The organism is Rhizobium sp. R634 (assembly GCF_002211305.1).
GTDB lineage: Bacteria > Pseudomonadota > Alphaproteobacteria > Rhizobiales > Rhizobiaceae > Rhizobium.
The window spans coordinates 1-56,146 of sequence record NZ_LOKW01000005.1; the positions used below are offsets into that span (position 1 = coordinate 1).

The 56,146-nt window shown below is 61.8% G+C and carries 51 protein-coding genes (1 of these 51 cut by a window edge); 25 read left to right on the top strand and 26 right to left on the bottom strand.

Going from position 1 to position 56,146, the window contains the following annotated elements; genetic code table 11:
- The coding region (locus ATY77_RS33060; RefSeq protein WP_210199544.1) for a hypothetical protein at window positions 1-341 on the bottom strand (341 nt) is incomplete at its 3' end.
- Between the two features lie 161 nt (window positions 342-502).
- On the opposite strand from ATY77_RS33060, the gene ATY77_RS08270 reads away from it, so the two are divergent.
- Entirely contained in the window at window positions 503-1,030 is a 528-nt protein-coding gene (locus ATY77_RS08270) for a L,D-transpeptidase family protein (protein ID WP_088686921.1), read from the top strand.
- A gap of 68 nt (window positions 1,031-1,098) precedes the next feature.
- Here ATY77_RS08270 and ATY77_RS08275 read toward each other — a convergent pair whose 3' ends face one another.
- Window positions 1,099-3,411: a membrane-bound PQQ-dependent dehydrogenase, glucose/quinate/shikimate family gene (locus ATY77_RS08275; protein WP_088686922.1), complete on the bottom strand. Its 2,313-nt coding sequence runs from the start codon at window positions 3,409-3,411 to the stop codon at window positions 1,099-1,101.
- Window positions 3,412-3,607: 196 nt separating this feature from the next.
- On the opposite strand from ATY77_RS08275, the gene ATY77_RS08280 reads away from it, so the two are divergent.
- Together ATY77_RS08280 and ATY77_RS08285 are read left to right on the top strand one after the other, a co-directional pair.
- Complete coding sequence (locus ATY77_RS08280; protein WP_088686923.1) at window positions 3,608-4,717, top strand: acyltransferase; 1,110 nt, start codon at window positions 3,608-3,610, stop codon at window positions 4,715-4,717.
- Between the two features lie 331 nt (window positions 4,718-5,048).
- On the top strand, window positions 5,049-5,348 hold the full coding sequence (locus ATY77_RS08285) for a hypothetical protein (RefSeq protein WP_088686924.1): 300 nt from the start codon (window positions 5,049-5,051) through the stop codon (window positions 5,346-5,348).
- Between the two features lie 48 nt (window positions 5,349-5,396).
- On the opposite strand, the gene ATY77_RS08290 is transcribed toward ATY77_RS08285, so the two are convergent.
- Entirely contained in the window at window positions 5,397-6,035 is a 639-nt protein-coding gene (locus ATY77_RS08290; RefSeq protein ID WP_088686925.1) for a sugar transferase, read from the bottom strand.
- 452 nt (window positions 6,036-6,487) lie between these two features.
- Here ATY77_RS08290 and ATY77_RS08295 point away from each other — a divergent pair, with 452 nt between their 5' ends.
- On the top strand, window positions 6,488-7,234 hold the full coding sequence (locus ATY77_RS08295; RefSeq protein WP_088686926.1) for a Crp/Fnr family transcriptional regulator: 747 nt from the start codon (window positions 6,488-6,490) through the stop codon (window positions 7,232-7,234).
- Window positions 7,235-7,332: 98 nt separating this feature from the next.
- Here ATY77_RS08295 and ATY77_RS08300 read toward each other — a convergent pair whose 3' ends face one another.
- Entirely contained in the window at window positions 7,333-8,355 is a 1,023-nt protein-coding gene (locus tag ATY77_RS08300) for a glycosyltransferase family 2 protein (RefSeq protein ID WP_088686927.1), read from the bottom strand.
- Between the two features lie 170 nt (window positions 8,356-8,525).
- On the bottom strand, window positions 8,526-9,437 hold the full coding sequence (locus ATY77_RS08305; protein ID WP_088672759.1) for a glycosyltransferase: 912 nt from the start codon (window positions 9,435-9,437) through the stop codon (window positions 8,526-8,528).
- Window positions 9,438-9,705: 268 nt separating this feature from the next.
- Between ATY77_RS08305 and ATY77_RS08310 the strand changes: the two genes are divergently transcribed.
- Window positions 9,706-10,005 carry a hypothetical protein gene (locus ATY77_RS08310; protein WP_088672760.1) on the top strand — a complete coding sequence of 100 codons (300 nt, stop codon included), beginning with the start codon at window positions 9,706-9,708 and terminating at the stop codon, window positions 10,003-10,005.
- A gap of 65 nt (window positions 10,006-10,070) precedes the next feature.
- On the opposite strand, the gene ATY77_RS08315 is transcribed toward ATY77_RS08310, so the two are convergent.
- The 5 genes from ATY77_RS08315 to ATY77_RS08335 form a co-directional block, all read right to left on the bottom strand.
- On the bottom strand, window positions 10,071-11,540 hold the full coding sequence (locus tag ATY77_RS08315) for a hypothetical protein (protein WP_088686928.1): 1,470 nt from the start codon (window positions 11,538-11,540) through the stop codon (window positions 10,071-10,073).
- 57 nt (window positions 11,541-11,597) lie between these two features.
- The gene (locus ATY77_RS08320; RefSeq protein WP_088686929.1) at window positions 11,598-12,977 is read right to left on the bottom strand and encodes a polysaccharide biosynthesis/export family protein; all 1,380 of its coding nucleotides are present in this window, start codon (window positions 12,975-12,977) and stop codon (window positions 11,598-11,600) included.
- Between the two features lie 4 nt (window positions 12,978-12,981).
- The gene (locus ATY77_RS08325) at window positions 12,982-13,995 is read right to left on the bottom strand and encodes a glycosyltransferase family 2 protein (RefSeq protein ID WP_088686930.1); all 1,014 of its coding nucleotides are present in this window, start codon (window positions 13,993-13,995) and stop codon (window positions 12,982-12,984) included.
- Window positions 13,992-15,743 (bottom strand): cellulose synthase operon protein YhjQ/BcsQ, encoded by a 1,752-nt coding sequence (locus tag ATY77_RS08330; RefSeq protein WP_088686931.1) that lies wholly within the window; start codon window positions 15,741-15,743, stop codon window positions 13,992-13,994. Before ATY77_RS08330 ends, ATY77_RS08325 begins: the two co-directional genes overlap by 4 nt.
- Window positions 15,744-15,860: 117 nt before the next feature.
- Complete coding sequence (locus tag ATY77_RS08335) at window positions 15,861-16,562, bottom strand: sugar transferase (protein ID WP_088686932.1); 702 nt, start codon at window positions 16,560-16,562, stop codon at window positions 15,861-15,863.
- 457 nt (window positions 16,563-17,019) lie between these two features.
- On the opposite strand from ATY77_RS08335, the gene ATY77_RS08340 reads away from it, so the two are divergent.
- From ATY77_RS08340 to ATY77_RS08360, 5 genes are all read left to right on the top strand, one after another.
- Complete coding sequence (locus ATY77_RS08340) at window positions 17,020-17,757, top strand: Crp/Fnr family transcriptional regulator (RefSeq protein ID WP_088686933.1); 738 nt, start codon at window positions 17,020-17,022, stop codon at window positions 17,755-17,757.
- Entirely contained in the window at window positions 17,757-19,103 is a 1,347-nt protein-coding gene (locus tag ATY77_RS08345; protein ID WP_088686934.1) for a glycosyltransferase, read from the top strand. The genes ATY77_RS08340 and ATY77_RS08345 overlap by 1 nt, the downstream gene beginning before the upstream one ends.
- Entirely contained in the window at window positions 19,100-20,344 is a 1,245-nt protein-coding gene (locus tag ATY77_RS08350; protein WP_088686935.1) for a glycosyltransferase family 4 protein, read from the top strand. The genes ATY77_RS08345 and ATY77_RS08350 overlap by 4 nt, the downstream gene beginning before the upstream one ends.
- Before the next feature lie 78 nt (window positions 20,345-20,422).
- Window positions 20,423-21,904: a lipopolysaccharide biosynthesis protein gene (locus ATY77_RS08355; protein WP_088686936.1), complete on the top strand. Its 1,482-nt coding sequence runs from the start codon at window positions 20,423-20,425 to the stop codon at window positions 21,902-21,904.
- Between the two features lie 51 nt (window positions 21,905-21,955).
- The gene (locus tag ATY77_RS08360; RefSeq protein WP_088686937.1) at window positions 21,956-22,783 is read left to right on the top strand and encodes a glycoside hydrolase family 16 protein; all 828 of its coding nucleotides are present in this window, start codon (window positions 21,956-21,958) and stop codon (window positions 22,781-22,783) included.
- A gap of 27 nt (window positions 22,784-22,810) precedes the next feature.
- Here ATY77_RS08360 and ugpC read toward each other — a convergent pair whose 3' ends face one another.
- The 6 genes from ugpC to ATY77_RS08390 form a co-directional block, all read right to left on the bottom strand.
- Complete coding sequence (gene ugpC / locus ATY77_RS08365) at window positions 22,811-23,884, bottom strand: sn-glycerol-3-phosphate ABC transporter ATP-binding protein UgpC (protein ID WP_088686938.1); 1,074 nt, start codon at window positions 23,882-23,884, stop codon at window positions 22,811-22,813.
- Window positions 23,881-24,807 carry a PfkB family carbohydrate kinase gene (locus ATY77_RS08370; RefSeq protein ID WP_088686939.1) on the bottom strand — a complete coding sequence of 309 codons (927 nt, stop codon included), beginning with the start codon at window positions 24,805-24,807 and terminating at the stop codon, window positions 23,881-23,883. The genes ugpC and ATY77_RS08370 overlap by 4 nt, the downstream gene beginning before the upstream one ends.
- A complete protein-coding gene (locus ATY77_RS08375) occupies window positions 24,808-25,830 on the bottom strand; it encodes an aminotransferase (RefSeq protein ID WP_088686940.1) in 1,023 nt (340 codons plus the stop codon).
- Window positions 25,827-26,672, bottom strand: coding sequence for a carbohydrate ABC transporter permease (locus ATY77_RS08380; RefSeq protein WP_088686941.1), 846 nt, complete (start codon window positions 26,670-26,672; stop codon window positions 25,827-25,829). Before ATY77_RS08380 ends, ATY77_RS08375 begins: the two co-directional genes overlap by 4 nt.
- Complete coding sequence (locus ATY77_RS08385) at window positions 26,672-27,556, bottom strand: sugar ABC transporter permease (protein ID WP_088672775.1); 885 nt, start codon at window positions 27,554-27,556, stop codon at window positions 26,672-26,674. The genes ATY77_RS08380 and ATY77_RS08385 overlap by 1 nt, the downstream gene beginning before the upstream one ends.
- A gap of 70 nt (window positions 27,557-27,626) precedes the next feature.
- Complete coding sequence (locus tag ATY77_RS08390; RefSeq protein WP_088686942.1) at window positions 27,627-28,865, bottom strand: extracellular solute-binding protein; 1,239 nt, start codon at window positions 28,863-28,865, stop codon at window positions 27,627-27,629.
- 228 nt (window positions 28,866-29,093) lie between these two features.
- Between ATY77_RS08390 and ATY77_RS08395 the strand changes: the two genes are divergently transcribed.
- The 5 genes from ATY77_RS08395 to ATY77_RS08415 all read left to right on the top strand — a co-directional run bounded on the left by ATY77_RS08395 (window position 29,094) and on the right by ATY77_RS08415 (window position 35,078).
- Window positions 29,094-30,299 carry an ROK family transcriptional regulator gene (locus ATY77_RS08395; RefSeq protein ID WP_088686943.1) on the top strand — a complete coding sequence of 402 codons (1,206 nt, stop codon included), beginning with the start codon at window positions 29,094-29,096 and terminating at the stop codon, window positions 30,297-30,299.
- A 364-nt stretch (window positions 30,300-30,663) separates the two neighbouring features.
- Window positions 30,664-32,019, top strand: coding sequence for an extracellular solute-binding protein (locus ATY77_RS08400; RefSeq protein WP_088686944.1), 1,356 nt, complete (start codon window positions 30,664-30,666; stop codon window positions 32,017-32,019).
- A 127-nt stretch (window positions 32,020-32,146) separates the two neighbouring features.
- Window positions 32,147-33,031, top strand: coding sequence for a sugar ABC transporter permease (locus ATY77_RS08405; protein WP_088686945.1), 885 nt, complete (start codon window positions 32,147-32,149; stop codon window positions 33,029-33,031).
- 10 nt (window positions 33,032-33,041) lie between these two features.
- Complete coding sequence (locus ATY77_RS08410; protein ID WP_088686946.1) at window positions 33,042-33,956, top strand: ABC transporter permease subunit; 915 nt, start codon at window positions 33,042-33,044, stop codon at window positions 33,954-33,956.
- A 12-nt stretch (window positions 33,957-33,968) separates the two neighbouring features.
- Window positions 33,969-35,078, top strand: a complete 1,110-nt coding sequence (locus tag ATY77_RS08415; protein WP_088686947.1) for a sn-glycerol-3-phosphate import ATP-binding protein UgpC — start codon at window positions 33,969-33,971, stop codon at window positions 35,076-35,078.
- A 6-nt stretch (window positions 35,079-35,084) separates the two neighbouring features.
- Here ATY77_RS08415 and ATY77_RS08420 read toward each other — a convergent pair whose 3' ends face one another.
- On the bottom strand, window positions 35,085-35,558 hold the full coding sequence (locus ATY77_RS08420) for a cupin domain-containing protein (protein WP_009994847.1): 474 nt from the start codon (window positions 35,556-35,558) through the stop codon (window positions 35,085-35,087).
- Between the two features lie 87 nt (window positions 35,559-35,645).
- Here ATY77_RS08420 and ATY77_RS08425 point away from each other — a divergent pair, with 87 nt between their 5' ends.
- Complete coding sequence (locus ATY77_RS08425) at window positions 35,646-36,182, top strand: hypothetical protein (protein ID WP_088686948.1); 537 nt, start codon at window positions 35,646-35,648, stop codon at window positions 36,180-36,182.
- On the opposite strand, the gene ATY77_RS08430 is transcribed toward ATY77_RS08425, so the two are convergent.
- On the bottom strand, window positions 36,179-36,949 hold the full coding sequence (locus tag ATY77_RS08430) for a TIM barrel protein (protein WP_088686949.1): 771 nt from the start codon (window positions 36,947-36,949) through the stop codon (window positions 36,179-36,181). The two genes, ATY77_RS08425 and ATY77_RS08430, sit on opposite strands and share 4 nt — an antisense overlap.
- Window positions 36,950-37,077: 128 nt before the next feature.
- Between ATY77_RS08430 and ATY77_RS08435 the strand changes: the two genes are divergently transcribed.
- Both ATY77_RS08435 and ATY77_RS08440 read left to right on the top strand, forming a co-directional pair.
- Window positions 37,078-37,866, top strand: a complete 789-nt coding sequence (locus ATY77_RS08435) for an SDR family oxidoreductase (protein ID WP_088686950.1) — start codon at window positions 37,078-37,080, stop codon at window positions 37,864-37,866.
- A gap of 196 nt (window positions 37,867-38,062) precedes the next feature.
- The gene (locus ATY77_RS08440) at window positions 38,063-38,527 is read left to right on the top strand and encodes an Rrf2 family transcriptional regulator (protein ID WP_088687100.1); all 465 of its coding nucleotides are present in this window, start codon (window positions 38,063-38,065) and stop codon (window positions 38,525-38,527) included.
- Between the two features lie 12 nt (window positions 38,528-38,539).
- Here ATY77_RS08440 and ATY77_RS08445 read toward each other — a convergent pair whose 3' ends face one another.
- The gene (locus ATY77_RS08445) at window positions 38,540-39,664 is read right to left on the bottom strand and encodes an acyl-CoA dehydrogenase family protein (protein ID WP_088686951.1); all 1,125 of its coding nucleotides are present in this window, start codon (window positions 39,662-39,664) and stop codon (window positions 38,540-38,542) included.
- 273 nt (window positions 39,665-39,937) lie between these two features.
- Here ATY77_RS08445 and ATY77_RS08450 point away from each other — a divergent pair, with 273 nt between their 5' ends.
- Window positions 39,938-40,714, top strand: coding sequence for a metallophosphoesterase family protein (locus tag ATY77_RS08450; RefSeq protein ID WP_190237607.1), 777 nt, complete (start codon window positions 39,938-39,940; stop codon window positions 40,712-40,714).
- A gap of 9 nt (window positions 40,715-40,723) precedes the next feature.
- Here the strand turns inward: ATY77_RS08450 and ATY77_RS08455 are convergent, their stop codons facing one another.
- From ATY77_RS08455 to ATY77_RS08465, 3 genes are all read right to left on the bottom strand, one after another.
- Window positions 40,724-43,909, bottom strand: a complete 3,186-nt coding sequence (locus ATY77_RS08455) for a multidrug efflux RND transporter permease subunit (protein WP_088686952.1) — start codon at window positions 43,907-43,909, stop codon at window positions 40,724-40,726.
- Window positions 43,906-45,084, bottom strand: a complete 1,179-nt coding sequence (locus ATY77_RS08460; RefSeq protein ID WP_088686953.1) for an efflux RND transporter periplasmic adaptor subunit — start codon at window positions 45,082-45,084, stop codon at window positions 43,906-43,908. The genes ATY77_RS08455 and ATY77_RS08460 overlap by 4 nt, the downstream gene beginning before the upstream one ends.
- Before the next feature lie 256 nt (window positions 45,085-45,340).
- Window positions 45,341-46,882: a cation:proton antiporter gene (locus ATY77_RS08465; RefSeq protein ID WP_088686954.1), complete on the bottom strand. Its 1,542-nt coding sequence runs from the start codon at window positions 46,880-46,882 to the stop codon at window positions 45,341-45,343.
- Between the two features lie 216 nt (window positions 46,883-47,098).
- On the opposite strand from ATY77_RS08465, the gene ATY77_RS08470 reads away from it, so the two are divergent.
- The 3 genes from ATY77_RS08470 to ATY77_RS08480 are packed head-to-tail and all read left to right on the top strand — an operon-like array spanning window position 47,099 to window position 50,310.
- Window positions 47,099-47,563, top strand: coding sequence for a MarR family transcriptional regulator (locus ATY77_RS08470; protein ID WP_088672788.1), 465 nt, complete (start codon window positions 47,099-47,101; stop codon window positions 47,561-47,563).
- Window positions 47,556-48,776, top strand: a complete 1,221-nt coding sequence (locus ATY77_RS08475; RefSeq protein WP_088686955.1) for an HlyD family secretion protein — start codon at window positions 47,556-47,558, stop codon at window positions 48,774-48,776. Before ATY77_RS08470 ends, ATY77_RS08475 begins: the two co-directional genes overlap by 8 nt.
- On the top strand, window positions 48,769-50,310 hold the full coding sequence (locus ATY77_RS08480) for a DHA2 family efflux MFS transporter permease subunit (RefSeq protein ID WP_088686956.1): 1,542 nt from the start codon (window positions 48,769-48,771) through the stop codon (window positions 50,308-50,310). Before ATY77_RS08475 ends, ATY77_RS08480 begins: the two co-directional genes overlap by 8 nt.
- A 57-nt stretch (window positions 50,311-50,367) precedes the next feature.
- Here the strand turns inward: ATY77_RS08480 and ATY77_RS08485 are convergent, their stop codons facing one another.
- From ATY77_RS08485 to ATY77_RS08495, 3 genes are all read right to left on the bottom strand, one after another.
- Window positions 50,368-50,985, bottom strand: a complete 618-nt coding sequence (locus ATY77_RS08485) for a DNA-3-methyladenine glycosylase (RefSeq protein ID WP_088686957.1) — start codon at window positions 50,983-50,985, stop codon at window positions 50,368-50,370.
- A gap of 48 nt (window positions 50,986-51,033) precedes the next feature.
- On the bottom strand, window positions 51,034-51,348 hold the full coding sequence (locus tag ATY77_RS08490) for a hypothetical protein (RefSeq protein WP_088686958.1): 315 nt from the start codon (window positions 51,346-51,348) through the stop codon (window positions 51,034-51,036).
- Window positions 51,349-51,414: 66 nt separating this feature from the next.
- Window positions 51,415-52,323 carry a LysR family transcriptional regulator gene (locus ATY77_RS08495; RefSeq protein ID WP_088686959.1) on the bottom strand — a complete coding sequence of 303 codons (909 nt, stop codon included), beginning with the start codon at window positions 52,321-52,323 and terminating at the stop codon, window positions 51,415-51,417.
- A gap of 119 nt (window positions 52,324-52,442) precedes the next feature.
- On the opposite strand from ATY77_RS08495, the gene ATY77_RS08500 reads away from it, so the two are divergent.
- Window positions 52,443-53,186 carry an SDR family oxidoreductase gene (locus ATY77_RS08500; protein WP_088686960.1) on the top strand — a complete coding sequence of 248 codons (744 nt, stop codon included), beginning with the start codon at window positions 52,443-52,445 and terminating at the stop codon, window positions 53,184-53,186.
- 237 nt (window positions 53,187-53,423) lie between these two features.
- Here the strand turns inward: ATY77_RS08500 and ATY77_RS08505 are convergent, their stop codons facing one another.
- Window positions 53,424-54,335, bottom strand: coding sequence for a LysR family transcriptional regulator (locus ATY77_RS08505; protein ID WP_088686961.1), 912 nt, complete (start codon window positions 54,333-54,335; stop codon window positions 53,424-53,426).
- Window positions 54,336-54,499: 164 nt separating this feature from the next.
- On the opposite strand from ATY77_RS08505, the gene ATY77_RS08510 reads away from it, so the two are divergent.
- Window positions 54,500-55,315 carry an alpha/beta hydrolase gene (locus ATY77_RS08510; RefSeq protein WP_088686962.1) on the top strand — a complete coding sequence of 272 codons (816 nt, stop codon included), beginning with the start codon at window positions 54,500-54,502 and terminating at the stop codon, window positions 55,313-55,315.
- Between the two features lie 46 nt (window positions 55,316-55,361).
- Window positions 55,362-56,146: the 5' portion of an efflux RND transporter periplasmic adaptor subunit gene (locus ATY77_RS08515; RefSeq protein WP_088686963.1), read on the top strand. The gene runs 406 nt beyond the window's last position; 785 of the gene's 1,191 nt are visible here — the first part of the coding sequence; it begins with the start codon at window positions 55,362-55,364; its stop codon lies off the right edge, out of view.

Here is a 56,146-nt window from a genome sequence, read left to right on the forward strand (position 1 = left end):
GCAACCAAACAAATAGCCCGCCTCGTGCGGGCTTTTTGTTTGGTAACGGGTCGAGGAGTGAACGCCTCTTCAGGGGCCCGCAAGGAGGCAAAGCCGACGAAGCGGGACAGAAAACCTCCAAATCCTGCCCCCGCAACCAATCCTTTCCCTTCCCTAATATCTCCGAAAATAAAGACAGCAGTTATCGCGGGCGTGAAAGCTTCGCTTCCACTGGCGATGGTAGCTCCTCGTCCTGCGGACCATAACCTGAAGGGTGAGCGTAGCGAACGCGGCAAAGCCTGAACCCGCAACCAAACAAATAGCCCGCCACACAGCGGGCTTTTGGCGTTATTGGATACCAACTTGCAGTCCTCCCAGCGCCTCAAGAACCCATCGTGAGCGAAGCCAGGCGGCAAGATGACCGCGGGGAAATTCGACGGCTGTTCCTGGCCTCACTGAAGACATTTTGTTTTGCCCGTGTTGCGTGTGCGATTTGCGCGGGGACGGTGGCGAGGGGCTGTCGATGAAGTTGAGGCCGTTGATATTTATCGTCGGAGCGGGGGCGGCGGCGATTGGGGGGATTGCTATTCTCGGCGGCGGCGCTGAGCCGCCGCTGCCTGCCGATGTGAAGGCAGATGCCGTTCTCATCGACAAGACGAGCCATAGCCTGACGCTGTTCAGCGGCGGACAGGCGCTGCGAACCTATGCGGTTTCGCTGGGGCGTGGCGGCCCTGAGGCGAAGACGCGGGAGGGGGACAACAGGACGCCGGAGGGCAATTACCGGATCGATGGGCGCAATCCGCGCAGCGCCTTCCACCTCTCTCTTCACATCAGCTATCCCGATGCCCGGGATGTTGCCGCTGCTGCGGCGCGGGGCGAGAAGCCCGGCAGCGACATCATGATCCACGGCATCCGCAACGGTCTTGGCTGGGTCGGCACTTTCCACCGCTGGGTGGACTGGACGGCCGGCTGCGTTGCCATCACCAATGTCGAGATGGAAGAGATCTGGCGGGTGGTGCCGGACGGTACGCCCGTTGAAATCAAGGGGTAAGCGCCGATGATAGCGGCGAGCTTGTCCGGCACGGGTTCCCACGCCTGCCGGACAGTACGCGGCCGATCTCAGTTTTTTAGGGCAAAGGCGAGAACGTAGTCTCCGACATCCTTTGAATAGGGCGCCCCGCCGACTGAAATCACGACATATTGCTTGCCTGTCTTCGGCGAGACGTAGGTCATCGGTGTCGCGCTCGAGCCGACGGGTAGGGGATATTTCCAGAGCTCCGAACCGTTCTCGGCATCATAGGCGCGGATGTAATAATCCTGGAAGCCGGCGAAGAAGACAACGCCGCCGGCGGTTGCCGATGTGCCGGCATAACTCGGCAGGCCCATCGGCATCGGCAGATTGGTCTTGATCTTGAACGGTCCGAGCTCTTCGGCGGTCCCGGCCGGAACCTGCCATGCGATCTTGTGGGTGTTGAGATCGACGGCCGTCACCGTGCCGAACGGCGGTTGCGTGCAGGGGACGCGGAGCCTCGAGGTCCACATCTCGGTTTTCATGCCATAGGGTGTGCCGCGCTGCGGGGCGGAGGGGCCGTGGGCGGTCGTGGTCAAGGCAAAGTCGACATAGTCGTTGCGCGGAACGAGCGCGAAAATGCTCGGCACGCGGATATCGTTCAGGAAGACCCGGTTGTTGGGCAGGTCGACGGAGACGCTTCCCCAGTTGAGACCGCCCAGATTTCCGGGCTGCTGGATCGTCGGTTGGATGCCGATCGGGGTGAAATCGCCGTCGTAGCGCATCTTTCGATAGGCGATGCGGCAGGCCAACTGGTCGAACATCGTCAGGCCCCAGGCCGTCTGTTCGGTCACGCGCTCCGCGCCGATCGTCGGCATGCCGACGGAATAGGGTTGGGTCGGAGACAGTTTTTCATCCGGCGCGCCTCCTTGCTGCGGCACCGGCTTCTCCTGGACCTCGGCAAGCGGGGCGCCGGTCTGGCGGTTGAGCAGAAACAGTTGCCCTCGCTTGGTGGTCTGCAAGAGGGCGGGCACCGTGCCGCCATTGCCGTCCGGCAGGTCGATCAGAGCCGGTTGGGCCGGCAGGTCATAGTCCCAGATATCGTGATGCACGGTCTGGAATTTCCACCGTTCCCGGCCCGTCGTCACATCGAGCGCAACCAGGGTCGCGTTATATTGGTCGGCGAAAGCGGGGCGATTGACGCCGTAATAATCCGGCGTGGTGTTGCCGAGCGGCGCATAGATGAGGCCGAGCTTGTCGTCGAAGGCGGCCGTGGTCCACATGTTGGGGGTGGCCCGCGTGTAGGTTTGGCCCTCGGGCGGAAGCTTGGTGATCTCAGGGTTGCCGAGATCCCACGCCCATTCGAGCTCGCCGGTGACGACGTTGAAGGCGCGGATGACGCCGGAGGGCTCGCCGACCTCCTGATTGTCGGTGACCCAGCCGCCGATGACGATCAGATCGCGGGCGATCAGCGGCGCCGATGTCTGGAAATAATAGCCTGTCTTGACCTCGCCCATGCCCTGGGAAAGCTGAACGGTGCCATTGTCACCGAAGCCCCTGCACGGCGCTCCGGTTCTGCTGTCTATCTCCAGCAGGCGGGCATCGATCGTCGTCTGCACCAGGCGCTCGTTGCAGAGACCGTCGGCCGATTGAGCCTCCGCCGGCATCTTATAGTAACCGAGGCCGCGGCAGCGCTGCCAATAGGGCGCCGCCGCCTTGGGATCGAAGGTCCAGCGTGGCCTGCCGGTATCCGCATCGAGCGCTGCAATCACGTTGGTCGGCGTGCAGGTGTAAACAGTATCGCCGATCTGCAGCGGCGTGTTCTGATCGGCGCCCTCGCTCTTTCCGGTGCGAGAGGTCCAGGCGAGATCCAGCGTGGAAACATTGGCGCGGTTGATCTGATCGAAGGGAGAGTAGCGATCTCCTGCCGTGGTGCGGCCGTAGGATGTCCAGTCAGCCGGCGCATTGTCGCCCGTGGCGGTCTTATAGGCGGGAATGTCGACCGAAGGGCGAATGACCCCATGCGGCGTGAAAGCGAGGCTGAAACCGCCGACGAACAGGATTGCTGCGACCAGTGCGCCGCCATAGGAGAGCCTGCGACTGACCGTCGGGCAAAGCGACGGGGCAAAGAGAAGCGCAAAGCCTGCCAGCGCCAGAGGGGACATCAGCCGCGCGAAGAGCGCCCAGAAATTGAAGCCGGACTCCCACAGCGCCCAGGGAACGGTGAAAATGGCGACAAGCAGGACGATCAGGCTGCCCGAAGCCTTCCGGCGCCACAGCAGCAAGGCGCCAGCCAGATAGGCAAGGCCGGCGAGTGCGTAATAGGGCGAGCCGCCGAGGCTGAGCAGCCAGATGCCGGCCCCCGCCAATCCCAATCCGATAAAGGCGAGAACACTACAGAAAAGCATGGCAAGAAATTTCATGGATCTCCTCATCCAATGTGCTGTCCGATCGCCAGTTCTCATCTCCAGCTTCGTTTCGGGAGGGCCGCTCGTCCAATTTTTAACTGATGTACCTCTGGTCACTGACACGTGCCGCCGAGCCGGCAATGATGCCGCAGTCGTTCTGCGGCAGCAGCCTGCCAATCCAATTGCGTCGATACTTCTGAAAGGGGCACAGATGTTTCTCGGGGAAAAGCTTGATCTGGCGAACGGGCGTCCGACAGGATTCGACTACATGCGATTACTGTTAGCTTTTTCAGTGCTTTGGATACATACGGCGCGCGTCACATATGGCGATGACCTGTTTCTCTGGGAGTCGCCCTTCAGACCCTTCATCAAATCAGTGCTGCCCATGTTCTTTGTCCTGAGCGGGTTCCTGGTGGCTGGCAGTCTTGAACGATCGAAGACATTGATTTCCTTCCTGGGCAACCGGTTTATCCGGATCTATCCGGCTCTTACGGTAGAGGTATTGCTGGCTGCCTTTATACTCGGAGCGATCTATACAGAGTATGACCTGAGTGACTACTTCACCGATCCGCAGTTCTTTACCTATCTGATGAATGTCACTGGCCATATTCACTTCAATCTTCCGGGCGTGTTCCTCGACAATCCCGACGCCGCGATGGTGAACGGACAGCTCTGGACGGTGCCTTTCGAGCTCGAATGCTACATCGTGATCGCCGCGCTCTTCCTGCTCGGCGTCGTCAGGCGGCGCGTGATTGCCCTCATCGTAACGCCGGCGCTGATCATAGCCTTCGCTCTCGCCCGCTACTGGAAGCACGGCAGCGGCTGGGCCGATATGCCCACCACTGCATCGGGCAATCTCCTCATTTGCGCTTTTCTCGTCGGGGTGACCTTTTATCTCTACAGGGATAGGGTTCTCTGGGATGTCAGGATATTCCTGGCCTCTGTGGCACTCATCCTCGGCGCTTACTGGTTCACATCCCTAGGGGATTTCGTTGCCATTCCCGCCATGGGATATGTCACGGTCTTCCTCGGCCTGACATCGCCCGCCAAACTCGGCATCCTGCGCGGGGCCGATTATTCCTACGGCGTCTTCCTCTATGGCTATCCGATCCAGCAGGCCTTCGTGGCACTCGGGCCTTGGGCGCATAATTGGTGGCTGAACGGCATCGTCTGCAGCGTCATTGCCACCGGCTTTGCCGCCGTTTCGTGGAGATACATCGAAAAGCCGGCATTGAAATTGCGCAAACAGGTGACCTGGCTCGAAAACCTTCGGCTGCAATACGGCACGAAACGGGAATTGGCCGGCGCGATCTCGAAATAGGTTCCCCGGTACCGCCGCCAACTTCATCGCAATTGTCAGAGATCAGCAGGGCTCGCCATCACGGCGAGCCCTGTTTCGTTGCGCTTGGATGATTGCACAGATGAGGTTCTCTCAGCAGGCAGATCTGCCGGTTGGGAATGCTGAGGACGTCTTCTCGGGATGAATAGTCGACTATCTCAAAGGTGGTTTGATCGACCTGTTCATTCGGCTTAGCAATATTTTAACAATAACCGATAAAATACTTTGATCGAACTTCGTTTCGACTTTGGCTTTTTGTCGTGCCGTTGAGGGCTGGCGGAAGCTTGAAGGAGGCGTGAAGAGAGGGGTAACAATGCTGAAGAGCGCGCTTATCGTGGTCGCCGTCTCCATTGCCGCCGGAGCGACCATTCGCGCCTGGGCTTTCGCAATTTTTGCATTTTTTCTAATGGCTGCCTTCGGCGTCGTGATCCTGCTGAAGGGCTCTTCGCTGACGGAAGGGATCGTTTCCTCCCTCAAGCTGCTTGTGCTGATGGAGATCTGCTATCTCGCGGGCCTCTTCGCCTTCTCCCTTTGGGGGCATAGTCAAAGGCGCCGGAAAAAGAACGCCATTGCCGACCGTTCGCATGCGACAGGCAAACGTCCGCACGGGTAGGGCCATCTCACCTATACGATAAGCGAGCTGGTCTTGCGGGACATTTTTTCAGGAGTCCAGCCTCGGCAATAGAGCGTGCCGGGAGATGAGGGCGGAAAGGGTCTTTCCCAGGATCACGAAATCCCAGGCGAGCGTCCAGTTGGACAGGTATTCGATATCGAGGGAAAGCCCGTTCTGGTAGCTGGGTTCGCCGCGCCCGCCGGTCTGCCAATGGCCGGTCAGGCCAGGACGGAGCGACATATAGGCATAGGCATGTTCGCCATACCGTAGCAGTTCTTCCCCAGTGACGGCGCGGGGGCCGACCAGGCTCATTCGACCCAGCAACACATTGATCAATTGCGGAAGCTTATCGAGGCTCGATCTCCTCAGGATATCGCCGACGATGGTGACATGCGGGTTTGGCGTCGCGTCGGCTCTTGTCGTGCGAAACTTGAGGCAACAGAACTCTCTTCCCTTATAACCAACCCGAAGATGGCGATTGAAAACAGGCCCGCCGTCACTTAGCGTGACGATAATTGCCGCCAACAGAAACAACGGCGCCAGAAGTAACAAGAGGCTAGCCGCAACGACGATGTCCAATGCGCGCTTCAGAATTCTGCTGATCGTATGGGATTGTGACGAGTTGGGGGCCTTGGCAAAGTCCCGCCAAGGTTCGCTGGCATCGATCCCCTGATTTTTTCCCGCCATCCGTGTCTCCGTTACATATTCGCAGAAAGCACAGCCAAAGCTTGTTTTAATGCAGATATCATGTCTGTGACCATGGTCATATCCTATGGTAAATTCTTCGCTCATAAAAGTAATCAATTGGATATTTAAAGTATTGCCTATGGCATGCGAAGCGACTTGCGGATATTCCTGGGTGCTTTTCGTTTGTTAAGGTTACTTAGAGGACATTGTTGGATCGAATGTTATCGCTAGCTGGTCGATAGGAATTGTATAAATTGTCGCGCCGCCTTCTACGGTTTTCCTGTAGATAGAATTCGATTCGGTTATTATTATATATAAATATGAGCAATCGTCATTTTTATGTATAGTTTCAGCACGGGAACTTTATCTTATTATTGTTTGACTTTGCAATCTAACCGATTAGGAATGTCGCTGCTGAAAATAAATTAAGTAGTCTGCGTGAGGTTGCGCGTATGGACGGGGTAATTAATATCAGAGCAGACAGGACTGGCGGGAGCGCGGCGCGTATAGGCGAAGCGGTTACTTCAGGAGCTGGACGTATCGAATACGGCGGCAGGGCCGATCTGGATCACGAATTCCCGTTTTGCCGGACAAGTGTTCGGAAGTTTCGCCGAGGCGAAGTTATTGCCGGCGCCGGCGTCCTCATCGATATGTTCGCCCGCGTCCAGCGCGGAATGGTGAGTGCAAGCACGCCGCTTCCCGATGGGCGCGAGTTCATCGTCGAGATCATTCCGAAGGGCGGGTTGATCGGCGAACTGGAAGTGTTGCGCAAACAGTCGCTCAGCCTCGAATATAGAGCCTCTTCGGATTGCGAGCTGCATTTCTTCGACGGCCGCCTGCTCAGGGAATTGTGTGCCAACGACCAGCAATTTCAGGTGAAGATCCTGTCGAAGGCGCTGGCTCGAGCTTCCGAACTCGAACTGCGTCTCATTTCCAACGCCGGCTCCAGCCTGAAGCAGAGACTGGCCCGGACGCTGCTGCGTCTTTCCGCCGTTTACAAAACGGAGGCGGGCAATAGCGGCGACGAGCTCTTGATTTCCCAAAATGATCTCGCCGCGACGCTGCCGGCGTCGCGTGAAAAGGTCAATCAGTGCCTGAGGCGCTTGCGCGAGAGCAAGGTGCTCGACGGGACGCAGGGTAAAATCCGAATTCTCAATCGCAAGGTGCTGGAAGCCTATGCCGAGGGTGCGGCTGCCTGAGGCGTTATTGCAGAATGAAGTAGCCGAAAAACCCTATACACCCGCCGTCCGGCGGGTTTCTTATGGAATGGATTGGAAACTTGCGTTGAAGAATTGCTTCAGACTTCGCTCTCCGAAGCATTCCTCCAGTATTTCCAGCCTTCGCCCTGGATCAATCCGTGATCGGACAGATCCTTCCAGCTTCTGTAGGTGCCGGTGTCGTCATACACGAAGTGATCCATCTCCTTGGCCGAGGAATAGACCGTATATTCTTCCGTATGCTGCGACCGGTGCGCGGCATCGGCGACCTTGTGCACGAAGGTCGACAGGAATTTGAAATGCAGGAGCGCGCCCGATACACCGGGCGCGCCGCGCATATCGCCCAGATTGAGGGCAAGCGGCCAGACCTGGTGCGACGACTTCAGAAACAGGCGTTCGCCATCCACATAGACCAACGGGATCTTGTTGAGGGCGGGGCCGTCCCAGATCCTGTCCTGGAAGTAGACGCGCCCGCGAACGCCGCCCTTGATCCATATCGTCCAGTTGCTCTCGTCGAAATGCGCGACATAGCCGGACCGGTCGAAAAGATTGCAGATCTCGAGCGGGTTCCGGCCGGGCTCGCATATGTTTTCGAGGACCGGATGGGGGCTGTACATGTCGATCATGACGGAACGGAGGGAATGGCCGCCCATGGAATCGATGTAAGTGGTCAATTGGTCGATCGGCCGGGTATCGCAATGCGGATAGACCAGAAACTCATCCGCATCGACATAGAGGACCCACTTGTCCCGGCAGTGGCGGTTGATGACTTCGTTGATCCAGTCGTTCCCGAATCTGGCCGCCTTGTAGGAGCCGTGGGCGGAAAGAAGAGAGACATCCTCGAAGCCGGAGAGCAACTCGATCGTGCCGTCGGTCGAGCCGTTGTCGATGCATATGAAGTGCTCGAAGCCGAGATCGCGGTAATATTGCAGGAAGAACGCCAGCCGGTGTCCCTCGTCGCGGATGACGCATATGACGACGTGGCGCGCCTGCTTGAGCCCGTTGCGCAGCAGGTCGTAGCGAAGCTGCCGGGCCTTAAGCGACCGGCGCAAGCGGGCTTTTACATAATGGGAGATGCTGGCGACGGAAGCCCTATAACCCATGGTCTCCCCCGAACATGCACGCCGCAAGGGCGCATTCTCCCTTTTTGCTCCCGGATGACGATCTGGGTTTATGCCCGTATCCACGCGGGAGGCGGCGATCCCGCGTTCCGCCCGATTAGGTCCGCTGACATCGCCAGGAGATTCGCCCTCCGTTGGATCGATCCGCTTCATCATACGATGTAATCACCGACCAGCAGGGTCTGGACGCGCGGATTGGGCTGCTCCCTTTGAACGGCGTGCTTCATGCGCGCCCGCATCGAGCGATATTTATAGAGTATTTTTCGGTCGAAACTTATTCCGCGGTAGAGGGCGTTGTAGATCGGGTGGGCTTTGCGCAGATCGACATAGACTTGGCTCTCCGTGTCGCTCCACGGGAAGAAGGTTCCATGCCATGGCTTCGGATGCGCCATGTAGTGGACGATCGACAAGGACGACATGTCCACCAGGTGGAGGAACTGCTTGGGAAAGTTCCAGCGGTTCGAGATCAGGATGAGCGCGGACCCGCAAACATAGTTCAATGCTCCCTGATCATGTTTGCCGTCGCAGGCTTCCGGATTTTTGGCAAAAAGCTCGAGCGCCTCCTGCCCGATCCAGCCGTTGCGATGGAATTTCAGGACACCGGCATTGAAATAATGGCTGTCCTTTCCCGTGGCGAGGAAATCATGGATGGCCGTATAATCGCGTGCGGCGAAAAACCGGCCTTCGGGCACGGCGGCGCTTTCGAATTCACCGAGATCGCTGACGATCTGGGTGTCGCCGTCGAGGTAGATGATCTGGGTATAGTGGGCCGGCAGCACCTCGCAGAGGACCAGCTTCGCCATCGTGCTGACACTGATGCGCCCCTGGAAATGCGCGCCGTCGAGCTTGCCGAGCGAAGCCTGCAGCGCTTCGGTGGCATCGATCAGTTCCACCCCGCTTGCCGCGAGCAGGCTCTTCAATTCGTCGAAATTCTCAAGGTATTCCGACATGAGAACGCAGACATCGCTCGCAAGGCTCGCAAATTTGCGGGCCTGAAGCGCCGACAGAATGGTCGGAAACGAATATTCGACGTCCGTGACGTAGACGATGCATTGGTTGTTCATGGCCTCACCCTTTCGATCGTCCGCAACCGCGAAGTCGAGGGAACAGTTGTTGATTGAGCCGATGGGGCTGTCGTAGGAAAGCCTGGTGCGGTATATACTGCCGCAATGCGGCCTGCGCGTCGGCCAACCCACGTCCGGCTGCTAATGGTTGTTTCATTGTTGAGATGGTCACCATGCAGAATGGCCTGCCTGCGATGAGGCTGTGTTTCGACATCTGGTCCCCTGGTGCGGCGATCCGGACCGGGATGCAGAGAGAAGGGATTTCGCGATGCTGATCACTGCGCTCATTGCCGCCGTGGTTTCGATAGTTGCCGGCGCTTCCATCCGCGCCTGGGCCTTCGTGATCTTTGCATTCATTGTGGCAATCGGCGTCGGCAGCGTGGTTTTCGCGGACGAGGCTTCCGTGCTTGCGGCACTGGGCTCCGCCATTGCGATCCTCGTGCTCATGGAAATCGGCTATCTCTCCGGCGTGTTTCTCTCGGGGCTCGTGCGCAGAAACGCCAGACTGCGCGAAAACAATTCCGTCGCAGACAGTGTTTCTGCCGCCAGCGAACGCCAGCAAGGCTGACGTCGGGACATCCTGCAACGTGCCGGGCTGCCTTTCAGGGACATCACGAAGGTTCTCAGCGGTTCTCATCGGGCTGAACCCATCGGCGCTCTCATAAGAGATGCCGATGCCTCCAGAGAGCGGCGGTTCGCGGCCGAGCGGGCCGTCCGATGCCGCGGGATGTAAGGTTTAGCCAGGCAGCCTGCGGCAAGCCCCGCAGTGGTGCTGAACAGCAGGCCGAGATCCGTGCCGCTGCCCGATATGGCCGCAGAGCCGATCTGCGCGATGGATGCCATGACCGCGGCGTTTCCGATCGCATGCGTCTCCCGATCGCCGAACTTGTATCGGCCGGACGCTCTTGCCAGACTGTAGACGAAGGCGACGAACAGGAGCGTGCCGGTCAAGCCGACATTGGACAGCAATGCTGCAATGAAGCTGGAGGCGCGGACGGTGCCGAGACCGGCGCCGAAAGTGGCGGTGTCGACGAATGCGATTAGCGCCAGCGTGTTCCAGGCGGTGCGTTCTTCGCCGGATTGCGATTGAAGCTTGTCCGATACGGTCGTGGCGAGGAGACCTGAAATGGCATCCCAGGCATCGGGGACGAGGCTGAGCGCGATGATGGCGCAGGGGATGAAGAACAGCGTGATCGCCAGGAAGGTGAGGTGCGGCGTCGCGGCCGGCCCTCCGATCAGCCGTTTCAGGCAGAACAGCATGAACATGCAGACGACGAAGGCGCCAGCGACATAGGCGGTTGTCGAGGTGCAAAGGACGATCGTCGGGACGATGAGGAGAGCTGCGAGCCCTGCCATGCGGCTTTCCACGCGTTCCAGCCAAAGCATGAGCGTGAAGGCGAAATAGGCCAGCGCGACGGCGCCGTAGATGCTCGCTTCGGGAAACGGGCCGACGATCCGCTTAAAGCCGTGGATCGCCTCGGCCGTGTGCATCGTGTAATTCGCGTTTCTGATGATGTCGAGCAGTTGGGACTGGCCGATCTGGAATGTTGCGATGTCGATCAGCGCGAAGGCGAAACATACGAGCGACGCGACGATCAGCTGTTGGGCGATGAAACGAGCGTATCCGAGCCGCGCAAACCCGGCGACGACGGCAAAGCAGGCGAGGTCGCCAAGGAGATAGACGGATTGGCTGAGATTGGACGAGCCAGGAGCCAGGGGCGCGGCCACCGTCGACATCATGCCCGAGGCGTCTCTGGCGGAGGAGTAGACGAGGGTCGCACCGGCAAAGATACGCGGCAGGAAGAAGGACGACACCACCGAGAACAGGATGTAGCAGGCGAACCAGAAGCCCGGTCCCGGATAGGCCAAAGTGGAAAGCGTCGCCTGCGTCTGAACCGGGCGCAGCAGGGCCGTCATGACGAGAAAGAGCACCAGAAGATGGCTCGGCTGAATGCTGCTGCCGCCAAGCGCGGGCAGTTGCAAAGCCGCTGCAGCTCCGAGCAGGCTCGATAGGCAAAGGGCCGTGATGGCAAAACGTGCGCCATGGAGCATGCTGAGCATGCCAAGCAGCAGAACGAGGAAGCCGATCGGTTCTATCGACATGCTTCAGATCCCGCGAGGCGAACGCCGCCAGTTGTCGTCGATCACCACCGCCGCCTCCTAATTGGATCCCGTCTGGGATATCCAGCCGGAAGCCGCCCGATTGTCGCCGGCCACATCGGACAGCGGCGCTGCCGAGCTCTGTTTTTGCGGCGCGTTCTCAGGCTGGGAAGGCGTTGTCGGAAGGCTCGTGTCCAGGCCGACCTCGACGAGATCATGCGGCAGCAATGCGGTTTGCGCATCCGCCACAATGTCGCGATAGGTGCCGTCGTCATTGCGGCGCACGATCTTGTAATTCTTCTGCGCTCTGCCGAGACCCGGCGTCTCCGCGTGGATCTGGGCGAGTTGAGCGTTATAGCCTGCCTGCTCGCCGAGAAGCTGGGCGACCTGGATATCGATCGCCGCTCTGCCGATTGCGAGGTTGACCTGGTTCAGAAGCTCCTGGTTTTCGCTGTTCTGCCGGTTGACGATATTGATCTTGGAGCGATCGGCCTCGCTCTGGCCTTGGCGGGCCGTAGTGAGGGCAACTTCGAGATCGATCAGGGTGCCCTGCGCATCCGCGACCCAGCGGTCGACCGAAACCTGGCGGGAGTTGCTGACCAGACCCTTGCTCACCAGGCTGTTGACGTTGTTCAATTCCTTCTGGGCCAGATCGATCTGCCGCTTCTGCGAACTGATCTTGGCCTCCAGCGATTCGACCTGCTGCCCATAGAGCTGGGTGAGGTTATTCGCCGCTTCGATCTGGCTGTCGATATCGACGCGCCGCAGCCGCATCAGGTTCAGTTCCTGCGCCTTCAGCTTGTCCACATCGGGAGTGCCGGCGAGTTCGGCGGGGATCTCGAAGCTCTGCTCGCCTGTGATTTCGGCGCGCAGGCGCGCTTGGCGCATCAGCAGATCGCGCCGGTTCAGCACGGCGGTCCGGTAGGCGCCGGCCGCCTGGATCCGGTCGCGCTCGAAGTAGGTATTGTCCTCGCGCTCCCTGAGGAAGCCGCCGGCGATGCTGACGGCCTTCATCACGGTCATGTTCGGTTCAAAAGGATAGCGGCCGGGGTTCTGAACGGTTCCGCTGACGAAGATCGGCGCGTGTTCGGAGATCTCAACGGCTATGTAGGGCTTGCCGGGAATTGCCGCCTTCGCGGCGAGCGCGCTGGCGATCGCATCCGCGAGTTCTTCGGTGGTCTTTCCGGTGGCCTGCACATGGCCTGCGATCGGGATCGACACGTTGCCGGCATCATCGATGGTGTAGACGCCGTCGAGCGATTCCCAGCTGGCGTAGCGGGAATCCGACGACCGCCATTCGACGACGCGCAATCTGACCTTGTCTTCCGGAACGAGCGATAATCCTTGCGCATGGACGACATTCCAGCCGGTCAGGCAGGAGAATGCCAGCACCGCAAGCAAGGCGGAGATCAAGCGATCGGACAAGGATATGCGTGACATCAGTCTATCTCCGTTTCGTTGCGATCGACGGCGAAGGCATCTCGCGCGGCGAGGGATTGCCGAATTCGAGAATGCGGGACGGAGAGACGCGGCCGAAGAGAAGATCGGACAGCGCCAGCAAATTGCCATTCAAACGTCCCCACCGATCGATCAGGCGGTCCTTGAACAGGGCGCCCGACGTATTCGCCAGGATATTGCGGCCGATCTGCGCGAGGGCACGGCCTTTCGACATGGTGCCCTTGCGGATCAGGTAGACGGGGTTGGCGACCTGCGAATAGCCAAGCCTTCGGCCGGGCTGCCGCCCCGATCTGACGCCGAGATGCACGCCCCTGGCGCCTTCGACGCGCACAGACCTGCCGTAGCGGGCGATGGACCGGCTGAAATCGACATCCTCGAGCCATCCGTAAAGCGGCAGTTGTTCGTCGAAGGTCAGAGCGTTCTCCAGAACGGGCGCAAGGCGGACCGCCATGTTGCATCCATAGGCGTTGTAGACATCTGTGACCTGCTCGGCCCCTTCGCCGGCCGTTTCGATGACCTGCAGCGCTTGCGCCATAGCGAGCCCGCCATCGAGGACGCCATCGGCCAGCACCTCGCCGGTGGCGATCGCGACGTCGGGTCTGGCTGCAAAGACGGCCGCCATGCGCGACAGGAAGCTTGCGGAAGGAATAAAGTCGTCGTCGAGGAAGATCAGGACGTCGGTATCGGCTGCGGCGGCCTCAATGATCCTGTTGCGCTGGCAGGTCAGGCCGCGGCTGCCGACGATGACTTCCACATCGCGGCGGCCGGCGAGGCCGGAAGCATCCTCAACGGCGGGCACGCAGATGATGAGCCGTTCCGCCCGGTGGGGCAGGCCTGTGAGATAGTCGACGGTGTCGCGCAGGATCGAGGGGCGGCCCGCCGAGGCGATCCCCAAGGCGATTCGCAATGGGTGTCCTGCTCGTTCCGCCGCGGCTTCCGCGCCGCAGGGCCATGGCGCTGGTCCGATCTGCCGGGTTGCTCCTGCCGAAGGCGAGATCATGACTCTATTCTCTTCGGTGCATTGTTGATGATCGCGCCGAGGATCTCCGCGCCGACATTGCGCAGGGTGTCGATGACGCGCACGGTGTCATCGATCGAGGTGCGCCCATGCGAGGTGACCACGAGGATGCCATCCAGTTCCGGCGCGATCGCATTCGCATCGGGCGAAGCGGAGAAGGCGGAAATATCGACGAATATGGCGTCGAACTCCTTTTTTAGGTCGGCGAAGCTCAGCTGCGTGCGGCGGGAGCTCAGGCGAATGGCCGGCGTCACCGCTTCCACCTTGCCGAGCGGCAGGAATTTCAGCGTCGGGGTGAGGGGCAAGGCCGCCGTCTGGATCAGTTCGCCATTGTCGAGCACATCGACGAGGCCTGTTGAGCTGTCGGGCGCGATCGACTTGCTGAGCGAGGATTTGTCCGCGGCTGCATCGATCAGCAGCGTATGTGCCCCCGATATCGACGACAGGACCGCCAGTTCGCAGGCAATGGTCGAGGCGCCGCTGCCAGGGTCGACGGCAACGATACCGATGACGACGCGGCGCTTGCGCCGGAGACCGATGACGGTTGCGCTCAATTCCGCCATGCCTGGAATGACGGGATAGGCGGCCGTGGTGCTGCTGTCCGTGCCGGCGGCGCGGAAAGGTGCCGGATGGCCGTTCCGGCTCTTCGTCGATCTCGCCAGCAAGGTGACTGAGGACAGGCCGCCGGCGTCGGCGATCTGGTGGGGGCGGACGATCCGGCGGTCGCTGGCGTGCCTGATCATGGCGAGCGCGAGGCCGGCGCCGAGGCCGACTGCGCCGGCAAAGGTCATGATGAGCGTGCTGCGCGGCCGCGCCTTCGACAGCGGCAGCGTGGCCCGCGAGACGATCGTGGCGTCGGACACTGGGTAGGTGATCCGCTGCTTGGCCTCGGTCAGCTGGGTCAGCGTGCTTTCATAAAGGGTGCGGCGGGCATCCGTCGCGCTCTGCAGCTCGGCAAGCTTGAACTGGTCGCGCGGATTGCTGTTGAAGGTGTTCAGGGCATTGGAGGCATCGGCCAGTCCGCGCTGCTGCTCCCGCAGGAATTTTTCCAGCCAGTCGCTATATTGGCGGGAGGCATCGGCCTTCATCGCGATGTTCTTCTGGATATACTGCCTGGCGAGCGTATCGGCGATGGCGACCGCCTTCTGGGGCCTCGATGCCGCAGCCGATATCTCGATGACCGTCGAATTGCCGATCCGGCGTATGTCCATCATGCTGAGCAGCGTGGCGACCGTCACGTCGTGGAGACGTTCCTCCTCGGTCTGTGGTCTGGCTTGCGTTTCGCTCAGGTCCTCTGCCGTATACGTTTGCGCAGAAATACCCAGGAGCCAGTCCTTTGCCCTACCCAGCAGCGAGGGCTTCCAATCGACAAAGTCGGGATCGCTATCGAGATTCAGCGCCCTTACCGTGCCGGAGATGACATCGGTTGAGCCGGCGATTTCCAGCTGTCCTTCGATGAAAGCGTCCTCCGCGATGGCTCTTTGAGCTTCAGTGCCGCTCACCTGGGGAAAGATCACCAGCTGGGTGCTGGCAACGAAAGTGGGTTTGGCCGTCAGCAGGTAGCTGGCGGCGATCATCAGGAAGACGACCGCCGTCACCGCGATCCACGGCCAACGCATCTTCAGGAAGAAGAGCATGTCGCGCAGGGTCAGCGGCGCATTGCCGCCAGTGGCTGCGGCCGCAGGCAGGGAGATCGGAGAAACACCGCTGAAGATCGTGCTTGAGGTCATGTCGTCCTAGTCCAAAATGGCGAGATTACAGAGGTACGCGGTACTGGCTGCTTGGAAGGGACGAGGGGAGTAGCATCTTCCGATTTCGGGCATGATCGGCGCTCTCCCTCGGAATGCTCAGTACGAGCCGCGCTGCGAGAACAGAGCGGGGATGGTCTTGGCGATGATGACGAAGTCCCGGACGAGCGACCAGTTGTTGATATAGTGGACGTCGAGGGAGATCCGGTGCTCGTAGCTGACATCGTTGCGCCCGCTGGTCTGCCACTGGCCGGTCAGGCCCGGGCGGACGGCCATATAGGCCCACATATGCTCGCCATAGCGCGGCAATTCCTCGGCGGTGACCGGCCTTGGCCCGACGAGGCTCATCTCGCCGCGCACGATATTGATGAGCTGGGGAAGCTCGTCGATGCTCGATCGCCTGAGGATATCGCCGACGACGGTGATCCTCGGATCGTCCTTCAGCTTGCGTGTCGTTTCCCATTCGATGCGGGCAGTCGGGTTGTTTTGCAGCAGTTCGGCAAGCTGAGCACTGGCATCGGTCTTCATCGTGCGAAACTTCAGGCATCCGAAGGCTGCTCCGCCGGCGCCGATGCGCGTGTGGGAATAGAAGACGGGACCGCGATCGCTGAGCTTCACGATCACTGCGATGATCAACAGAAGCGGGGACAGCAGGACGAGAGCGGTAACCGCGATGAGAAGATCTATCGCGCGCTTCGATGATTTGCCGGCTGCACGAGGCCGGGACGCATGAAGACCGCCGCCGTTCGCGGGGCCTTCGACGCGCGACCATGCCTCGACGCTATGTGCTTCCCATGTCATCGGCCGCCTCCAAAACATCGGTCAAGAACCGTGCAAACTTTGCTGCGCCGCACTCTGGTTGTCTGTTACCAAGGTCATAATCCTTAACAATTTGTTTATGCTACTAACCGGCTCAAGATAATTTCGACTGTCCCACCGTAAGCCTTTTTCTCGTTTCGCCAGTGATATGTCTTGGTTTTGGCGGAAAATATGTGACACTAATTTATAAAGTTGGCATTGTCATTTAAGTTATTGCTTATTTTTAGTTCATAAAGCCGTTTTATTGAGCATATGTATTTTGTGTTTTGAAGGCATTCCAATTTTTTAAGATGTTATTCTACCGCATTTAATTTTTAACCAGATACAGAATTGAATTTTACGTTATGTCGCGTTTGTTTTATTTGACTTCGATATTAACGCAATATAAATGATGCAGTGCAGCATTACCTATCGTTATCCGAGTATTGGGAGTTTGCGCATGGACCGGGCGACGCATCTATCGGATCGCAGGATCGGTATCGCCAAGGCCGCGATCGCGACCGGAGGGGGCATTCATCTCAACAGCCGCATTGTCCTCGACGATGAATTTCTTTCCCGCCGCTCGAGCGTGCGACGTTTTCGCCGCGGCGAAATCATCGCCGGGGCGGGCGTACTCGTCGATACCTTCGCGCGGGTGCATTCTGGGCTGGTGAGCGCCAGCACGATGCTTCCCGACGGCCGGGAGTTCATCGTCGAGATCATTCCGAAAACCGGTCTCATCGGTGAGCTCGAGGTGCTGCGTAGGCAGGCCTTGACGCTGGAATACCGGGCCGGCTCCAATTGCGAGTTGCATTTCTTCGAAGGCCGGCTGCTGCGCGACATGTATGCCAGCGACCCCTGCTTTCGCGAAAAGGTCTTCTCCAGGGCGCTGGCACGGATCTCGGAGCTCGAGCAACGGATCATTTCAAATGCCGCCTCGACGCTGCAGTCGAGGCTGGCCAGCACGCTGCTGCGGCTCTCCGCGGTCTATGGGAAAGATGCGGCAAACAGCGGCGACGAACTGATCATTTCGCAGAACGACCTGGCCGCGACGCTGCCGGCGTCCCGCGAGAAGGTCAACCAGTGCCTGCGGCGCCTGCGGGAAAGCAAGATCATCGACGGAGGGCAGGGCAGGATCCGCATCCTTAACCGCAGGGCTCTGGAAGCCTGTGCCAATGGCGCGATGTCGGTGAAGTGATGCGTCCATCGCTTCCTGAGGCCCTGAAACTCGCCGCAAATGTCAACCGTTTCCCCCGCCCCGGCAGGGCAAGGATCGATCGCGTGGTCGTCATCGACGATTACTCGACGGCCAGGGGCGGCGCGACGGCGCTGGCGGTATTGTCGGCGAAGCTCTTTCGCGGCCTCGATATTCCGGTGACCTATATTTGCGGCGATGACGCCGCCAATGCGGAACTCGCCGCGCTCGGAGTTTCGATGGTCGGCCTCAACAGCCGTGACCTGCTCAGCGCCGATCGCGCGAAAGCCTTCGTGACCGGCATCCATAACAGCGCCGCCGTGCGCATGGTGGCGGAATGGATCGCGGCAAACGACACCGCGCATACCGTCTACCACGTCCATGGCTGGCATCAGATCCTGTCTCCCGCGCTCTTCAAGGCGCTGGCGCCGGTCGCCCAACGGTGTGTCGTTCATGCGCATGATTTCTTCACCGGCTGTCCGAACGGCGCCTTCTTCGACTATCAGTCTCAGCAGACCTGCGTTAAACGCCCGCTCGGCGCCGGCTGCCTTGCGACGGCCTGCGACAAGCGGAGCTATTCGCACAAATTATGGCGGGTCGCCCGCGGCTCCAACATCCTCCGGCTGCTGAGGGATCGGGCCGAGTTCGGCCGGATCATCCTGCTACACGAGAAGATGGCGAGCTTCCTCGTCGGCGCAGGCTACCGGCCGGAACGGCTGACGACGATCCGCAATCCCGTCGCGCCTTTGTCGATCAAGCGCATCGAGGCTGAGGCGAACAACGAGTTCGTCTTCATCGGCCGGCTGGACGAGGAGAAAGGCGTGGAAGACGCCGTTGCCGCCACGCGCCGGGCCGGAGTCAGGCTCTGCGTGATCGGCGACGGGCCGCTGATGCCGCAGGTGGCGGCCTCCGGAGATCACGTCCGGGCGCTCGGCTGGCAGTCGCATGCCGAGATCGGCCCGATCATCCGCAAGGCGCGCGCATTGCTGATGCCGTCTCGCTATCCCGAGCCCTTCGGTCTCGTCGCGATCGAAGCGGCCCGGAGCGGTCTGCCCGTCATCATGTCGGGCAGCGCCTTTCTGGCCGAGGAAATGGAGCGGGCCGGCATGGCGCTCGCCTGCGATACGGCCGATGAAAGCGCCTTTGCCGATACGCTGACGCGATTCAGCCAGATGCCGAAGCATGAGGTCCGCGCCATGAGCGAGCGGGCTTTCCTGATGTCGCCCGATCTCGCCTCGACACATGAAGAATGGCGCGACGCGCTTCTTGCCGAATATCACAGCCTGCTTTCGACGAATGCGGTTCGCGAGCCGACAAACGGTGCGGCGATACAAGGAGTATTCAGTTGACCCTTAAAGCAACAACCTCCCTTCCCGATGCGAGAGCGTTTCTCACCGATGCGCCCGTCATGGCGAAACGGCGTGTCGCGGAGGCCGGAAGCGCGAGCGATGGCAAGCAGCTTCGCGTTGCCATCGTGCATTACTGGCTGGTTTCAATGCGCGGCGGCGAGAAGGTTGTCGAAGAGCTGTGCCGCATGTTTCCGCAAGCCGATATTTTCACGCTCGTCTGCAACCGGGACCGCATCAGCGATTTCCTGAAGACGCGCAACATCCGCACGTCCTTTCTGCAGAAGATCCCCGGCGCCCAGCGGCATTACACCAAGATGCTGCCGCTGATGCCTTTTGCGCTCGAGCAGTTCGATCTGCAGGACTACGATCTCGTGCTGTCGAGCGAATCCGGTCCGGCCAAAGGCATCATCACGCGCGCCGACGCGCTGCATGTCTGCTACTGCCATTCGCCGATGCGCTACATCTGGGATCAGTTCCATGTCTATCGCCATGGCCTTCCCTGGGTCGGCCGCGCCCTGATGTCGGTCACCGCGCCGATGCTGCGCGCCTGGGATGTGACGACTGCCTTGCGGGTCGATACGTTCGTCGCCAATTCCGACTATGTCGCAAGCCGCATCCGGCGTTTCTACGACCGGGATTCCGTCGTCATCCATCCGCCCGTTGCGACCGACGATTTTGCGGTGGGGAAAGGCAAAGGCGAATTCTATCTCTATGCCGGGCAGCTGACGACCTATAAGCGGCCGGATATCGCCGTGCGCGCCTGCACCGAAGTCGGTCGCAAGCTGGTGGTGATCGGCGAGGGAGAGCAGCTGGCTTATCTGAAGTCGATTGCCGGACCGACCGTCGAGTTTCTCGGCCACCAGCCCTTCAACGTGCTGCGCGATCACCTGTCGCGATGCCGCGCCCTCCTGTTTCCAGGCACCGAGGATTTCGGCATCCTGCCGGTAGAAGCCATGGCATCGGGGCGTCCGGTTCTCGCTTTCGACGCCGGCGGCGCCAGGGAAACCGTTTCCTCGCCGCAGGTCGGGTTCCGCTTTGCCGAACAGACGACGGAAGCCCTGCTGGAAACGATGGCGGCGTTCGAAGAGGTCGAGGACGATATCGATCCGCATGCGATCCGCGCGCACGCGCTGAAATTCTCCTCCGCCGTGTTCCGCGACCGGCTGACCAGCCTCATCGAGCAGCAGCTGTCCAACCATGGCGACCGATCCGCCGAAATCTTCAGAAGACGGCCGGGCTGAAGGCAGGGAACGAAGCTGCCTGTTTTGGTGCCGCGACCGAAACCGTCTCACACCGTCGATGAGGAATGATAGCAGATCATGTCAAGCGTATCTCAGAGGACGGCGACGGCGAGTATCTGGACGATCAGCGGAAAATTCCTCGCCCGGCTGCTTGATTTCGTCAGTCTCCTTATTCTGGCGAGGCTTTTGAGCCCGGCGGATTTCGGCCTCGTCGCCATTGCAACCTCGGTGCTGGTGATCGTCGAAACGGTGCTTGACCTGCCGTTGACGCAGGCCCTGATGCGCCAGCCGTCACCTTCGGACAAGATGTTTGCCACGGCCTTCACCCTCAGCCTGTTGCGGGGGGCAGCCATCAGCCTTCTGATGATCATCATTTCCTGGCCGATGGCTCTGATTTACGACGATTCCCGGCTCTTTGCCCTTGTCGCCGTGCTTTCGATCGCGCCTGCCATGCGCAGCATGATCAGTCCGCGCATGGTGCTCTTCATGCAGCGTTTCGATTTCAAGCGCGAATTCGCGCTCGACCTCATCACCAAGGGATCGACATTGCTGTTCGGTGTCGGCGTGGCGGTGACGACCGGCAGCTATTGGGGGCTGGCGGTCGGAGCGATCGCAGGCCCGACCGCGGCGATGATCACCTCCTACATCTTTGCGCCGATGCGGCCGGCCTTTAGCCTTTCGGAATGGAAGCACTTTCAGGACATGATCAGCTGGAACACCGTGTCGCAGGTGCTGAATTCGATCAACTGGCAGCTCGACCGGCTGCTGCTGCCGCGCTTCACCGGCCTGTCGACCTTCGGCGCCTTCAGCGTTGCCGACAATATTGCCGGGATCCCGTACCAGACCTTCGTCGGGCCGCTGCTGCGCCCGCTGATGGCGGCATTTTCCACCGTCGAAGACCGCCGCAATCTGGTGACTGCCTATCTGAAGGCGACGAATGCGATCACCTTCGTTGCCGCGCCCATTCTCATCGCGCTTGCCATGCTCGCCGAGCCCACCGTGCGCGTGCTCGTCGGCGAGAAATGGCTATCGGCTGCGCCGATCCTGCAATGGCTCTGCCTCGTCAGCCTGCTCGGTCTTCCCACCAACATCATGCCGGCTTTGGCCATGGTGCTGGACAATACCCGTTCGCTGGCTCTGAGGATGTTCGTCGAATTCGCCGTCCGGGTGCCGGTCACCATCCTCGGCATCGCCTATTTTCAGGTGGCGGGAGCGCTCGGGGCGCGGATCGTGGCCGTGCTCGTCGCCTATGCCGCATCGCTCGTTATCACGCGGCGGCTGATCGGCGCGAGTTTTGTCGCGCAGCTGAGCTCCTTCTGCCGTCCGCTGGCCGCGAGCCTGCCGATGATCGTCTTCCTGCTCTGGGTGCAGCCGATGCTCTCCGCCATGCCCGTCGGCTTCAATCTCATCGCCGGCCTGGCGCTGTGCGGCGGAGCGGCGGTGGGGATTTTCTGGGCCTCCGCATTGCTGCTGTGGCAGATCGTCGGCAGGCCCGACGGCATCGAGACGATCGTCGTTCAAAGGCTGACGCCGCGGCGAAGCGGGGTTCTCACCTCATGATGGAAATAGGTGCAGTCCAACGATTGGGTTTGGCGTTTGCGGAGGAGCGAAATGCGTTACGGGATATCTTCTAAGGCTCTTGGTCTGCTCGTCGTTCTCGGTCTGGGGGCCTTGCCCGGCCAGCCGAGCGTCGCCCAGCAGCCGATCAACATGAATGCCTATCAGCTGACGTTCGAGGAGAATTTCGACAGTCTCGACGTTTCGGCATGGGGCGAGAGAAGCTCCCGCTGGATCGCCCATACGCCCTGGAACGGCGATTTCGGTGACGCCCGCTTCACGGATCCGGCCCCGAGCTTTCCGTTCACCACCGATCAGGGAATCCTGAAGATCGAAGCGCGCAAGGGAGAGGACGGAACCTGGCGTTCGGGCCTGCTGTCGGCGGTGAACCCGAAGGGCGAGGGGTTCTCGCAGCAGTTCGGCTATTTCGAAGCGCGGATGAAGCTGCCGCCGGGCAAGGGTGTCTGGCCGGCTTTCTGGCTCATCGGGCTCGACCGGTCGAAATACACCGCCGAGATCGACGTCCTGGAATATTACGGACGCGCGCCCTACGAATTCAGCATGGGCTTCCATATCTGGCGCCAGGCTCAGGGCGGCCAGAACTCCAACGGCGGCTATTGGAAGACCGTCCAGGATGGAATTTTAAACAGCGAGTATCATACCTACGGCGTCGACATCCAGGCCGACAAAACGACCTTCTATCTGGATCGCGAATACCTCTGGAGCTTCGACACGCCGAAGGAATTCCACATGCCGTTCTATCCGCTGGTGAACCTGGCGCTCGGCTCGGGCTGGCCGATCGACGAAACGCCGAACCCTTCCATTCTGCTAGTCGACTATATCCACGTCTACAAGCGGAAGCCTGCCGACGCGGCGAATTGAACGAACGGCCGCTTCGGCCGCTCCATCTCAGCCCAGGCAGCTGAGACCTGTTTGAGGATCGAAGAGATGCATCGCCTCCTGATCGAAGAAGAGGGTGAGTTTTTCGCCGTCGCGGATCGCCGTACGCGGCGGCAGGCAGGCCATCAGCCGCTGGTTTCCTGCGAGCGCGGTGACGACGAGTTCGGGGCCGGTCAGCTCCGCGACCTCCAGGGTCGCCTCGATCGACGGGCCGGCGCCGTCCGTGCGGAGCGCTTCGGGACGGATGCCGAGGATCAGGTCACGGCCGTCGCCGGCCGCCTCGCGGAAGCGGGCGGGCAACGGCAGGCCGGCATCGGAGCCTGAAAGCATCAGCCGGCCGTCACGCACCGTCACCTTCAGCAGGTTCATCGGCGGCGCGCCGACGAAGGTCGCGACATAGAGCGTTGCCGGATGATTATAGATTTCTTCCGGCGTGCCCAACTGCTCGATGCGGCCGTCGCGCATGACGGCGATGCGGCTTGCCAGCGTCATCGCCTCGATCTGGTCGTGGGTGACATAGACGACCGTGGTCTTCAGCATCTGATGCAGCCGCTTGATCTCGGTGCGCATCTCCATGCGCAGCTTGGCGTCGAGATTGGAGAGCGGCTCGTCGAAGAGAAACACCTCCGGTTTGCGCACCAGCGCCCGGCCGATCGCGACGCGCTGGCGCTGGCCGCCGGAGAGCTGGCTCGGCTTGCGATCGAGGAGGTTTTCGATCTGGAGGAGCTTGGCGGCATCGCGCACAGCCTTGTCGCGCTCGGGCGCCGGCACTTTTCGCATTTCCAGGCCGAAGCCGATGTTCCGATGCACCGTCAGATTGGGATAGAGCGCATAGGATTGAAAGACCATGGCGATGTCGCGGTCCTTCGGATGCACGCCCAGCACCGACCGCCCGCCGATCCTGACGTCGCCGCTCGTCGCCTCGGCAAGGCCGGCAATGATGTTGAGCAGCGTGGACTTGCCGCAGCCGGAGGAGCCGAGCAGCACGAGGAATTCGCCGCTTTCCAGCGAAATGTCGATGCGCTTCAGCGTCTCCACTTCGCCATAGGTCTTGCGGATGTTTTCGATGTCGAGCGCGCTCATCGCACGGTCTCCTGTTGGGATGACGGACCGTAGCTGCGGGGAAGAGTGGAGATGGCACGCGAGGCAACCTGCGTTCCGGCCGCCAGGCACGAAGCCAGCGGCTTGCCGCCTGCCAGTGCTGCCAGGAAGCCGGCGTTGAAGACATCACCGGCGCCGATCGTATCGACGACCTTGACGATGGGTGCAGTTGCGGATGCGGGCAGGCCGTCCGGCCCGATGGCGATGGCGCCATCCGGGCCACGCTTGACGACGACGATCGCGCCCTCCGGCATATGCGACCTGATCTCACGGGCGGCCTCGATCGGATCGTTGACGCCGGCAAGCGTCGTCGTCTCGACCTCGTTCAGGAGGGCGATGCCGCTACGGGAAAGCCAAGCGCGGGCGGCATCGCAATTTTTTTCGGTCCAGCCGTCGAGCGGCCAGCCGGTATCGAGTGCGACGGTGATGTCGTGGCTGTCGGCCCAGTCGAAGAAAGCATCATATTCGCTCGCCAGGTCGTCGGTCAGAAAGCCGCCGCAGAGAAGCGCGTAACCGCCGCGCAGCCTTTCGCCGTCGATAACGGCGAAGACGTCGGCGAGGCTAAAGCGTGGCAGGTGGCCGGTCGTCGTGAAGAAGGTGCGCTCGCCGTCCGGATGGGTGATGCCGACGGAAAGCGTCGTTTTCTCGGGGCGTACCGGCCAATTCTCGGAACGATGGCCGAAGGCTTCCGCCAGCCAGCGGCCGAACTGGTCGCTGCCGATATTGGCGGCAATCTCGAATTCGATGCCGAGCGCCTGCCAGGCGAGCGCGCTGTTGCCGGCCGATCCGCCGACCCTGAGCTCGTCATGATCGACGATGATTTCCGTGCCGGCCTTCGGCCAGGGGGCGGCCGGTCCGAGGATGAGATCGACATTGACGTTGCCGATGACTGCAAGCGGCCGCATTCATTCACTCCGGGTAATCTTGGTGGACCGGACCGGCGTTCCGGCATTCTCCACGCGGGTTTCGGCAAAAGCGATCATCAGCCGCTGGGCGACCGGCAGCATGGCGAAGATCGCGGCAAGGCCCGTCGCCGGGGCAAAACGGATCGTCACCGCCCCTGTGACCGGGGCTTCGCTCGACGCGTCGAACAGGGTGACAGGCGCGCCGGTCTCGACGGCGGACGCCGCCATTGCGGTGACGAGGCCTGATGTCTCGTCCAGGCCGCGGAACAGCACGACGCCGATCTCCGGCCCCAGCATCTCCATCGGGCCATGGCGCAGCTGGCCGCCTTCGAGAGAAAAGCAGGGGCGGCGCGAAAGCTCCGTCAGCCCGAGGGCCAAAGCCTCGGCGACGCCTTGCAGGCGGCGGCCGGAGGTGACGACGGTGGAGACGGTTTCGAGTGCGGCAAGCGCCGCTGAGATGTCATGGTCTTCGGGCGTCTTGAGGACGGCAAGTGCGGCTGCCGGATCTTCGCCGAGGGCGGAAAGGATTGCCAGATGCAGGGCGAAGGTCACGGTCAGGCTGCGGGTGGCGGCGAAAGCGAGCTCGGTGCCGCCGCTGCCGACCAATGAGGGGGCGGTTCTGGCGAGGAACGAACTGCCTTCGAGCGTCAGGCCGAAAGTTTCCTCAGTGCCGCCGGTCTCGTTGAACCAGCGCACCACTTCGGCGCTCTCGCCGGATTGCGAGGTGACGAAGACCGTCCTGCCGGCAATCGGCAGCGGCTGGCCGAGCTGCTCGGAGAGCGGCAGGGCGATGGCCTCGATGCCGAGGGCGCGGTAGAGCGGCTCGACGGCGCGGTTGACCGCATGCGAGCCGCCCATGCCGAGCAGAAGAAGCCGGCCGGTCTTCTCAAGCGAGGCGGCGGCTCTTGCCGCCATGGGTGCCGCGGCTTCATAAGAGGCGATTGCATCGGCGTGCTGGCGCGCCATTTCGCGATCGATCGCCGCAAGTCCGGCGGCCCGGTTTTTCTGCGTTGTCATCTTCATCCCTTGACGCCGCCGCTGGTGAGCCCCGAAATCAGGGCGCGTTGCATGACGAGACCGATCAGCACCGGAGGCAGGGCGGCGAGCACGCCTGCCGTGGCGATCAGTCCGTAATCGGAAACGCGGCCGCCGGCGAGATCGGCAATGGCGACGGTCAGCGTCTTGGCGCGCTGGTCCGAGGTGAAGAGCAGCGCATAGAAGAATTCATCCCAGGCAAGCAGGAAGGCAAAGAGGCTCGATGTCGCGACCACGGGGGCGGCGAGCGGCAGGGTGATGATCCTCAGCGTCTGGAACAGGCCGGCGCCGTCGATCATCGCAGCGGATTCGATCTCACGCGGGATGGAATCGAAGCCCGATTTCATCAGCCAGGTGGTGAAGGGCGCCAGGATGGTGAGATAGACGAGGGCGAGGCCGAAGACGTTGTTCAGCATGCCGAGATGGGAAAGCCCCATATAGAGCGGCACGGCGAGCGCCACCGGCGGCAGCATGTAGGTGGCGATCACCATCGACAGCGACCAGCCCACCGAAGGCGTGCGCGACACTGCCCATCCGGCCGGAATGGCGAGTGCGATGGCGGCGATCGTCGCCATGCCGGCCACCTCGATGCTGTTGCGCAGCGACGAGGTGAAGGCGGCGCCGGCGCTGTTTTCCAGCGTCGACAGCAGGATTTGGTATCGCGAGAAATCCGCGGCCTGCGGCCACCAGCGTAGCGGCTTTGCCGCAAGATCGGCGGCCGGCGAGATGCTCATGATGAAGAGCCACAGGATCGGCGCCAGGATGACGGCGGCAAGCAGGAGCGCGCAAAGATGGATGAAAGCGGAAAAGAGCGGGCTCTGGCGTTCCATCAGGCGGCACTCCCGGCGGTCTTGCGCACCAGTGCGGCGTAGCCTGCGGCAAGCAGCGTCACCAGCAGCGTAACGATCAAGGCCAAGGACGCGCCCGATCCCGCCCGCTGGAAGGAGAATGCCTCCTGATAGACGAGGATCGACAGCGTGCGGGTGCTGTTGGCCGGGCCGCCGCGGGTCATGACCCAGATGATGTCGAACACCTTAAAGGCTTCGATCGTGCGCAGCACGAGCGCCACCATCAGCGGGCCGGCGAGATAAGGCAGGATGACGAAGCGGAAGCGGGCAAAAGGCCCCGCGCCGTCAACGAGGGAGGCGGCGGTGATATCGCGCGGCACGGCCTGGAGTGCGGCAAGTGCGATCAGCGCCACCAGCGGAAAATTTTTCCAGCAGTCGGCGACGATGAGGGCGGCGAGCGCCGTGCCCGGCTCGCCGAGCCAGGAGCGATAGGCATCGAGCAGGCCGAGCTGCGTCAGCGCTGCGTTGAGCGCACCGTATTCAGGATTGTAGATCAGCCGCCAGAGCGTGGCGTTGACGACGGTCGGCAGCGCCCAGGGCAGGATCATCAGGGCGCGCAGCGCCGTGCGACCGCGGAACTGCTGGTTCAGCAGGAGGGCGGCAAGCACGCCGATCACCATTTCGGCGGCGACCGAGACGATCGCGAACCAGGCCGTCGTGACCAGCGTGCGCTGGAAATTCGAGCCGGAGAGCATCTTCACGTAATTATCGATGCCGACGAAATTGCCGCCGGTGCCGACGAGCTTGGCATCGGTGAAGGAGAGGCCGACGGTATCGACCAGCGGCCAGCCGATGACCGAGATCATGACCACGAGAAGCGGCAGCATCAACAGCCACGCGCGCGTTGTCAGCCATGTGCCCGACATCGAGGCGATCCTTCATTCACAGGTTTGGGAGGCGGGCGGCGACAGGCGCCGCCCGGGGTTCATGCCGGGCTCAGAGGCCGCTATTTTCGGCGGCCGACTTCAGAGCATCCTCAGGCGTTGACTGGCCGAGCAGCGATTCCTGGATCGCCTGCTGCAGCGCGGTCGAAAGCTCCTGATATTTCGGCGTCGTCGGGCGCGGATACATGGCGGCGAGGCCGACCTTGGCGGCGGAAATCAGCTCCTCCTGGCCCTTGGTAACGGCCGGGTCCGCGTAAGAGGAGGCCCAGATCGGCAGGCTGAGCTTGGCGTAGGCGTTCTGTGTCGCCTGCGAGGTCATGAAGGTGATGTATTTCCAGGCCTCGTCGGGATGTTTGCTGGCGGAGGTGATGCCGAGGCCCATCGAGCCGTTGACGGCCGAAGCCTCGCTCTTGCCGGCGACACCCGGCGCCGGCACGACACCGACCTTGCCCGCGACCTTGCTGTCCTTCGGGTCGTTGGCCATGTTGTACATGTAGGTCCAGTTCAGCGCGAAGGCGGCATCGCCGTTCTGGAAGACCTTGCGGACATCCTCTTCCAGGAATTCCTTGGAGTTCGGGTTCGTCAGGCCTGAGGTATAGCTCGAGACCATGTATTTCAGCGCGTCGAGGCCGCCGCCGGTCTGGAAGGCCGGCTTGCCGTCCTTCAGGAAATCGCCGCCATAGGCGCTGACGAGCGTGGTGTAGTCGCAGACCGCGGCTTCGGCCTGCGACCAGCTCCAGGCGATCGGGGTGGCGAGCAGGCCCTTGTCCTTGATGGTCTTTGCCTGTTCGGTGAGTTCATCCCAGGTTTTCGGCGGCGTCTTGATGCCGGCCTTTTCGAGGATTTCTTTGTTGTAGAACAGGTATTTGGTGTCGAGGATCCACGGCATGCCGTAATATTTGCCGTCATACTGCACGGTGGTCCAGGCGCCCGGCAGCACGCCCTTCTTCATCTCCTCGGTGATGCGGGAGGAGACGTCGACCAGCACCTTGTTGGTGGCGTATTCGGCCGGCCAGATGACGTCGAAAAGGACGACGTCGTAACCGCCGCCGGAACCCTGCGCCAGCACGGTCTTGTCGTGCAGGCCTTCATAGGGAACGAATTCGAGATTGACCTTGATATCCGGGTTCGCCTTGGCGAAAGCGTCGGTCATGGCGCGCACATCGGCTTCGCTATAAGCGGCCTGCGCCATGAACAGCGCGTTGAGCGTCGTTTCGGCGAAAGCATGCGGGGCAAGGGATGCGCCGATCAAGGCCGCACCCAAAAGCGTCTTGTTCAAGGATTTCAGCATTGCAGCCTCCAGTTTTTGACATTTACGCATGGCCGAGGGCGGATTTTCCGCCATCGGTTTTCGAGAAGGCACGCGTGAAAAAAAACGTGCCGGTTCGTGATCTCGGAGCGTCGTTGGAGGCCCTGTGCGGCTTCCTGCGTTCCCTGGAACTCTTCGGTCCCTTATTAAGTCAATTGTCTTGACTTATTACTTCTTCAACATTCTACTGGAGTCAAGAGGCAATTGCACATGAATGACAGCAGGCCGATCAGGGCCAAGAGCGGCACCAATCACGAAGGCACCAGCGCGCATAACCGGCGCGTGATGATCGACGCCCTGCGGATCAACGGTGCACTCTCGCGCGCCGATCTGGCGCGGGCGACGTGGCTGACCAAGCAGACGGTGTCGAATATCATCGAGGAGCTCGAGCGCGACGGTCTCGTCAGTTCGCAGGAGGCGGTGCGAAAGGGCAGGGGCCAGCCCTCGACCCCCTATCGGCTCGTTCCCGAGGGCGCCTTTGCGATCGGCCTGCAGATCGACCGGCACGTGACGCGGGCGGTCGCCGTCGATCTCGTCGGTAGCGTTCTCGTGCGCGCCGAGGCCGGTTTGCCGCCCGGTGGCCCGTCGACAGGCGCGAAGGTCATTCTCGATCTCGTCACCGGCGTGCGCTCGAAGCTCGCCGCGATCGTCCAGCAATCGGAGACGCGCCTGGTCGGCCTCGGTGTCGCGATGCCCGGCCCCTTCGGGATCGACGGCAGCGGCGACGATCCGTGGATGATGGAGGCCTGGCAGAAGTTTCCGCTGCTGGAGACCCTCACCGCAGGCACCGGGCTCGATGTCGGCCTGCAGAACGATGCGGCCGCGGCTGCGACCGCCGAGCGCATGGTGGGAGCCGCCCACGGTCTCGATCATGCCATCTGCCTTTTCGTCGGTTACGGCATCGGCGCCGGCCTCATTTTAAACGGCGAACTCTACCGCGGCGCCAACGGCAATGCCGGCGAGATCGGCATGGCGCTGCTCTTTGCTGACGGCAAATCGACGCCGCTCGAACACCGCGCCTCGCTCGCCTCGCTCTATCAGCATCTGTCGGCCGACCCCGCCGATCCCGATCTCCATGCGCACATCGACGACCTCGCCTTGCGGGGCGATCCGAGTATCGAGGCCTGGATCGAGGCGGCGGCGGCGGATCTGCGCTGGAGCATCCATCTGATCGAAACGATCTTCGATCCGCAGACGGTGATCCTCTGCGGCAGCGCGCCGGTGGCATTGGTGAACAGGCTGATTGCGGCGATCGGTCCGCTGCAGCCTTCGACCGCCGAAAGGCGTGGTCGCACGCTGCCGCGCCTGCAACCGGGCATGGCCGATCCCTGGTCGGTGGCGCTCGGGGCGGCCGCCGGACCGATCAGCCGGGCATTCGATCCGCATTTCGCTGCAATTTTGAAGGATTCCCGCTGATTTCGAGGCTGAAACCAAGCGTTGCACAGCAGTGCAGCGGCAGAAAAGTGGTTCTCTTTGTAAGTTTCAAGTGACCATTGCCAGCGAATAAAGCGGCGATGCCGAAGTATAGTCAAATATTGAAAATCATTGAAATTTATAGGAATTCTGGTATAGATATAACTATTCGGCAGTGCGCTGGGGTGGTTGGTGAGGCTTCTCTCAATATAGCCTTCAGCCGTGGCAAATAACATCCGCATGAAGGTTTCGTGACGGCGCGATTTCGGTTGTTTCATGTCATGGAATATTCATTGGCCGCGGCAATTTGGACCAGCTAATAGGGCGTGCGCTGAAAGTGCGCGTCTCTTTTACGTTCGAGGTTCTCATGCAAGCCAAGCTTCTCGGCGCCGTCGGCGCCCTTCTCGCTACAGCGTTTCTTGCTGGCCCGGCTGCCGCCGCCGAAAAGACCAAGATTGACTTCTGGTTCGGCAATTCCGGCGACATCGCAAAGCGTGTCCAGGAACAGTGCGATCGCTTCAACCAGTCGCAGGCCGATTACGAAGTCGTCTGCACCAGCCAGGGCAGCTACGACGCCTCCCTGCAGAACACCATTGCCGCCTTCCGCGCCGGCAAGCAGCCGACCATCGCCCAGGTTTCCGACGCCGGCACGCTCGACATCATGCTTTCCGGCGCCTACTACCCGGCAAACAAGCTGATGGCCGACATGGGCTACACCGTCGACTGGAACGATTACTTCTCGGGCATCGCAGGCTATTACGCCACGTCGAAGGGCGAGATGTATTCCTTCCCCTTCAACTCCTCGACCGCTCTGCTCTACTGGAACAAGGACGCCTTCGCCAAGATCGGCAAGGATCATGCTCCGGCGACCTGGAAGGAAGCCGGTGATGACTTCAAGGCTCTGAAGGACGCCGGCTATGCATGCCCGCTCGCCTTCGACATCTCCAACAACGAAGTCTGGCAGTACGTCGAGCAGTTCGAAGCCGTCAACGGTGAGCCGATCGCCACGAAGAAGAACGGTTTCGAAGGCCTCGACGCCGAGCTGGTCTTCAACAAGAACCCGCTTCTCGTCAGCTACATCAAGGACCTCAAGTCCTGGTACGACAACAAGCTTGCCGTCATCAAGAACAAGGCCGTCGGCCAGACCTTCGTCGAAGCCTTCGCTGCCGGCGATTGCCAGGTCATTCTGACCTCGGTCGGCGACCACGGCAATATCGGCCGCACCGCCAAGCAGGGCATGAACTGGGGCGTTGCCATGCTCCCGACCTACGGTGACGCAACCCGTCACAGCTCCTATGTCGGCGGCGCTTCGCTCTGGGTTCTGAAGGGCCATTCGGACGCGGAGTACAAGGCCGCGGCTGCCTTCTTCAACTTTATCGCCAAGCCGGAAGAAGCTCTGACCTGGTCGACCGTTACCGGCTATATCCCGGTCCGCAACTCCGGCTTCGAATATCTGAAGAAGCAGGGCTTCTACGACAAGGCGCCTTACGCCGGCCGCGAACTCGCCATTCAGAGCCTGACCGTTTCCCCGGCCGGCGATGCAGCGGCCAAGGGCATCCGTCTCGGCGGCCTGCTGCAGGTCCGCACCGAGATCGCCAACAGCCTGCAGGCCATCTTCGTCAACAATGCCGACGTCCAGGCCTCGCTCGACTCGGCTGCCGAACGCGGCAACCAGCTTCTGCGCCGCTTCCAGCAGACCTACAAGAACGTTCAGCTCCCCTGATCGCCTGATTGAACCGCACCCGGCCCGCCTCGCGCGCGCCGGGTGCGTCTTTGTAAGTTCTCCCCATCAGTCGCGGATGCGCGCTGCCGCCCGCGCCTGAAGTCAAACCAGGCGAAAACGACCACCCATGGAAAAGCGCGTCACTTTCTCCTCGACGACGATCGGCCTGCTCTTCGCATTCCCGATGCTGCTGCTGATCTTCGTCTTCTTCTACTGGCCGAGCGCGCAGGCGCTCTATTGGGCGTTCACGCTCGAACAGCCATGGGGCGGCGGCAATGCCTGGGTCGGCTTCGACAATTTCAAGCTGTTGCTCAGCGATCCGATCTATTGGGAATCGATCACCCGCAGCATGGTCTTCGGCTTCAGCTCGACGATCATTGCCATGGGGCTGGCGCTCATCCTGGCGCTTTTGACGGATCGCGAACTGCGCGGCCACAAGATCTACCGGTCGGTTTTCATCTGGCCCTATGCGATCGCCGCGCCCGCTCTCGGGCTCGCCTTCCGCTTCATCCTGGCGCCGGAGGCCGGCCTTCTCTCGGTCATCAACCATGTCTGGCCGGGCCTCTGGAATCCCGCGCTCGACGGCAAGGACGCGATGATCGCCGTCATCGTCGCCTTCTCCTGGAAATATATCGGCTATAACTTCATCTTCTTCCTCTCGGCTCTGCAGGGCATTCCGCGCTCGCTGATCGAAGCGGCCGCCATGGACGGCTCGGGGCCGCTGCGCCGCATGTGGGACCTCCAGCTGCCGCTGCTGACGCCGACCTTGTTCTTCCTGCTTGTCATCAACATCACCGAAAGCTTCCAGGATTCCTTCGGCATCGTCGACGTCATGACGCAGGGCGGCCCTGCGCGCGCGACCGAGTTGATGGTCTACAAGATTTATTTCGACGGTTTCCGGGGCCTCGATTATTCGGGCGCTGCGGCGCAATCGATCATCCTGATGCTGCTCGTCGTCATGCTCACCGTCTTCCAGTTCCGCTTCATCGAGCGGCGCGTGCACTACAAGTGAGGTCGCGGACATGATCGAACGCACGCCGATATTCAACTTCATCTGCTACACGCTTCTGGCGCTCGGCATGGTGATCGCGCTCCTGCCTTTCGTCATCGTCATCATCGCATCGACGCTCGATCTGGAGACGGTCAACCGCGTGCCGCTGCCGCTGACGCCGGGCTCGCATTTCTGGGAAAACGCCCGGGAAGCCTGGGTGCGCGCCGATCTCGGCAACAAGCTGCTGCACAGCATCATCTTCGCGACATCGGTCGCCGCCGGCAAGGTCATCCTTTCCGCCATGGCAGCCTTCTCGATCGTCTATTTCCGTTTCCGCGGCCGGCACCTGATTTTCTGGATCATCTTCATCACGCTGATGCTGCCGCTCGAAGTCCGCATCGTGCCGACCTATTCGATTGCGGCCAATGCACTGCAGCCTTTCCAAACAATCCTCGACGTCACGGGCATCACCGCGCTCGTCGCCTGGGGATCCGGCCTTCAGATCAAGCTGGAATGGGGGCTGTTGAATTCCTATACCGGCCTCGTGGCGCCGCTCGTCGCCACCGCGACCGGCACCTTCCTTTACCGCCAGTTCTACCTGACGGTTCCCGATGAGCTTGCCGAGGCTTCGAAGATGGACGGATCGGGACCGGTCCGGTTCTTCTGGGACATTCTGCTGCCGTTGTCGCGACCGAACATGATCGCGCTGTTCACGATCATGTTCGTCTGGGCATGGAACCAGTATCTCTGGCCGCTTCTGATCACCACCGATCCGAATTTCGGCATTGCGGTGACGCAGCTCAAAACCCTGATCCCATCCGAATTCGGCCTGCCTGACTGGAACGTCGCCATGGCGGGTACACTGATCATCATGTCGCCGCCGCTGGTGCTCGTCATCCTGATGCAGCGCTGGTTCGTGCGCGGCCTTATCTCCACCGAGAAGTGAAGGAACAGTCCTGTGGCACCGATCTCAATCCGTGATGTGAAGAAGAGCTACGGCAAACATCCCGTCGTTCACGGCGTCGACCTGGAGATTAAATCCGGTGAATTCGTTGTCATCCTCGGCCCCTCCGGCTGCGGCAAGTCCACGCTCTTGCGCATGATCGCCGGCCTCGAGGAGATCAGCGGCGGCGAAATCGCCATCGACGGCCGCGTCGTCAACCAGCTGGAGCCGCGCGAGCGCGGCTGCGCCATGGTGTTCCAGAACTATGCGCTCTATCCGCATATGACCGTTGCCGAGAATATCGGCTATGCCTTGAAGGTCGCCGGCGTTGCGAAGGCGGAGCGTCAGCGACGCATTGGAGAGGTCGCCAAGGCGCTCAGCCTCGAACCCTTCCTCGACCGCCGCCCGGCCGCTCTTTCCGGCGGCCAGCGCCAGCGCGTCGCCATGGGCCGCGCGATGATCCGGGAACCGAAAGTGTTCCTCTTCGACGAGCCGCTGTCGAACCTCGACGCCAAGCTGCGCATCGCCATGCGCGCCGAAATCCGCCGCCTGCACCGCCGCCTCGGCGCCACCTCGATCTTCGTCACACATGACCAGACGGAAGCGATGACGCTCGCCGACCGGCTGGTGGTGATGAATGGCGGCAGGGTCGAGCAGGTCGGCACGCCGGAAGAGGTCTATCATCATCCGGTCTCGCGCTTCGTCGCCGGTTTCGTCGGCACGCCGGCGATGAACCTGCTTGAAGGCACGATCAACGACGAGGGCGTCTTCGTCTACGACCAGAGCCGCAAGATCGCGCTGCCGCGCGAACGCGCCGCGAGCCTGAAAGGCAAGCGCGTTGTGCTCGGCATGCGCGCCGAGGCCGCCCGGCTGGTGGCGCCGGATGCGCCCGGCGCTTTGATCGCAACGGCCGATTTCATCGAAGAGCTCGGCGCGAGCCGCGTCGTTCATGCCGATTTCGACGGGCTGCCCTTTGCCGTGGCGCTGACGGAGGCCGTGACGGTGAAATCGGGCGATCAGATCGGCATCGCCATCGATCACAATGCAATCCACCTCTATGCCTACGATACCGGCCGGATCATCGAGAATTCCGCCATGAGCAGCGCCGCCACGGTTCACGCGTAACGGGTATCAGCGATGGATCGGATCGATCCAGGGGACGTCTTCCGGCTTTTCCACCGGCTCGATATCGAGATTGACGACGACGGGTTCCTGGCCTGAGCGAACGAGCACGCATTCCAGCGTCTCGTCGCGGCTGGCGTTGATCTCTTGATGGGGCACATAGGGCGGGACATAGATGAAATCGCCGGGGCCGGCCTCGGCGGTAAATTCCAGATGCTCGCCCCAGCGCATGCGGGCCTTGCCCTTGACCACGTAGATGATGCTTTCGAGATCGCCGTGATGGTGGGCTCCGGTCTTGGCATTGGCATGGATCGTCACCGTGCCGGCCCAGATCTTCTCGGCGCCGGCGCGCGCATTGTTGATCGCGGTCGCACGGTTCATGCCCGGCGTCTGCGCGGTGTTCGGATCGAGCGAATTGCCGGGAATGACCTTGACGCCATGTTCCCGCCAGTCGATGTGAGAATGCTCGTGGTCGCCGCTCATGCCTTGCCTTCGCCTTCGCTGTAAACAATCTAGGTGGGCGCCGCCCGGCGGCCAAGTGGATTTATCTTCAAGGAAAGCGTTCACCCGATGAGCCATCTCCCGCAGATCGATTACGACACCGCTTCGCTAGAGGTTCGCGCGGCGCATGATGAAGAAATCAGGCTGCGCGGGCGCATGACCAACATGAAGCGAACGCTCCTCCATTCGCCGGTCGCCCATCGCATCTATGCCGAGTGGTTCACGTTGCGGGCCGAGCTCGATCCTGTCATCAGCGACCGGGAAATCTGGATCTTCTCACATGCGATCTCGAAGGCGGCGAACTCGAAAATCGCCGTCACCTTCTTTCGCCGGGCGCTGATCGGCAAGGGTTTCGATCCCGATGCGCTGGAGCTTTCGGAAACGGAGACACTGCTCGACGCATTCGGCAGGGCTGTTGTCACCGATTCCAACGCCGTTCCGGCTGATCTCTGGGCCAAGCTGAAGGAGCGCTACGACACCAAGGTGCTCGTCGATCTCGTCGCGTTTGCCGGCATCATGCTGGCGACCGCCGTCTTCAACAATATCGTCGAGGTCGAGTTTGATCCCGAACTCGAGGCCTTCGCAGAAGGCGCCAATTCGAGCTAGCCGCCGAGCGAGGCGATCGCGGCTTTGACGGCGTCCGCACCGGACCTGGTCGGACGGTATTCCAGGCCGACGGCACCGTCATAGCCGTTGGCGAAGATCCAGTTGAGGCGGTGGGCGAGGTCGATGCCGCCGGAGCCCGGTTCGTTGCGGCCGGGATGATCGGCGATATGGACGTGGAAGACACGGTCGAGACGGCCGTCGAGCACCTCTTCGGTGCGTTCGTCCATCACGGCGGAATGGTAGATGTCGTAGACGATGCCGATCTCGGGGCGGGCGACGTCATCGACGATATCGAGCCCTTCGCGGGTCGAGGCGAGGAAATAGCCGATATGGTCGATACGGGTGTTGAGCGGTTCTACGCCGAGGCGCACGCCGCTGCCTTCGAGGAGGTCGGCGCCGGCTTTCAGCGTTTCGGTGAGCGACTGGCGCTGCTCTTCGCGGCTGAGGCCCGGGAGGTCGTCTCCCGCCTGGGCGATCAGCACCGGTGCGCCGAGACGCCTGGCGACGGCAGCGGATTCGTCAAGGCCCTTGAGCCAGGCCTGCCGGTTGGCGGCGTCGGTCAGCGCGATCATCGGTTCGGCAACGAGGCTGGTGATGGCAAGCCCGGTTTCATCAAGCGCCGCCTCGATCGCGTCGAGGTCCTTGTCGGTCCAGCGCCAGAACTCGACCGCCGTCACGCCGCCGGCATGGGCGCGGCGGATGCGATCGGGAAAACTGTCGCCTTCTTCGGCAAACAGCCACTCTACGCAGGCTGAATAACGTCGCATGAAACATCTCCCATCAATCGATGCAGACATGCGCCAGATCGGAGCCTGCCGCAAGGCTTGACGCCCGGATTCATTGGCGGAACACTCGCCCCATCGGGCCGGGCTCGCCGGCGCTTGTGGAGGAAGATATGGATCTCGGATTGAAGGGAAAGATCGCAGTCATCACGGGTGCATCGGTCGGCATCGGCCTGGCGATTGCCGAGGGGCTGGCGGCTGAGGGCACTGATCTCGTGCTCGCCGCGCGCGGCGGTGAGCGGCTGGAGGCGGAAGCCGCCCGTATTGCCGAGAAATACGGTGTCAGCGCCACCGCCGTTGCCGCCGATGTGGCGACGGCAGCGGGAACGGAGGCGATCATAGCGGCGGCCGCAGAGAAAGGCGGCGCCGATATCCTCATCAACAATGCCGGCACCGGATCCAACGAGACGGTGATGGAGGCGCCGGACGAGAAGTGGCAGGCCTATTGGGACCTGCACGTGATGGCGGCCGTGCGGCTGGCACGCGGGATCGCGCCGCAAATGAAGAAACGCGGCGGCGGGGTGATCCTGCACAATGCCTCGATCTGCGCCGTCCAGCCGCTCTGGTACGAGCCGATCTACAATGTCAGCAAATCGGCGCTGATGATGTTTTCCAAGACGCTATCGACCGAGCTCATCCCGGACAACATCCGCGTCAATTGCATCAATCCCGGCCTGATCCTGACGCCGGACTGGATCAAGACTGCCAAGCAGCTGACGGCCGAAAGCGGCGGCAACTGGGAAGGCTATCTGCAGAGCGTCGCCAACGAGCATGCCGCCTCCAAACGTTTCGGCACGCCGGAGGAGCTGGCGAACGTCTTCGTCTTCCTGAGTTCGGAGCGGGCGAGCTACTGCATCGGCTCGACCTATTTCGTCGATGGCGGCATGCTGAAGACGATCTGACAAAGCAGCGCGGGCGGCAGGACCGGGGCTGCAATCGAGCGGCGGCCGGAATGTCGCCGCGCAGCCGCCGGAAGGGTAGGCAGACGTTGCCAATATAAGCTATAAATAATAGCTATTTTGTTGTATGTTCACGCTTTTGACGCTATTTGCCTGCTATTATCAGGGTGAATACTGCGATTTCCACAGGGCGACGACGATGCTGACGAAAAAGGGAAAATACGGGCTGAAGGCGCTGGTCGATCTGGCGCGGCTGGCGCCCGGAGAAACCGCCTTCATCAATGACATCGCGTCACGCAACAATATCCCGAAGAAGTTTCTCGACACGATCCTGCTCGAACTGCGCAATGTCGGCATCCTGCGCTCGAAGAAGGGACCGGGCGGCGGCTATTCCCTGTCGCGGCCGGCCTCCGAAATCCGTATCGGCCATGTCATCCGCACATTGGACGGCCCCTTGGCGCCGATCCGCTGTGCCAGCCGCACGGCTTTCGAGGCCTGCGACGACTGTGCCGATCCGGAAACCTGTCAGGTGCGGCGCTCGATGACCGATGTCCGAGACGCGATCGCCGCCATTCTCGACAATATGAGTCTCGAACAATTCGTGTCCGGCGGCGGCCGCATCGAAGGCGACAAAGAGGAATTTCCGATCTCCGCCGCCAGCTGAGATCTCGTCGCTTCAAGCCTCGCCCAGCTTCGCCATATGGCCGCCGGCTGTCCGCAGCAGCTTGTCTCGCGGCAGCGACAGCGCGTGGATGCGGGCATTGCGCCAATGGCGGTCGAGGTTGAGCCCGATGCCCGCCGATATTTCCCCTGCAAGTTCGAAGAGCGCATTTGCAGTGCCGAGCGCGGTATCGCCGGCCAGAATTGCGGCAGCCGAGGCGGAGAAATGCGCATCCGCGATAGCGGCCTCCACCGAATTGACCTGGGCGATATCGAGCTTGCGGCCGGCCCGCTCCAGCGCTGCCGCGGTCATTTCGATGCGGACGGCGTGCTGGCCGAGCGGCGTTAGGACGGCGCTGTGATCGCCGATCGCGCTTAGCAGGTCGCTCCATGCGGCGCGCGCGATGCCGAGGCTGACGCCGGCCTTGAGCAGCAAGCCAAGCGAGATGTCTGTCGAATATTCGGAGGCGGGGGCGGGCGCAATCGCATCGGCATTGACATGGAGTTCGGCGACGATCGCCGTCGCCGATCCATTGGTGCGCTGGCCGAAGCCATCCCAATTATCGACCACCTGAACATTGTCGTCGCCGCAAGCCAGGTAGAGCGTGACCGGACGGCTGGGCGGGGCGGTGGCGGCAGCGGCGATCCAGTCGGCGAAGAGAATGCCGGGCGCTTGATGCGTGCGCCCGCTCGCACGGTAGCCCGGGCCTTCGGCCGTCAGGTCGGTGCCGTCAGCGAAGGCGGTTGCCGCGAAGCGGTCGCCGAGCAGCACGCGGGCAAACAGCGACGTCCTGAGATCCTCGGAGGCTTGGGTGCGGATGGTTTCCAGCACGCAGAAATGATTTCCCAGCGCCTCGCCGATCGAGGCATCGCCTTCGGCGATGATCGCAACGATCTCGGCGAGCAGGGCGTTCGACACGTCGAGCCCTTCATATTCGGGCGGAACGGTGATCGCTGTCAGTCCCGATGCCGACAACGCGTCGAGCTCGGCATGCGGCAGGATGCGGTTGACATCGCGTTCGCTCGCCTGACGCCGGAATGCGGCGGCGAGATCGCGGGCCGTGAATATCGCCTCCTCTTCGCTTTCGATGCGGTGCGCGGGAGGCCTGAGGCTATCATGAAACTGCGATACCGTTCCCATCGGTCACTCTTCCTCGATGGCTACAGGAGTGAGGGATTGATCCTCGAATGATAAGGCCGGTTTTTCCAAGAAACCCGAAAGCTTTGAATTTTCTTACCAACTTGATCGCCTTGTCCTCCGCCCTAGTTTGGGTCAATGAGAGCATGACGTGGAAACGTGTGAGCGGTTTCGGACGACATCATGCTTGAACTCCTAACTGAGAAGAGGATTTAGATTTTAGGCCGCCCCGACCTAAAATCATCCTGTTCCGGGGCTAATCTGATCGGAAAAATGATGAGCGACTCTCTCGCCCGCGACAGCGAGGTTTCTAAAATGGGGCGCCAGCAGAGACCGCGTCTGACGCTTGAGATTGCCGATATCCCAACCTATGCGGTCGGCGATATTCATGGCCGCTATGACCTGCTTGTCAAAGCCGAGGAGGCTATCCTGCGCGATGGCGCACAGCTGCCGGGACGCAAGCTGATCGTGATGCTCGGCGATTACATCGACCGCGGCCCGGAGTCGGCGCAGGTCATCAGTCATTTGATGGATCCGCTGTCCGACGATTTCGAGCGCATCTGCCTTGCCGGCAATCATGAAATCGCGATGCTCGATTATATCGACGGCTGGGCGTCCTATGACGACTGGATGCGCATGGGGTCTGCGGAACTGCTGAAGTCCTATGGCCTCGATCCTGAGCATCTGCCGCTGATCTTCCCATCCGGCGCGAAACTCGACGCCTTCATCCGCCATTCGCTGCCGCACACGCATATCGATTTCATGCGGGCGATGCCGGTGATGCTGGACACGCCCGATGTGCTCTTCGTGCATGCCGGCATCGATCCGACCGTGCCGCTTGCCGCGCAAACGGACGAGGACCTGGTTCTCATCCGCCATCGCTTTCTCGAAAGCAGGGTGCCCCTGCCGAAGCTCGTCGTCCATGGCCATACGCCGAACGATGAGCCCGAGATCCGGCCGAGGCGGCTCAATCTGGACACGCGCGCCTTTCGCAGCGGCAAGCTCACCGTCGCCCGCTTCTGGCGGGGTCGGGTGCATCTGTTTTCCACCTGACCCGTCGTTTTAGACGGTCTCTCTTTCAACCGGCACCGCCTCGACCGGCGTTTCGGTCGGCCGGGTGCGGCGCCGGCCGCGCAGCACGACGTAGAAGACCGGCGTCAGGAACAGGCCGAAGAGCGTCACGCCGAGCATGCCCGAGAAGACGGCGGTGCCGAGCGACTGGCGCATTTCGGCGCCGGGACCGGTAGCGATGGCAAGCGGCAGAACGCCGAAGATGAAGGCGAAGGCCGTCATCAGGATCGGGCGCAGGCGAAGGTGGCTGGCCTCGATAGCGGCCTCCACCGGCGATTTGCCTTCCTCTTCCGCCTGTCTTGCGAATTCGACGATCAGAATGGCGTTCTTGGCCGCAAGGCCGATCAGCACGATCAGGCCGATCTGAGTCAGCACGTTGTTGTCCATTCCTCTCAGCGAGACCCCGATCAGCGCGGCGAGAACCGCGAGCGGGACGATGAGAATGATCGCCAGCGGCAAGACCCAGCTTTCATATTGAGCTGCCAAGGCCAGGAAGACGAAAATGACGGAGAGGGCGAAGATATAGACGGCGGTGTTGCCGGTATGGGTCTCCTGATAGGCGAGTTCCGTCCATTCGAAGGTCGTTCCCGGCGGCAGGATCTTGGCTGCCAGTTCCTCCATCTTCTTCAGCGCATCGCCCGTCGAAGTGCCGGGCGTCGGGTTGCCCTGAAGCGGCACCGAGACATACATGTTGTAGCGCTGGACGAGGGCAGGGCCGCTGGAATCCTGGATATCCATCAGCGTTCCGAGCGGCACCAGCGCGCCGGTCGCCGAGCGGACCTTCAGGGCGAGGATGTCTTCCCTGTCCATGCGGTATTGCCGGTCGGCTTGGGCGCGAACCTGGTAGACACGGCCGAACGCGTTGAAATCGTTGACGTAGGCCACGCCGAGATTGATCGAAAGCGCGTTGAAGATGTTGGGGATCGGCACGTTCAGGAAGCGCGCCTTGTCACGATCGATCGACAGGAAATATTGCGGGCTCGCATCGGAGAAAGTCGTAAAGACGCCGGTCAGCCCGTCGGTCGTTGCCGCCGCCCCCATCATCTGGCGGGCCAGGCCGAGCACGCGCGTCATGTCGGGGTTTTCAAGATCGGAAATCTGCATCTTGAAGCCGCCGGAATTGCCGACGCCGCGCACGGAGGGCGGCGGGATGGCGATGATGAAGGCCTCCTGGATGCTTTGCAGCTTGCCGAAGAGTTCGCCGATGATCTTGTTGGCGTTGTCTCCCTCCTCCTCGCGCTCGGCGAAGGATTTGAAAGGAACGAAGACGACGCCGGAATTCGAGGCATTGGTGAATGTCGCCCCGCTGAAGCCGGCGAATTGCACGGCGTTGCCGACGCCGGGCACGGTTCGGGCGATGTCGCCGACCCGTTTGACGACGGCATCGGTGCGCGCAAGCGAGGCGCCATCGGGAAGCTGGACGACGACGATCGCGTAGCCCTGGTCCATGGTCGGGATGAAGCCCGAGGGAACTTTGGTGCTCATGTACCAGGTCGCGCCGATAAGGCCGGCGAAGGCGAGCATCGAGCAGGTTAATCCCACCCAGCTGCTGACCAGGTGCCGGACGGTCCAGGAATAGCCGGAACTCATCCGGTCGAAACCACGGTTGAAGCCGTTTGCAAGGCCGCTTCCTAGCCGTGACGCGATGCTCTTACGCTTTCCTTCGTGGTCGTGGGGTTTCAGCAATATACCGGCAAGAGCAGGCGAAAGCGTCAGCGAGTTCAGCGCCGATATCGCGGTGGTGACGGCGATCGTGACCGCAAACTGCCTGTAGAACTGGCCCGAGATGCCGGGGATGAAGGCTGTCGGCACGAAGACTGCGATCAGCACCAGGGAGATGGCGATGACCGCGGTTCCCACTTCATCCATGGTGACGTGAGAGGCCTCTTTCGGCGTCATGCCGCGCGCCAGATTGCGCTCGACGTTTTCCACCACCACGATCGCGTCGTCGACGACAATGCCGATCGCCAGCACGAGGCCGAAAAGTGTCAGCATGTTCAGCGAAAAGCCGAAGGCCAGGAGCACGGCGAAGGTGCCGATCAGCGAAACGGGAATGGCGACGATCGGTATGATCGCGGTCCGCCAGGATTGCAGGAAGACGAGGACGACGATCGCCACCAGGAGGGCCGCTTCGGCGATGGTTTTATAGACCTCGTTGATCGAGGCCGAGATGAATTCGGTCGTATCGTAGACGATGCGATATTCCAGACCTTCCGGGAAGTTCTGGGAAATATCCTTCATGATCGTCTGAACCTGATGGGCGGTGTCGAGGGCGTTGGTGCCCGGCCGGGCGAAAATGCCAAGCGCAACAGCGGGATCGTTGTTGAGGTAGCTGTTGGTGACGTAGTCCTGCGCGCCGAGTTCGATACGGGCGACATCCTGCAACTGCACGAGCCGGCCGGCGCCCGTCGATTTGACGATGACGTAGCGGAATTCGCGGGCGTCGGAAAAGCGTCCGTCGGTTCGCACCGTATATTCGAAGGCATTCCTGCCGGTCACCGGCGGCGCGCCGATCTTGCCGCCGGAAACCTGGACGTTCTGGTCTCTCAAGGCGGAGACCACGTCGTCCGATGTCATGCCGTAGGCGGAGAGTTTTTCCGGGTCCAGCCAGATGCGCATCGAATATTGCCGCTCACCGAAAAGCTGCACGTCGCCGACGCCGTCGAGGCGGACGAGCACGTCGCGAATGCGGTTGCGGGCGTAGTTCGAAACGTAAAGCTGGTCATAGCGATGCGACGGCGACAGGAGGTGCACCACCATCATCAGGTCGGGCGAGCTTTTGTCCGTCGTCACGCCCAGCCGCTGGACTTCCTCGGGAAGACGGGGGAGCGCGATCGACACGCGGTTCTGGACGAGCACCTGGACTTTGTCGAGGTCGGTGCCGAGCTTGAAGGTGATCGTCAGCGACATCGCGCCGTCGGCGCTGGAATAGGAGGACATGTAGAGCATGTCTTCGACGCCGTTGATCTGCTGTTCCAGCGGCGTCGAGACGGTGTCGGCGATGGTCTGCGGGTCGGCGCCCGGATAGGAGGTGCGCACGACGATGGTGGGCGGCGCGATCTCCGGATATTGGGAGACCGGCAGCTGCGTATAGGCGATGCCGCCGACGACGAGGAAGAGGATCGAGATGACGGCCGCGAAAATCGGCCGATCCACGAAGAAGTGTGCAAATCTCATTGTCCGGTCTCCGCATTTGCGGCTTCCGGCGGCGTGTCCTGCCGCTCCTGCGGCAGCTCGCTCATCTGAGGTGTGATCGTCGAGCCCGGCCTTGCGCGCATCAGGCCGTTGACGATGATCGTCTCGTTGCCGTCGAGGCCCTCGCGGATGACGCGATAGCCATAAAGCCGCGGTCCGGGCCGTACCGGCTTGGTCGTAACCTTGCCTTGCGCGTCAACGACATAGACGACGCGTTCATTCTGATCCGCGCCGATCGCCTCATCAGGAACGAGGATGGCCTTGTAGGTGTTGGAGGCTGCGACCTGCACGCGGCCGAACAGGCCCGGCTGCAGGACGAGATCGGGATTTGCAAGGCGGGCGCGGATGCGGATGGTGCCGCTCTCGTTGTCGACCCGGTTCTCGGCGAAATCGAGTTTTCCCTTGAAGGGTTTGGCATTGGGATCGGAGATCGTGACGGAGACGTCCACTCCGCCGCCGCCCAGTTGGAGGTCCGTGCCCATCTTGCGCGCGGTGTCGGCGAAATTCAGCAGGCGGCGCTCGTCGACGTCGAAATAGAAATCGATCGGATCGAGGGAAACGATCGTGGTAAGCACCGTCTGGTCGGCCTGCACGAGGTTGCCGGTCGAGATCAGTCGGCGGTCGATGCGGCCGCTGAGCGGCGCCTTGATTTCGGTATATTCGAGATCGAGCGCCGCGCGATCGGCGGCGGCCTGCGCGCCGCGGACATTGGCCTGGGCGGAATCGAATTCACGGCGGCGATCATCAAGCGTCTGGGCGGACTGACTGCCGCTCGAAGCAAGCGACTGGGCGCGCTTGTACTGAGCATCGGCGAAGACGAGGGTGGATTGCGACGCCTCGAGCGAGGCCTTTGCCTGGTTGAGCGCGGTTATGAACGGCCGCTGGTCGATGACGAAGAGCAGGTCGCCCTGCTTGACGAGGGCGCCGTCCTCGAAATGGACTTCCTGCAAATAGCCGCCGACGCGTGAGCGCACGGAGACCTCGTCGACCGGCTGGAAACGGCCGATGAATTCGTCATTATCGACGACATCGCGCACCACAGGCTTTGCGACGGTGACGGGAGGAGGGGCGGACGCTGCGCCTTGGGCCATTGCGGCCAGAGGCATGAACGTGGCGATGCAGCCGAGCATCAATATCCGTCGAAGCGCGTAAGTCATACCGGTCCCTCCAATCTCGACGGCCGATCGACTGCCGCCGAACCTAAGATGAAGTGATGCTATTCATGCTGCTGTGAACGGAAGCCTGAGCTCCCGTGATTTCCCCCGGCGTCCGATCGATGGAAGGGAAGGCCGGCACGCGATGCATAATGGAAAAGTCGTAACGCTGTGGAACGGGATATAAACGGCAGCGGCGAAAAATAGCAAATGCCAATTATGTCAAATTCCTGATTCCACGAAAACGTCATGGAGTACATCAGCTCTCGACGATCTCGTCGCGGCCGGGCGGCAGGACGGCGAGTTCGGCCCAGTCGAGCTCCTGCTCCAGCGTGTGGAAGACATCGTCGTCGATCTCGCCGGCGCGGCGCATCGCCGCCAGTTTTCGGCGTTTGGCGATGATGACGTTGCGGCGCTGTTTGTCGAGCCTGCTGACCTCGCGCGGGTGTTTTCCGTCGGCGGCGATCTCGCGCTCGGAGGTGTAGACGTCGCGCAGAATTCGGGTGGATTTGTCCTCGCCTTCTAGCTCGGCAAGCGCTGCATCGATGAGCGCGATGCGGGCTTTGGTGAGATCGCGGTCCAAGGATGTGTCCGGATCGAATTTCAGGAAGCGGATCAGCGGCCCGAGCGTCAGCCCCTGGACGATCAGTGTGCCGAGGACGACGGCAAGGGCGCTGAGCAGGATGATATCGCGGTCGTGGAAATCGATCGGCAGGGCGAGCGCGGTCGCCAGCGTCACGAGGCCGCGCATGCCGCACCATCCGGCCAGCAGGCTCGTCGCAAAGGTGGGAACGGCCTGTTTCGTTCGCCCGCGCACGGCGAGATAAGTGATCGCGCGATTATAAAGAAGCACCCAGATCAGGCGGACGACGATGACGGTGACGAAGACTGCCGTGGCCAGGGTGATTGCGAAGTCGAGGCGGCCGGGATCGATATCAACGACGATTTGGCGAACCTGCAGGCCCATCAGCAGGAAGGCGAGCACGTTGACCAAGAAGACCGCGGCTTCCCAAACCGAATAGGAATGGATGCGGTGGCGGGCCGACTGCCGCTCAGGCATGTAGCGGGCGATCACCATCGCATAGACGACGATCGTCAAAATCGCTGAGAGGTGCAGCCGCTCGGCGATGATCCATGCGCCAAACGTGGCGACGAATTCGAGCAGGGTGCCGCCGAGCGTGCCGGCCAGTTTGACGCCGACGACCATGTAGAGGCGGCCGAGGAGATAGCCGAGGAGGATACCTCCCGGCACCGCAAGCGCCAGCTGCGCCAGGGCGCCGCTGAAGAAGGCCGGGCTCGAGGCGGCGGCCACCGCGGCGCTGAAGATGAGGAGCGCGACCGCGTCGTTCAAAAGGCTCTCGCCTTTCAGAACCACGTAGGTTTGGCGCGGCAGGTCGAAGCGGTCGAGCATGGCAGTCGCCGCTGCCGCATCGGGTGGCGCGACGATGGCGCCGAGGGCCAGGGCTGCGGCAAGCGGCAGGCCAGCCGTCGTCATGGCGACGGCGGCGACCGCGACGGCCGTCAGGATGACGGCGATGGCGGCGAGCGAGAAGAGCGGCAGCCAGTTGCGCCTCAATGTCCGCGGCGGCAGGTCATAGGCGGCGTCAAAGAGCACAGGCGCGATCAGCAGCGCGAGCGCCAGCTGCGGATCGATGGCGACCTCGGGAGCCCAGGGCACGGCGGCGACAATGATGCCGGCGATCGCCAGCATCGTGGGATAAGGGATGCGGAATTTCCGGGAGAATTGCAGGAAGACGATCGCTACCAGAAGCAATGTCAGCATGCTTTCGAAGAACGCCATCGAGCCCTCCTGCGCGCCTCCGGCCGAGGCGATCTCCCTCGGAAATTAGGGCCGAAGCCGGCCCGCGGCCACCGTATGAGCCAGCTCTTTCGCGGCGGCTGCGGCATTTTGGCCGCAGCAGCGGAATCTGCCGCCAGCGCTCTTGTGCAGTGCACGCGGCGGGAATATATCTACCGATATCATAAGTATGCTTATAAATAGCCGGCAAAGGTCCACATGAACGCCACGCCCACACTCGGTTTCCTTCTCCACGATGTCGCACGGCTGCTGCGCAAGCGGTTCGAGCAACGCGCGAAGTGCCTCGGGCTAACGCGGTCGCAATGGCAGACGCTTGCCTACCTCTCGAACAATGAGGGCATCCATCAGAGCGGTTTGGCCGAAATCCTCGAAATCGAGCCGATCACGCTGGTGCGCATCCTCGACAAGCTCGCCGAACGCGGGCTGATCGAGCGCCGCCAGCACCCGACCGACCGGCGCGTCTGGCTGCTCTACATGCGCGAGGAGGCGCATCCGCTGCTCGCCGAAATGCGCGAGCTCGGCGATGTGACCCGAGCCGAGGCGCTGGACGGTGTTTCCGCCGAGCAGCGCGAGCAGCTCTACCAGATCCTATCCGCAATGAAGACGAACCTCGTGCAGGCTTGCCGAACACCGGTTGAAGAGAATGAGATGAATGATGGCTGATCAACCCAACCTCCGCGTCGTTGCCGACGCCAATGCCAAGACATCTGAAGAAATCCAAATCAAACAGCAGGAAACGGTAGCCGAAGCGCCTTCATCCAATTCAGCGCCGGCTGCCGCCGTGGCTGCGCCTGGCGGCAACAAGGTCCGCCGCCGGCGCAGTCTCACGCGCCCCGTTCTTTTCGCCCTGCTGCCGGTGGCGCTCGTCGTCGGCGGTTATTATTACGTCAATGGCGGCCAGGTGATGTCGACCGACAACGCCTATATCCAGGCGGATATGGTCGGGGTCACCACCGACGTGTCGGGCATTGTCGATCAGATCAATGTGCATGAGAACGAGGCTGTTAAGGCGGGGCAGGTGCTCTTCAGCCTGAAATCGGATTCTTTCAAGATCGCGCTCGACGGCGCCAAGGCGCAGCTCGGCGCGCAGCGCAACCAGATCATGAACCTCAAGGCGAGCTATCAGCAGTCGCTCGCCGAGATCACCCAGGCTGAGGCCGATCTGCCCTATTACCAGGATCAGTTCGACCGGCAGCAGAGCCTCGTCAACAATGGCAGCGCGACACAGTCCGCTTATGACGAGGCCAAGCACAATCTGGAGGCCGCCCGGCAGAAGGTTGCCGTCGCCAAGGCGGAAGCCGCAACGACGCTCGCCCAGCTCGGCGGCTCGGCCGACCAGCCGGTCGAGGAAAATCCGCTCTATCTGCAGGCGAAGTCACAGGTCGACAATGCGCAACGAGAGCTTGACCATAGCGTCGTCAAGGCGCCGTTCGACGGCATCGTCACCAATGTCAACGCTTTGCAGGTGGGCTCCTACCTGCAGGCCTCGCAGCAGGCTTTCTCGCTCGTCGCCACCAACCATCTGTGGATCGCCGCCAGCCCGAAGGAAACCGAGCTGACCTACGTCAAACCAGGCCAGACGGCGGAGATCTATGTCGACACCTATCCCGGCGTGACGTGGAAGGGCAAGATCGAGAGCATCAGCCCGGCTTCCGGCTCCAGCTTCTCGCTGCTGCCGGCGCAGAACACCACCGGCAACTGGGTGAAGGTCGTGCAGCGCATCCCGATGCGCGTCAGCATCGAGGATACCGACGGCAGGCCGCCGCTTCGCGTCGGCATGAGCACGGTGGTCGATGTCGAAACCGGCCATGCCCGCGGCCTGCCTGACTTCGTCAACACGCTTCTGGGCCGGTCTCAGGGCAAGGACCATGAGTAACGCTTCCGCATCTCCGGCAACCCCTGTTGCCAATCGCGGCGCGATCACCGCCTGCGTCATTCTCGCTGTCATCATGCAGGCGCTGGACACGACGATCGCCAACGTGGCGCTGCCCTATATCCAGGGCAGCGTGTCGGCCTCCGCCGACCAGATCAACTGGGTGCTGACCTCCTACATCGTCGCGGCGGCGATCATGACGCCGCCCTCCGGTTTCCTCGCCGCCAAGTTCGGCCGCAAGCGGGTGCTGCTCGTCGCCATTGCGGGCTTCGTCGGCGCTTCGGTGCTCTGCGGGCTTGCGCAGTCGCTGAACCAGATCGTCGCCTTCCGCCTGTTGCAAGGCCTGTTCGGCGCATCGCTGGTCCCGCTTTCCCAGGGCATCCTCCTCGACATCTATACGGTCGAGGAGCGCGGCTCGGCCATGGCCCTCTTCGGCGTCTCGGTCATGGTCGGGCCGGTCCTCGGGCCCGTCATCGGCGGCTGGCTGACCGACAATATCAGTTGGCGCTGGGTGTTCTACATCAACGTGCCGATCGGCGCGCTCGCCTTCGCCGGCATCGTCATCTTCGTCTCGGAAACGAAGAGAGATGCGCTCGCCAAGCTCGACTGGTTCGGTTTCGGCATGATGAGCCTGTTCATCGCCTCGCTCCAGCTCTTCCTGGACAGGGGCGAGCAGCTCGACTGGTTCTCATCAGGCGAGATCATGCTCGAAGCGATCATCTGCGCCGCCGCCTTCTATCTGCTTCTGGTGCACACGCTGACGGCGGAGAAATCCTTCGTTAATCCGAAGCTGTTTCTCGACCAGAATTTTTCGATCAGCATGATCTTCATCTTCGTGATCGGCATCACCTATCTCGCCTCGCTGGCGCTGATGACGCCCTATCTGCAGACGCTGATGGGCTATCCGGTCATCACCGCCGGTATCGTCATGGGTCCGCGCGGCCTCGGCACCATGCTGTGCATGTTCATCGTCGGGCGGCTGATCGGCAAGGTCGATACGCGCTGGCTGCTGGTGCTGGGGCTCGGGCTTACCGCCTGGGCGATGTACGACATGACCGGCTGGACGCCCGACGTCTCGCAATGGACGATCATCTCGGTCGGCTTCATCCAGGGCGCCGGCCTCGGCTTCCTCTTCGTGCCGCTGACGACGATCGCCTTCGCCACGCTTCCCGCCCATATGCGCGGCGACGGTACCGGTCTCTACAACCTGTCGCGCAATATCGGCTCGTCGGTCGGTATCTCTATCGTTTCGGCGCTGATCGTCGAAAATACGCAGAGCAATCACGAATCGATCGCCGCCTATGTGACGCCGTTCAACCACGCCTTCAACGCGGTGGCAGCGCAGGGGCTCAGTCCCGTGACGGCGGCCGGACGCGCCTCGCTCAACGAGATCATCACGCTGCAATCGACGATCATCGCCTATATGGACGATTTCAAGTTGTTGATGCTGATGTCGCTCGCGGTCATCCCGCTGGCGCTGTTGCTGCGCAAGCCGAAGGCGGCGCCTGCCGTCGATCATAGCGCCGTCATGGAATAGGGCGAAGTTGCACGCAATTCCGGACGCAAAACCGTTGCACACTTTTGCTGGAATTGCTTAGCGAAACGGCTTGCTGAGATAACGCGATCCCTGAATGCCGAAGCGCCAGGGTGCTTCGGCATTTTTCGTGATGCCGATGCGCTTTCCCGAAACGACAGGCACCGGCGCGGACGGTGTCAGCGCATAGGGCGGGCGGTCGAGCAGCCTGTCGTTGATGTCGATATCGATGCCGAGCGCCTGGCAGAGCTTGCCGGGACCGCTGCAGAGCGCCCTCAGCATGTCGGTGCCCCGGCGCTCCATCATGGCGGGGATCCCTATCTCCGGCTCAAGGGCCCGGATCAGCACGGCTGAACCCGGATGACAGACGAAATTCAGGCACCAGTACATACCGTAGATGCGATAGATGTAGACATTGCCCGGCCTGCCGAACATGGCGCCGTTGCGCCTGGTAGGCCCGCGAAAACTGTGCGAGGCCTCGTCATCGGGGAAATAGGCTTCCGTCTCGGTGATGCGGCCGCCGGCGCCGTTGACGGTCAGGTGGCAGCCGAGCAAATCGCGGGCGACAGCGATCGCGTCTCTTTCGAAAAACGCCCTGAGGCTTTCGCCGGCAAGCGCGCCGGCGCCGATCGCGCTTTTTGTCATTCCACCATCGGTCATGGCCGAGGCAGATAACATCCGGCGCGCCTGACGTCATCCCTAAACCTTCTGACGGGCAGGCAGGTTTCACCGGCCGGCATTCGGGTCGCGCATCGGGATCGAGGAGACGGTAACCGAGACCGGGTCGCTCGCCGGGAAGGAATCTTCCAGGCCCTCCTCAAGCTCCTCTTCGAGCAAGGCGGGGTCCTTGCGGCGCGCGCTGTCTCTGTGGGCCGGTTCAATGGCCGCCGCAAGCAGGGCCTTGGCGCGCGAGACGGCGTTTTCGGAGGTCAGCTCCGGCGTGCTTCGCAGCGTCACGGCAATGCTATCCTCGCCTTCGCCTCCGAATTCGACGACGAAGCCGTCTTCCGTCTGGTAGACGGTGATATCGTTGAGTGCCATGGCCATCCCCTCCTGCGCCTCAAAAGGTCGCGCGGCGCCGCAGCGCTCATATTAGCAAGGCTCGATTTACTGAAGCGCGTTTTCGGAATTTTGTCGAGCGAAGACCTTCACCAGCCAGTCGATGAAGACGCGCACGCGCGGCGAAAGCTGTCGGTTGCGGGGATAGAGCAGCGAGACCGGGGTCGGCGTCAGGGGGAAATCCTCCAGCACATGGATCAGCGTTCCCTCGGCGAGATCTTTTTCGGCGTGGTAGCGCGGGATCTGGATCAGGCCGAGGCCCAGCCTCGCCGCCGAAACATAGCTTTCGGCGGCATTGACGGCGACGGCTGCGGGGATGATGATTTCACGCACGGTGCCTTCGACGATGAATTCGAGCGGCAGCAGACTGCCGGTGGCGCTGGAACGGAAACCGACCATGCGATGGCCGGCCAGCCGATCCGGATGCTGCGGCAGCCCATGGGCGGCGATATAGGCGGGAGAGGCAAGCGTAATCTCATCCACCATCGCGACGCGGCGGGCGGCCATGTCGCTATCCGAAGGCGTGCCGACGCGCAGCACGCAATCGATGCCTTCGCGCACCAGATCGACCAGCCGGTCGCCCTCGCTCATGTAAAATTCGATATCGGGATAGGTTTGGAGAAAGGACGGCAGGCTCGGCAGCACGAAATGGCGGGCGAGCGTGCCGTGCACGTCGACGCGCAGCAGGCCCTTCGGTTTGGCGCCGGCGAAAGCGCCTTCCGCATCCTCGATGTCGGCGAGGATCGACAGGCAGCGCTGATAATAGGCCTCGCCATCGAGCGTCGGGCTGACATGCCGCGTCGTGCGTTGGAGCAGCCGAACGCCAAGGCGGGCTTCGAGCTGCTTCACCGCATCGGTGACGGTCGAGCGCGGCAGGCCGCTGTCTTGCGCGGCGTGAGTGAAGCTGCGCCTTTCCACGACGCGGCAGAAGACACGCATGGCGTCGAACCTGTCCATGTATTTTGTTCGCCATTCCCGGATAGTGATGCCAAATAATGCCCGATTATCCGTCACAAGAAAAGGCGCATCTTCTCCTCATCGAAAACGCGCTGAGGCGCACATGAAGGAGAAGAACAATGGCTTCGAACGACAATCGCAAGGTCGCACTGGTCACGGGCGCTTCCCGCGGCATCGGTGCCGAGGTCGCCAAACGTCTTGCCAAGGACGGTTTCACCGTCGTCATCAACTATTCCGGCAATGCCGCGCCGGCCGAAGAACTGGCCCGGGAGATCGAGCAGGCCGGTGGCGAGGCGCTGACGGCGAAGGCTGATGTCAGCGAGGCGCAAGCCGTCCGCCGCATGTTCGACGCCGCGGAAGCCGCTTTCGGCGGCATCGATGTGCTCGTCAACAATGCTGGCATCATGATGCTCTCCCCGCTCGCCGAGGCGGACGACGAAAATTTCGACCGCCAGATCGGCGTCAATCTCAAGGGCACCTTCAATACGCTGCGGGAAGCCGCTAAGCGCCTGCGCGACGGCGGCCGGATCATCAATTTCTCGACCTCGGTCGTCGGGCTGAAGCTCGAAACCTATGGCGTCTACGCCGCCACCAAGGCCGCCGTCGAGACGCTGACGGCGATCATGGCCAAGGAGATGCGCGGCCGCGACATCACCGTCAACGCCATCGCTCCAGGCCCCGTGGCCACCGAGCTTTTCCTTAACGGCAAGTCGGAGGACCTCATCGCCCGCATGGCGAAGATGAACCCGCTGGAGCGCCTTGGCACGCCTGAAGACATCGCGTCCGCAGTCGCTTTCCTCGCCGGTCCCGACGGTGGCTGGATCAACGGTCAGACGCTGCGTGCCAATGGCGGGATGATCTAACGAAGGCACCGTCATCGCAAATATGTGAACGGAACTCGCGGCCTTGCCCTCTTACAATCTTTCGGAGAGTGCCTATAACTAATTTATCGCGAATGAGTGGAGTCCCTTCCGCTCTCTTGCGAACCTCCAGCGCCTGCCGCACCCTCCCTACGGTGCGACAGGCACGATGTTCAAAGAATTGCGGCCCGTCGAAGGTTTCCCCTGCCTTCCGGGCCGTGTCTGTTTTGATTGTGACGCTCAGAGGTCGTTCAGCTTCGCCTCGACCAGCAGTTTCACCAGCCAATCGACGAAGACGCGGACCTTGTTGCTGAGGTGGCGGTTCGGCGGATAGACCACGTAGAGCGGGATCGCATCGCGGCGCCATTCCGGCAGCACGCGCAAAAGTTCGCCCCGTGCCATCGGCTCGCGCGCCATGAAGGTCGGTATCTGGGCAACGCCGAGCCCCGTCAGCGCCGCCGTCAGATAGGTGCGGCTGTCGTTGACCGAAGCGATGTAGCGCGGCGTGGTCTCGACCACTTCATTGCCCTTGCGGAATTCGAAGGGCAGCGTCCGGTTGTTCTGGGCGCGGAAATAATTGACGGAGTAGTGCGTCGCCTCCAGATCCTCCGGCCGCTCGGGCATGCCGAATTTCTGGATATAAAGCGGCGCTGCGCAGGTGATCATTTCCATCTCCGAAACCCGCCGCGCGATCAGCGATTGATCGGTCGGTGTGCCGGCCCGCAACGCGCAGTCGACGTTTTCCGCGAGATAATCGACGGTGCGGTCGCTGACGCCGACATCCAGGCGGATATCGGGATAGCGCTGATAGAAATCGCACAATGCCGGAACGACAATCGCATCGGCGAAGGCGCCGCTCATTTCGACGCGCAACCGTCCGCTCGGCAGGCTCTGTGAGTTGGAGAGGCTGCCGTCGAGTTCCTCCAGCTCGGAGATGATCTGGGCGGCACGTTCATAGTAAAGTGCACCGTCCGTGGTCACCATGACCCGGCGGGTGGTGCGGTTCAGAAGCTTGGTGCGCAGATGCGCTTCCAGGCCTTGGATGAGATTGGTCACCGTCGCCTTGGGCATGGCGAGCATGTCGGCGGCGCGGGTGAAATTGCCCGTCTCCACCACGCGAATGAAGACGCGCATTGCCGAAAGCTGATCCATCGGTTTCAAGTCCGCAGTTTGCGTTGCACCATTATTCGAGAATTGGAACAGTGTAATCGCGATATCGCTTCTTATTCCCTGTTCTGAATAACAATATCTTTTTTGTGCAAAATGCAAGCGGCAGGCGTTGTCCGCTTGTGACTGCCCGCAAAAGAGATCGACCGATGACGGTGGAATGGAAAGATATGATGCTGGATAAGGTGGCCATCGGCCCCGTATCCGCGCGTGTCTACCAGGGCGCCGATTACGGCAAGGGTCCGCCGATCGTGCTTTACCTGCATGGCGGCGCGTTTCTCGACAGCGAAACGAATGTCGACAGGCCGGTGGCGATGAGCCTCGCCAAGGCTGGCGCCATCGTCGCCGCCGTCGACTACAGCAGCCTGTCCGGCAACCTGTTTCCGAAGGCGCTGGAAGTTTCGTTCTCCGTTTTCACCTACCTCGCCAACAAGCGCGCCGCCGGTTTCGGCGACCGCAAGTCGCTGCTCTTCGTCGCCGGCGAAGAGGCGGGTGGCAATGTCGCCGCCGGCGTGGCGCTCAAGGCGCGCGACCAGATGCCGGATGCGCTCGACGGCCAGGTGCTGATTTCGCCGCTGCTCGATCCCTTCATGGGCACGTCGTCGATCCGCAAGGCCGAAGCGGTCGGCATGCGTCAGCGCTGGACGGAGGGCTGGAGCCATTACCTGAGCGGTGGCGGCTGCCATCCTTATGCGGCGCCCTGTCTCTGTTCGCGTCTTTCAGGCGTCGCGCCGGCGCTGATCTTCACCGCGGAGGACGATCCTCTGCACGACGAAACACTCGGTTACGGTGCCCGCCTGAAACAGGCCGGCGTCGGTGTGCGCCAGCATGTTCTTCCCGCCGGGACGGGCTGGCCCTCGATTTATGGTGGGAAATCCGGGGAAGCGCCGGACTGGCAGGAACACGTCAGCCGTCATTTCGGAAGCTTCCTTCAGGACGTGAGCGTCCAACCGCAATTGCATTGAAGAAGATCTGATATTTCGGCGGCCTGGGGCCGCAAGGAGAGTACTGATGACGTCCAGAAGTAAACGCTGGGCCCTGGTGGGCGCCGGCATAGGCCTTATTGCGTCGGTTTCAGGCGCTGCATTGTTTTTCGAGCTGCCGATGAGCCGGACCGCCACGGCCGCGTCCGAGCCGGCGCAGCCCCCCGCCGTGCCGGTGACGGTTGCCGTCGTCGCGGCGCGCGACGTGACGGCCTGGGAGAGTTTCTCCGGCCGTCTCGAAGCGGTCGACCGTGTCCAGGTCCGTCCCCGCGTCGAAGGCGCGATCCTCTCGGTGGCTTTCCGTGAGGGCGCGCTGGTGAAGCAGGGCGACCTGCTCTTCACCATCGACCCGGCTCCCTATCAGGCGAGCGTGGCGCAGGCCCAGGGCCAGGTCGCTTCGGCCGAAGCCAAGGTCAGCCTGGCACAGACCGAGCTTGACCGCGGCCGCAGGCTTTCCGACAACCGCACCATCTCCCAGAGCGATCTCGATCAGCGCCAGAGCGCGCTGGCCGAAGCTCAGGCCGGGCTGCGTTCGGCACAGGCCGCATTGCAGTCGGCCCAGCTCAATCTCGATTATACGCAGGTGCGGGCGCCGGTCTCGGGCCGCATCGGCAAGATCGAGGTGACGACAGGCAACCTGGTTGCGGCCGGTTCGGCGTCGCCGGCGCTGACGACGCTCGTTTCGGTCGATCCGATCTATGCGAGCTTCAACGCGAGCGAAGAGATGGTGACGCGCGCGCTCGCCCAGCTGCCGCAGACCGACAGCGCTCTACCTCCCGTCGAGCAGATCCCCGTCGAGGTCGGCACGCTCGC

Excerpts from the sequence above, each read along its gene's own strand:
- ATY77_RS08285 (WP_088686924.1), top strand. The coding sequence starts at position 5,049 with ATGCTGAAGAGCGCGCTTATCGTGGTCGCCGTCTCCATTGCCGCCGGA.
- ATY77_RS08300 (WP_088686927.1), bottom strand. The coding sequence starts at position 8,355 with ATGGGTTATAGGGCTTCCGTCGCCAGCATCTCCCATTATGTAAAAGCC.
- ATY77_RS08430 (WP_088686949.1), bottom strand. The coding sequence starts at position 36,949 with ATGCGACGTTATTCAGCCTGCGTAGAGTGGCTGTTTGCCGAAGAAGGC.
- ATY77_RS08330 (WP_088686931.1), bottom strand. The coding sequence starts at position 15,743 with ATGACCTCAAGCACGATCTTCAGCGGTGTTTCTCCGATCTCCCTGCCT.
- ATY77_RS08340 (WP_088686933.1), top strand. The coding sequence starts at position 17,020 with ATGGACCGGGCGACGCATCTATCGGATCGCAGGATCGGTATCGCCAAG.
- ATY77_RS08335 (WP_088686932.1), bottom strand. The coding sequence starts at position 16,562 with ATGACATGGGAAGCACATAGCGTCGAGGCATGGTCGCGCGTCGAAGGC.
- ATY77_RS08355 (WP_088686936.1), top strand. The coding sequence starts at position 20,423 with ATGTCAAGCGTATCTCAGAGGACGGCGACGGCGAGTATCTGGACGATC.
- ATY77_RS08425 (WP_088686948.1), top strand. The coding sequence starts at position 35,646 with ATGAGCCATCTCCCGCAGATCGATTACGACACCGCTTCGCTAGAGGTT.
- ATY77_RS08315 (WP_088686928.1), bottom strand. The coding sequence starts at position 11,540 with ATGTCGATAGAACCGATCGGCTTCCTCGTTCTGCTGCTTGGCATGCTC.
- ATY77_RS08510 (WP_088686962.1), top strand. The coding sequence starts at position 54,500 with ATGACGGTGGAATGGAAAGATATGATGCTGGATAAGGTGGCCATCGGC.
- ATY77_RS08485 (WP_088686957.1), bottom strand. The coding sequence starts at position 50,985 with ATGTTATCTGCCTCGGCCATGACCGATGGTGGAATGACAAAAAGCGCG.
- ATY77_RS08380 (WP_088686941.1), bottom strand. The coding sequence starts at position 26,672 with ATGGAACGCCAGAGCCCGCTCTTTTCCGCTTTCATCCATCTTTGCGCG.
- ATY77_RS08345 (WP_088686934.1), top strand. The coding sequence starts at position 17,757 with ATGCGTCCATCGCTTCCTGAGGCCCTGAAACTCGCCGCAAATGTCAAC.
- ATY77_RS08275 (WP_088686922.1), bottom strand. The coding sequence starts at position 3,411 with ATGAAATTTCTTGCCATGCTTTTCTGTAGTGTTCTCGCCTTTATCGGA.
- ATY77_RS08480 (WP_088686956.1), top strand. The coding sequence starts at position 48,769 with ATGAGTAACGCTTCCGCATCTCCGGCAACCCCTGTTGCCAATCGCGGC.
- ATY77_RS08445 (WP_088686951.1), bottom strand. The coding sequence starts at position 39,664 with ATGGGAACGGTATCGCAGTTTCATGATAGCCTCAGGCCTCCCGCGCAC.
- ATY77_RS08320 (WP_088686929.1), bottom strand. The coding sequence starts at position 12,977 with ATGTCACGCATATCCTTGTCCGATCGCTTGATCTCCGCCTTGCTTGCG.
- ATY77_RS08440 (WP_088687100.1), top strand. The coding sequence starts at position 38,063 with ATGCTGACGAAAAAGGGAAAATACGGGCTGAAGGCGCTGGTCGATCTG.
- ATY77_RS08405 (WP_088686945.1), top strand. The coding sequence starts at position 32,147 with ATGGAAAAGCGCGTCACTTTCTCCTCGACGACGATCGGCCTGCTCTTC.
- ATY77_RS08475 (WP_088686955.1), top strand. The coding sequence starts at position 47,556 with ATGGCTGATCAACCCAACCTCCGCGTCGTTGCCGACGCCAATGCCAAG.
- ATY77_RS08500 (WP_088686960.1), top strand. The coding sequence starts at position 52,443 with ATGGCTTCGAACGACAATCGCAAGGTCGCACTGGTCACGGGCGCTTCC.
- ATY77_RS08400 (WP_088686944.1), top strand. The coding sequence starts at position 30,664 with ATGCAAGCCAAGCTTCTCGGCGCCGTCGGCGCCCTTCTCGCTACAGCG.
- ATY77_RS08410 (WP_088686946.1), top strand. The coding sequence starts at position 33,042 with ATGATCGAACGCACGCCGATATTCAACTTCATCTGCTACACGCTTCTG.
- ATY77_RS08310 (WP_088672760.1), top strand. The coding sequence starts at position 9,706 with ATGCTGATCACTGCGCTCATTGCCGCCGTGGTTTCGATAGTTGCCGGC.
- ATY77_RS08495 (WP_088686959.1), bottom strand. The coding sequence starts at position 52,323 with ATGGACAGGTTCGACGCCATGCGTGTCTTCTGCCGCGTCGTGGAAAGG.
- ATY77_RS08295 (WP_088686926.1), top strand. The coding sequence starts at position 6,488 with ATGGACGGGGTAATTAATATCAGAGCAGACAGGACTGGCGGGAGCGCG.
- ATY77_RS08280 (WP_088686923.1), top strand. The coding sequence starts at position 3,608 with ATGTTTCTCGGGGAAAAGCTTGATCTGGCGAACGGGCGTCCGACAGGA.
- ATY77_RS08390 (WP_088686942.1), bottom strand. The coding sequence starts at position 28,865 with ATGCTGAAATCCTTGAACAAGACGCTTTTGGGTGCGGCCTTGATCGGC.
- ATY77_RS08420 (WP_009994847.1), bottom strand. The coding sequence starts at position 35,558 with ATGAGCGGCGACCACGAGCATTCTCACATCGACTGGCGGGAACATGGC.
- ATY77_RS08490 (WP_088686958.1), bottom strand. The coding sequence starts at position 51,348 with ATGGCACTCAACGATATCACCGTCTACCAGACGGAAGACGGCTTCGTC.
- ATY77_RS08325 (WP_088686930.1), bottom strand. The coding sequence starts at position 13,995 with ATGATCTCGCCTTCGGCAGGAGCAACCCGGCAGATCGGACCAGCGCCA.
- ATY77_RS08270 (WP_088686921.1), top strand. The coding sequence starts at position 503 with ATGAAGTTGAGGCCGTTGATATTTATCGTCGGAGCGGGGGCGGCGGCG.
- ATY77_RS08505 (WP_088686961.1), bottom strand. The coding sequence starts at position 54,335 with ATGGATCAGCTTTCGGCAATGCGCGTCTTCATTCGCGTGGTGGAGACG.
- ATY77_RS08395 (WP_088686943.1), top strand. The coding sequence starts at position 29,094 with ATGAATGACAGCAGGCCGATCAGGGCCAAGAGCGGCACCAATCACGAA.
- ATY77_RS08290 (WP_088686925.1), bottom strand. The coding sequence starts at position 6,035 with ATGGCGGGAAAAAATCAGGGGATCGATGCCAGCGAACCTTGGCGGGAC.
- ATY77_RS08370 (WP_088686939.1), bottom strand. The coding sequence starts at position 24,807 with ATGCGGCCGCTTGCAGTCATCGGCAACGTCAATGTCGATCTCATCCTC.
- ATY77_RS08450 (WP_190237607.1), top strand. The coding sequence starts at position 39,938 with ATGAGCGACTCTCTCGCCCGCGACAGCGAGGTTTCTAAAATGGGGCGC.
- ATY77_RS08470 (WP_088672788.1), top strand. The coding sequence starts at position 47,099 with ATGAACGCCACGCCCACACTCGGTTTCCTTCTCCACGATGTCGCACGG.
- ATY77_RS08460 (WP_088686953.1), bottom strand. The coding sequence starts at position 45,084 with ATGACTTACGCGCTTCGACGGATATTGATGCTCGGCTGCATCGCCACG.
- ATY77_RS08375 (WP_088686940.1), bottom strand. The coding sequence starts at position 25,830 with ATGAAGATGACAACGCAGAAAAACCGGGCCGCCGGACTTGCGGCGATC.
- ATY77_RS08305 (WP_088672759.1), bottom strand. The coding sequence starts at position 9,437 with ATGAACAACCAATGCATCGTCTACGTCACGGACGTCGAATATTCGTTT.
- ATY77_RS08360 (WP_088686937.1), top strand. The coding sequence starts at position 21,956 with ATGCGTTACGGGATATCTTCTAAGGCTCTTGGTCTGCTCGTCGTTCTC.
- ATY77_RS08455 (WP_088686952.1), bottom strand. The coding sequence starts at position 43,909 with ATGAGATTTGCACACTTCTTCGTGGATCGGCCGATTTTCGCGGCCGTC.
- ATY77_RS08385 (WP_088672775.1), bottom strand. The coding sequence starts at position 27,556 with ATGTCGGGCACATGGCTGACAACGCGCGCGTGGCTGTTGATGCTGCCG.
- ATY77_RS08435 (WP_088686950.1), top strand. The coding sequence starts at position 37,078 with ATGGATCTCGGATTGAAGGGAAAGATCGCAGTCATCACGGGTGCATCG.
- ugpC (WP_088686938.1), bottom strand. The coding sequence starts at position 23,884 with ATGAGCGCGCTCGACATCGAAAACATCCGCAAGACCTATGGCGAAGTG.
- ATY77_RS08465 (WP_088686954.1), bottom strand. The coding sequence starts at position 46,882 with ATGGCGTTCTTCGAAAGCATGCTGACATTGCTTCTGGTAGCGATCGTC.